This window comes from Lapidilactobacillus bayanensis, from assembly GCF_003946695.1.
GTDB lineage: Bacteria > Bacillota > Bacilli > Lactobacillales > Lactobacillaceae > Lapidilactobacillus > Lapidilactobacillus bayanensis.
Genome location: NZ_RHOX01000008.1, coordinates 1 through 57,671 on the forward strand (window position 1 = coordinate 1; position 57,671 = coordinate 57,671).

The 57,671-nt window shown below is 41.1% G+C and carries 59 protein-coding genes, 1 pseudogene and 1 riboswitch (1 of these 61 running past the window's edge); of the genes and pseudogenes, 51 read left to right on the forward strand and 9 right to left on the reverse strand.

What is annotated here, in order from left to right; translation table 11 throughout:
• The first annotated feature begins 380 nt into the window (after positions 1-380).
• The 9 genes from EKM65_RS04190 to EKM65_RS04230 all read left to right on the forward strand — a co-directional run bounded on the left by EKM65_RS04190 (position 381) and on the right by EKM65_RS04230 (position 7,668).
• Complete coding sequence (locus EKM65_RS04190; protein WP_125605804.1) at positions 381-845, forward strand: DUF441 domain-containing protein; 465 nt, start codon at positions 381-383, stop codon at positions 843-845.
• A 28-nt stretch (positions 846-873) separates the two neighbouring features.
• A complete protein-coding gene (locus EKM65_RS04195) occupies positions 874-1,728 on the forward strand; it encodes a CvfB family protein (protein WP_225420393.1) in 855 nt (284 codons plus the stop codon).
• Complete coding sequence (gene xerD / locus EKM65_RS04200; RefSeq protein WP_125605807.1) at positions 1,721-2,608, forward strand: site-specific tyrosine recombinase XerD; 888 nt, start codon at positions 1,721-1,723, stop codon at positions 2,606-2,608. The genes EKM65_RS04195 and xerD overlap by 8 nt, the downstream gene beginning before the upstream one ends.
• A 27-nt stretch (positions 2,609-2,635) precedes the next feature.
• Positions 2,636-3,022, forward strand: coding sequence for an N-acetyltransferase (locus tag EKM65_RS04205; protein WP_125605809.1), 387 nt, complete (start codon positions 2,636-2,638; stop codon positions 3,020-3,022).
• Positions 3,023-3,025: 3 nt separating this feature from the next.
• Complete coding sequence (locus tag EKM65_RS04210; RefSeq protein WP_125605810.1) at positions 3,026-3,778, forward strand: segregation and condensation protein A; 753 nt, start codon at positions 3,026-3,028, stop codon at positions 3,776-3,778.
• On the forward strand, positions 3,778-4,389 hold the full coding sequence (gene scpB, locus EKM65_RS04215) for an SMC-Scp complex subunit ScpB (protein ID WP_125606011.1): 612 nt from the start codon (positions 3,778-3,780) through the stop codon (positions 4,387-4,389). The genes EKM65_RS04210 and scpB overlap by 1 nt, the downstream gene beginning before the upstream one ends.
• A complete protein-coding gene (locus tag EKM65_RS04220) occupies positions 4,370-5,119 on the forward strand; it encodes a pseudouridine synthase (RefSeq protein ID WP_125605812.1) in 750 nt (249 codons plus the stop codon). The genes scpB and EKM65_RS04220 overlap by 20 nt, the downstream gene beginning before the upstream one ends.
• An 861-nt stretch (positions 5,120-5,980) precedes the next feature.
• A riboswitch (FMN riboswitch) is annotated at positions 5,981-6,100 on the forward strand.
• Positions 6,101-6,256: 156 nt separating this feature from the next.
• A complete protein-coding gene (locus EKM65_RS04225) occupies positions 6,257-6,829 on the forward strand; it encodes an ECF transporter S component (protein ID WP_125605814.1) in 573 nt (190 codons plus the stop codon).
• Between the two features lie 275 nt (positions 6,830-7,104).
• Positions 7,105-7,668: a sugar O-acetyltransferase gene (locus EKM65_RS04230; protein ID WP_125605816.1), complete on the forward strand. Its 564-nt coding sequence runs from the start codon at positions 7,105-7,107 to the stop codon at positions 7,666-7,668.
• A gap of 410 nt (positions 7,669-8,078) precedes the next feature.
• On the opposite strand, the gene EKM65_RS11180 is transcribed toward EKM65_RS04230, so the two are convergent.
• A complete protein-coding gene (locus EKM65_RS11180; RefSeq protein ID WP_164506809.1) occupies positions 8,079-8,216 on the reverse strand; it encodes a hypothetical protein in 138 nt (45 codons plus the stop codon).
• Positions 8,217-8,333: 117 nt separating this feature from the next.
• Positions 8,334-8,570 (reverse strand): ferredoxin, encoded by a 237-nt coding sequence (locus tag EKM65_RS04235; protein ID WP_125605818.1) that lies wholly within the window; start codon positions 8,568-8,570, stop codon positions 8,334-8,336.
• Between the two features lie 26 nt (positions 8,571-8,596).
• Here EKM65_RS04235 and EKM65_RS04240 point away from each other — a divergent pair, with 26 nt between their 5' ends.
• The 8 genes from EKM65_RS04240 to EKM65_RS04275 all read left to right on the forward strand — a co-directional run bounded on the left by EKM65_RS04240 (position 8,597) and on the right by EKM65_RS04275 (position 18,024).
• Positions 8,597-9,571 carry a hypothetical protein gene (locus EKM65_RS04240; RefSeq protein ID WP_125605820.1) on the forward strand — a complete coding sequence of 325 codons (975 nt, stop codon included), beginning with the start codon at positions 8,597-8,599 and terminating at the stop codon, positions 9,569-9,571.
• Complete coding sequence (locus EKM65_RS04245) at positions 9,564-11,057, forward strand: RecQ family ATP-dependent DNA helicase (protein WP_125605822.1); 1,494 nt, start codon at positions 9,564-9,566, stop codon at positions 11,055-11,057. Before EKM65_RS04240 ends, EKM65_RS04245 begins: the two co-directional genes overlap by 8 nt.
• A gap of 120 nt (positions 11,058-11,177) precedes the next feature.
• Complete coding sequence (locus tag EKM65_RS04250; RefSeq protein WP_125605824.1) at positions 11,178-11,858, forward strand: LysM peptidoglycan-binding domain-containing protein; 681 nt, start codon at positions 11,178-11,180, stop codon at positions 11,856-11,858.
• A gap of 25 nt (positions 11,859-11,883) precedes the next feature.
• The gene (gene cmk / locus EKM65_RS04255; RefSeq protein ID WP_125605826.1) at positions 11,884-12,543 is read left to right on the forward strand and encodes a (d)CMP kinase; all 660 of its coding nucleotides are present in this window, start codon (positions 11,884-11,886) and stop codon (positions 12,541-12,543) included.
• Between the two features lie 90 nt (positions 12,544-12,633).
• Positions 12,634-13,863 (forward strand): 30S ribosomal protein S1, encoded by a 1,230-nt coding sequence (gene rpsA, locus EKM65_RS04260; protein ID WP_125605828.1) that lies wholly within the window; start codon positions 12,634-12,636, stop codon positions 13,861-13,863.
• Positions 13,864-14,010: 147 nt separating this feature from the next.
• Positions 14,011-15,321: a ribosome biogenesis GTPase Der gene (gene der / locus EKM65_RS04265; protein ID WP_125605830.1), complete on the forward strand. Its 1,311-nt coding sequence runs from the start codon at positions 14,011-14,013 to the stop codon at positions 15,319-15,321.
• A 321-nt stretch (positions 15,322-15,642) separates the two neighbouring features.
• Positions 15,643-15,918 (forward strand): HU family DNA-binding protein, encoded by a 276-nt coding sequence (locus tag EKM65_RS04270; RefSeq protein WP_057754915.1) that lies wholly within the window; start codon positions 15,643-15,645, stop codon positions 15,916-15,918.
• 849 nt (positions 15,919-16,767) lie between these two features.
• Positions 16,768-18,024 (forward strand): tetratricopeptide repeat protein, encoded by a 1,257-nt coding sequence (locus tag EKM65_RS04275; protein WP_125605832.1) that lies wholly within the window; start codon positions 16,768-16,770, stop codon positions 18,022-18,024.
• A gap of 78 nt (positions 18,025-18,102) precedes the next feature.
• On the opposite strand, the gene EKM65_RS04280 is transcribed toward EKM65_RS04275, so the two are convergent.
• The gene (locus EKM65_RS04280; protein ID WP_225420395.1) at positions 18,103-19,023 is read right to left on the reverse strand and encodes a YitT family protein; all 921 of its coding nucleotides are present in this window, start codon (positions 19,021-19,023) and stop codon (positions 18,103-18,105) included.
• A 180-nt stretch (positions 19,024-19,203) separates the two neighbouring features.
• Between EKM65_RS04280 and EKM65_RS04285 the strand changes: the two genes are divergently transcribed.
• The 12 genes from EKM65_RS04285 (at position 19,204) to EKM65_RS11185 (ending at position 32,634) form a co-directional block, all read left to right on the forward strand.
• Positions 19,204-20,412: a CCA tRNA nucleotidyltransferase gene (locus EKM65_RS04285; protein ID WP_125605835.1), complete on the forward strand. Its 1,209-nt coding sequence runs from the start codon at positions 19,204-19,206 to the stop codon at positions 20,410-20,412.
• A 15-nt stretch (positions 20,413-20,427) separates the two neighbouring features.
• Positions 20,428-21,387 carry a thymidylate synthase gene (locus tag EKM65_RS04290; RefSeq protein WP_125605838.1) on the forward strand — a complete coding sequence of 320 codons (960 nt, stop codon included), beginning with the start codon at positions 20,428-20,430 and terminating at the stop codon, positions 21,385-21,387.
• Between the two features lie 10 nt (positions 21,388-21,397).
• The gene (locus tag EKM65_RS04295; RefSeq protein ID WP_164506810.1) at positions 21,398-21,901 is read left to right on the forward strand and encodes a dihydrofolate reductase; all 504 of its coding nucleotides are present in this window, start codon (positions 21,398-21,400) and stop codon (positions 21,899-21,901) included.
• A 246-nt stretch (positions 21,902-22,147) separates the two neighbouring features.
• A complete protein-coding gene (locus EKM65_RS04300; protein WP_125605844.1) occupies positions 22,148-22,996 on the forward strand; it encodes a DegV family protein in 849 nt (282 codons plus the stop codon).
• Between the two features lie 449 nt (positions 22,997-23,445).
• Positions 23,446-24,300, forward strand: a complete 855-nt coding sequence (locus EKM65_RS04305; protein ID WP_125605847.1) for an SGNH/GDSL hydrolase family protein — start codon at positions 23,446-23,448, stop codon at positions 24,298-24,300.
• A 251-nt stretch (positions 24,301-24,551) separates the two neighbouring features.
• Positions 24,552-25,163, forward strand: coding sequence for a YpmS family protein (locus EKM65_RS04310; RefSeq protein ID WP_125605851.1), 612 nt, complete (start codon positions 24,552-24,554; stop codon positions 25,161-25,163).
• Positions 25,164-25,174: 11 nt separating this feature from the next.
• Complete coding sequence (locus EKM65_RS04315) at positions 25,175-25,402, forward strand: YozE family protein (RefSeq protein WP_125605854.1); 228 nt, start codon at positions 25,175-25,177, stop codon at positions 25,400-25,402.
• Positions 25,403-25,414: 12 nt separating this feature from the next.
• Entirely contained in the window at positions 25,415-27,004 is a 1,590-nt protein-coding gene (locus EKM65_RS04320; RefSeq protein WP_125605857.1) for a S41 family peptidase, read from the forward strand.
• Between the two features lie 22 nt (positions 27,005-27,026).
• On the forward strand, positions 27,027-27,761 hold the full coding sequence (locus EKM65_RS04325) for a hypothetical protein (RefSeq protein WP_125605860.1): 735 nt from the start codon (positions 27,027-27,029) through the stop codon (positions 27,759-27,761).
• Between the two features lie 802 nt (positions 27,762-28,563).
• The gene (locus tag EKM65_RS04330; protein ID WP_125605863.1) at positions 28,564-29,700 is read left to right on the forward strand and encodes a DUF6287 domain-containing protein; all 1,137 of its coding nucleotides are present in this window, start codon (positions 28,564-28,566) and stop codon (positions 29,698-29,700) included.
• A gap of 514 nt (positions 29,701-30,214) precedes the next feature.
• Positions 30,215-32,197, forward strand: coding sequence for a peptide ABC transporter substrate-binding protein (locus tag EKM65_RS04335; RefSeq protein WP_125605866.1), 1,983 nt, complete (start codon positions 30,215-30,217; stop codon positions 32,195-32,197).
• A gap of 284 nt (positions 32,198-32,481) precedes the next feature.
• Entirely contained in the window at positions 32,482-32,634 is a 153-nt protein-coding gene (locus EKM65_RS11185) for a hypothetical protein (RefSeq protein ID WP_164506811.1), read from the forward strand.
• 387 nt (positions 32,635-33,021) lie between these two features.
• Here the strand turns inward: EKM65_RS11185 and EKM65_RS04340 are convergent, their stop codons facing one another.
• A complete protein-coding gene (locus EKM65_RS04340; RefSeq protein WP_125605869.1) occupies positions 33,022-33,612 on the reverse strand; it encodes a hypothetical protein in 591 nt (196 codons plus the stop codon).
• A 321-nt stretch (positions 33,613-33,933) separates the two neighbouring features.
• Here EKM65_RS04340 and EKM65_RS04345 point away from each other — a divergent pair, with 321 nt between their 5' ends.
• Entirely contained in the window at positions 33,934-34,452 is a 519-nt protein-coding gene (locus tag EKM65_RS04345; RefSeq protein ID WP_125605872.1) for a GNAT family N-acetyltransferase, read from the forward strand.
• Positions 34,453-34,789: 337 nt separating this feature from the next.
• Here the strand turns inward: EKM65_RS04345 and EKM65_RS04350 are convergent, their stop codons facing one another.
• On the reverse strand, positions 34,790-35,761 hold the full coding sequence (locus EKM65_RS04350) for a hypothetical protein (RefSeq protein WP_225420396.1): 972 nt from the start codon (positions 35,759-35,761) through the stop codon (positions 34,790-34,792).
• Between the two features lie 209 nt (positions 35,762-35,970).
• Here EKM65_RS04350 and pepI point away from each other — a divergent pair, with 209 nt between their 5' ends.
• Entirely contained in the window at positions 35,971-36,852 is an 882-nt protein-coding gene (gene pepI / locus EKM65_RS04355; RefSeq protein WP_125605875.1) for a proline iminopeptidase, read from the forward strand.
• A gap of 64 nt (positions 36,853-36,916) precedes the next feature.
• Here pepI and EKM65_RS04360 read toward each other — a convergent pair whose 3' ends face one another.
• Positions 36,917-37,390, reverse strand: a complete 474-nt coding sequence (locus EKM65_RS04360; protein ID WP_125605877.1) for a GNAT family N-acetyltransferase — start codon at positions 37,388-37,390, stop codon at positions 36,917-36,919.
• 242 nt (positions 37,391-37,632) lie between these two features.
• Between EKM65_RS04360 and EKM65_RS04365 the strand changes: the two genes are divergently transcribed.
• The 6 genes and pseudogenes from EKM65_RS04365 (at position 37,633) to EKM65_RS04390 (ending at position 43,192) form a co-directional block, all read left to right on the forward strand.
• A complete protein-coding gene (locus EKM65_RS04365) occupies positions 37,633-38,043 on the forward strand; it encodes a cupin domain-containing protein (RefSeq protein WP_125605880.1) in 411 nt (136 codons plus the stop codon).
• Position 38,044: 1 nt separating this feature from the next.
• A pseudogene (locus EKM65_RS04370) lies at positions 38,045-38,788 on the forward strand (SDR family oxidoreductase).
• Between the two features lie 78 nt (positions 38,789-38,866).
• Complete coding sequence (locus EKM65_RS04375) at positions 38,867-39,181, forward strand: carboxymuconolactone decarboxylase family protein (protein ID WP_125605883.1); 315 nt, start codon at positions 38,867-38,869, stop codon at positions 39,179-39,181.
• A gap of 772 nt (positions 39,182-39,953) precedes the next feature.
• The gene (locus EKM65_RS04380; protein WP_125605885.1) at positions 39,954-41,426 is read left to right on the forward strand and encodes an MFS transporter; all 1,473 of its coding nucleotides are present in this window, start codon (positions 39,954-39,956) and stop codon (positions 41,424-41,426) included.
• A 536-nt stretch (positions 41,427-41,962) separates the two neighbouring features.
• Positions 41,963-42,418, forward strand: a complete 456-nt coding sequence (locus tag EKM65_RS04385) for a hypothetical protein (protein ID WP_125605888.1) — start codon at positions 41,963-41,965, stop codon at positions 42,416-42,418.
• Between the two features lie 24 nt (positions 42,419-42,442).
• On the forward strand, positions 42,443-43,192 hold the full coding sequence (locus EKM65_RS04390) for a hypothetical protein (protein ID WP_125605891.1): 750 nt from the start codon (positions 42,443-42,445) through the stop codon (positions 43,190-43,192).
• Positions 43,193-43,341: 149 nt separating this feature from the next.
• Here the strand turns inward: EKM65_RS04390 and EKM65_RS04395 are convergent, their stop codons facing one another.
• On the reverse strand, positions 43,342-43,851 hold the full coding sequence (locus EKM65_RS04395) for a helix-turn-helix domain-containing protein (RefSeq protein ID WP_125605894.1): 510 nt from the start codon (positions 43,849-43,851) through the stop codon (positions 43,342-43,344).
• Positions 43,852-44,053: 202 nt separating this feature from the next.
• Here EKM65_RS04395 and EKM65_RS11190 point away from each other — a divergent pair, with 202 nt between their 5' ends.
• Positions 44,054-44,206 carry a hypothetical protein gene (locus tag EKM65_RS11190; protein ID WP_164506812.1) on the forward strand — a complete coding sequence of 51 codons (153 nt, stop codon included), beginning with the start codon at positions 44,054-44,056 and terminating at the stop codon, positions 44,204-44,206.
• 292 nt (positions 44,207-44,498) lie between these two features.
• Here EKM65_RS11190 and map read toward each other — a convergent pair whose 3' ends face one another.
• A complete protein-coding gene (map, locus tag EKM65_RS04400; RefSeq protein ID WP_125605897.1) occupies positions 44,499-45,296 on the reverse strand; it encodes a type I methionyl aminopeptidase in 798 nt (265 codons plus the stop codon).
• A gap of 177 nt (positions 45,297-45,473) precedes the next feature.
• On the opposite strand from map, the gene EKM65_RS04405 reads away from it, so the two are divergent.
• From EKM65_RS04405 to EKM65_RS04425, 5 genes are all read left to right on the forward strand, one after another.
• Positions 45,474-45,737: a type II toxin-antitoxin system RelB/DinJ family antitoxin gene (locus EKM65_RS04405; protein WP_225420397.1), complete on the forward strand. Its 264-nt coding sequence runs from the start codon at positions 45,474-45,476 to the stop codon at positions 45,735-45,737.
• On the forward strand, positions 45,734-46,003 hold the full coding sequence (locus EKM65_RS04410) for a Txe/YoeB family addiction module toxin (RefSeq protein ID WP_125605900.1): 270 nt from the start codon (positions 45,734-45,736) through the stop codon (positions 46,001-46,003). Before EKM65_RS04405 ends, EKM65_RS04410 begins: the two co-directional genes overlap by 4 nt.
• A 293-nt stretch (positions 46,004-46,296) precedes the next feature.
• The gene (locus EKM65_RS04415; RefSeq protein WP_125605903.1) at positions 46,297-46,851 is read left to right on the forward strand and encodes a TetR/AcrR family transcriptional regulator; all 555 of its coding nucleotides are present in this window, start codon (positions 46,297-46,299) and stop codon (positions 46,849-46,851) included.
• Positions 46,852-46,922: 71 nt separating this feature from the next.
• Positions 46,923-47,747 carry an SDR family NAD(P)-dependent oxidoreductase gene (locus EKM65_RS04420; protein ID WP_125606019.1) on the forward strand — a complete coding sequence of 275 codons (825 nt, stop codon included), beginning with the start codon at positions 46,923-46,925 and terminating at the stop codon, positions 47,745-47,747.
• A 740-nt stretch (positions 47,748-48,487) separates the two neighbouring features.
• Positions 48,488-50,248, forward strand: a complete 1,761-nt coding sequence (locus EKM65_RS04425; protein ID WP_125605906.1) for a DUF262 domain-containing protein — start codon at positions 48,488-48,490, stop codon at positions 50,246-50,248.
• A 189-nt stretch (positions 50,249-50,437) separates the two neighbouring features.
• Here the strand turns inward: EKM65_RS04425 and EKM65_RS04430 are convergent, their stop codons facing one another.
• Positions 50,438-51,487 carry an SDR family oxidoreductase gene (locus tag EKM65_RS04430; protein WP_125605909.1) on the reverse strand — a complete coding sequence of 350 codons (1,050 nt, stop codon included), beginning with the start codon at positions 51,485-51,487 and terminating at the stop codon, positions 50,438-50,440.
• A 112-nt stretch (positions 51,488-51,599) separates the two neighbouring features.
• Between EKM65_RS04430 and EKM65_RS04435 the strand changes: the two genes are divergently transcribed.
• The 8 genes from EKM65_RS04435 to EKM65_RS04470 form a co-directional block, all read left to right on the forward strand.
• Positions 51,600-52,157 (forward strand): TetR/AcrR family transcriptional regulator, encoded by a 558-nt coding sequence (locus EKM65_RS04435; RefSeq protein ID WP_125605912.1) that lies wholly within the window; start codon positions 51,600-51,602, stop codon positions 52,155-52,157.
• Positions 52,158-52,641: 484 nt separating this feature from the next.
• Positions 52,642-54,498 carry a HelD family protein gene (locus EKM65_RS04440; protein ID WP_125605915.1) on the forward strand — a complete coding sequence of 619 codons (1,857 nt, stop codon included), beginning with the start codon at positions 52,642-52,644 and terminating at the stop codon, positions 54,496-54,498.
• Positions 54,499-54,867: 369 nt separating this feature from the next.
• On the forward strand, positions 54,868-55,245 hold the full coding sequence (locus tag EKM65_RS04445) for a GNAT family N-acetyltransferase (RefSeq protein ID WP_404803124.1): 378 nt from the start codon (positions 54,868-54,870) through the stop codon (positions 55,243-55,245).
• Positions 55,246-55,495: 250 nt separating this feature from the next.
• Positions 55,496-55,816: a PadR family transcriptional regulator gene (locus EKM65_RS04450; RefSeq protein ID WP_125605921.1), complete on the forward strand. Its 321-nt coding sequence runs from the start codon at positions 55,496-55,498 to the stop codon at positions 55,814-55,816.
• A gap of 5 nt (positions 55,817-55,821) precedes the next feature.
• On the forward strand, positions 55,822-56,151 hold the full coding sequence (locus EKM65_RS04455; protein WP_125605924.1) for a DUF1048 domain-containing protein: 330 nt from the start codon (positions 55,822-55,824) through the stop codon (positions 56,149-56,151).
• 1 nt (position 56,152) lies between these two features.
• Positions 56,153-56,581 (forward strand): ATP-binding cassette domain-containing protein, encoded by a 429-nt coding sequence (locus tag EKM65_RS11535; RefSeq protein ID WP_125605927.1) that lies wholly within the window; start codon positions 56,153-56,155, stop codon positions 56,579-56,581.
• Positions 56,533-57,084: an ATP-binding cassette domain-containing protein gene (locus tag EKM65_RS11540; RefSeq protein ID WP_164506814.1), complete on the forward strand. Its 552-nt coding sequence runs from the start codon at positions 56,533-56,535 to the stop codon at positions 57,082-57,084. The genes EKM65_RS11535 and EKM65_RS11540 overlap by 49 nt, the downstream gene beginning before the upstream one ends.
• On the forward strand, positions 57,071-57,671 hold the 5' portion of the coding sequence (locus EKM65_RS04470; protein ID WP_125605932.1) for an ABC transporter permease. The gene runs 173 nt beyond the window's last position; the window shows 601 of its 774 coding nt (coding positions 1-601); it begins with the start codon at positions 57,071-57,073; the stop codon falls past the right edge of the window. Before EKM65_RS11540 ends, EKM65_RS04470 begins: the two co-directional genes overlap by 14 nt.

Consider the following 57,671-nt stretch of genomic DNA (forward strand, 5'->3'; position numbering starts at 1 on the left):
ACCGCCGTATACGGAACCGTACGTACGGTGGTGTGAGAGGTCGGTAATTGAATTAATCAATTACCTCCTACTCGATTATTTGAGACAAATCGGTCTTTGATTTGGCTCAAATCAATACTCGCAGCGTTCCACCAGCGTATTTCCCGTAGGCACGAAGAACAGCGACAAAGTAGTTTTAGGATTTAGCACTTCTAAGAAAGCTGGTATTTGGCTTAAAGTCGTTCTCGCAGCGTTCCACCAGCGTATTTTCTGTAGGCACGGAGAATTGTGGCATAACAGTTTTAGGGTTCGCCACTCAGTATATTTTAGCAACATATACAGAAACGTTGATTTTTGGTACAATGAGCGTATAGTTCATTTACTGGAAGCAGGTGAACCATTTGGAAAGTTGGCTGTTCCTCGGCCTGATTCTGGCCGTGGCGTTGGTGAGTCACAATCAGTCATTGATCATTGCGGCAGCAGTAGTGCTGGTAATTAAACTATTACCGCAATCAGAACGTTTATTCAATTTAATTGGTGCACAGGGGATTAACTGGGGTGTCACCATTATTTCGATTGCCATTTTAGTGCCGATTGCAACTGGTAAAATCGGTTTTCAAGATTTGCTCAATGCCTTTAAAACACCAGCTGGTTACATTGCGGTGGCCTGTGGTATTTTAGTGGCTGTTTTGTCAGCACGTGGTGTGGGACTTTTGGCAACAAGTCCGGAAATTACTGTGGCTTTAGTTTTTGGCACGATTGTTGGTGTGGTTGTTTTTCGCGGTGTTGCAGCTGGTCCGGTGATTGCATCGGGCATGACTTATGTTTTCTTAATGTTAGTGAATTCGGTAATAGACCGATTGTGAGGTAGAAATGATAAATTCAGGTTCAATAATGACGGCAACAATTAGTGACAAGAATGACGATGGTGAATTCTTTGCCCAAGTTGATGGGGAAACATTACACGTTCATAGTAAAAAAGAAAATTGGCAATTAAAAGACGAAATCACTGGCTTTGTCTATGAAAATATAAAGCGCCAATGGGTGATTACGACTGAAGTACCCGCGGTCGGATTTGATCGTTACGCTTATGGGACAGTTGTTGACGTGCGTCGTGATTTAGGCGTCTTCATCAACATTGGTTTGCCAGATAAAGATATTGTTTTGTCGTTAGATGATTTACCATTGCAACATGAATTGTGGCCGCAAAAAGATGATCAATTGATGGTGGGGTTGAAAACTGATCACAAGAATCGGTTATGGGCGCAATTGGCCAATGATGATCTCTTTAAGGCAATTGGTCATTTTTCAGCGAGCTTTGAACGTAATGAGTCGGTTAGCGGAACCGTTTATTTAGCAAAACGTGTTGGTTCCTTCTTACTGCTAGATGACGACCGTTTAGGCTTTGTACATGAGAGCGAACGTGAAGATGAGCCACGTTTAGGACAAAAGGTAACGGGTCGCGTGATTGGTAAAATGCAAGATGGCCGTTTATCAGTTAGTCTAAAGCCATTTGCCTTTGTCGAAATCGAAGATGATGCTAAAATGTTACTGGCTGTTTTGCAACAAAATCCGCAACATTCATTTATTTACCAAGACAAGAGTGATCCTGCTGAGATTAAGAATTATTTTGGAATCAGTAAGGGTGCTTTTAAGCGGGCATTGGGTAACTTGTTGAAACATCGCTTAATTACAACCGATTTTAGCGGCACTAAGTTAACTGACAAAGGTCTGGCGTATCGTGAATAACGCACTGAACGATTATTTACGTTCCTTAACGATTGAGCAAGGCTTGGCTGATAACAGTATTGCCAGTTACCGTCGCGATTTGGTGCACTACATCAATTGGTTATCGGCGCAAGAACTTGAGCAATTTAGTGAAGATCCAGATGTGCTTAGTTTATACTTAAATCAATTAGTTGTTGAGAAAAAAGCTGAATCCAGTCGCATGCGGGCTGTTTCCAGCTTGCGTCATTTTTACCGTTGGTTGTTGGCGCATGGTATCATCAAGCATAATCCAATGGAGACCATTCCCTCGCCTAAACGCGGTCGCCATTTACCAGTGGCGTTAACGATGACTGAAGTCGAGCAGTTGTTAGCGGCACCTAATATTGATAAACCATTAGGATTACGTGATCGCGCGATTTTCGAAGTCATGTATGCCACCGGATTGCGTGTTAGCGAGTTAGTTCATTTACAATTGTCAGATTTACATTTAGAAATGAAATTAATTCAAACGGTTGGCAAAGGTAATAAGGAACGATTATTGCCGATTGGGGACGTGGCGATTGATTATTTGCAACGTTATTTAACAGATAGTCGTCCGCGATTAATTCGTACGCAACATTATGAAGGAACACTATTTCTGAATTTTCACGGCCGAGGTTTATCACGGCAAGCGATTTGGAAAATGATCAAGAAATATATTGCGCAGGTTGGAATTGATAAAGATGTGACGCCGCATACACTGCGGCACTCGTTTGCTACCCATTTGTTAGAAAATGGTGCCGACCTGCGAATTGTCCAAGAATTATTGGGTCATAGCGATATTTCTACGACTCAAATTTACACACATATTACGCAACAGCGATTATTAGATGTTTATCAAAAGTCACATCCCCGTGATTAAGCGGGTTAGAAGTAACGGAGGCATAAGATGTTAGTGAAGTATAAGCAGGATTATCAAAAAATTGCACTGGGGTTGTTGTCGTACACACCAGATTTAAAAGATTTTGATCGCCTGTCTGCAGAACTACAATCGTATAATTCGGAAGATAATTTGCAACTCTATCTTTGGAAGAACCACCAGGGTGACTTTGTTGGAATTTGTGGTGTGGAGTTGGATGATAATTTTATTTTGTTGCGCCATTTAGCTTTTACGCCAGACTATCGTCATCAGGACAGTCAGTTCGCTGTTTTAGACGCCTTACACAACGTTTATGCAGATAAACGCATTATGGCGCCAATGAGCATGAGTAATCTACTGACGGCCTGGGAACAGCATCAGAGTCAATCTGTCGATCCAACAGATACTGAGGACTAATTGATGGCAACAGAGGAATTACAACTGCAATTAACCAAGTTTGCCGGACCGCTAGATTTATTATTACATTTGATTAAGACTCAAGAGATCGACATTTATGATATTCCAATTGCCCAAATCACCGATCAGTATTTAATCTACTTGAATGAAATGGAACGGTTGGCATTAGATGTGGCCGGTGAATACTTGGTCATGGCCTCAACTTTGATGGCAATTAAAAGTCGGTTGTTATTACCGCAATCAAAAGTTGAGCAACTTGATCAAGGCGAGATTGAATCAGAAGATCCTCGCCAAGTATTAGTTGATCAATTGTTGGCTTATCAGACTTATCAAGAGGTGAGTCATTATTTAAGCAAGAAAGCTCGCGAACGGTCACGTTATTTTACTAAGGAAGCGAGTGTGCTACCGAAGCAACCGGTTAAGCCGTTGCCCAAGGGACTTGTGACCACCACAGAAATGGCAGCAGCGCTGACCCATTTGTTAACTAAACAGGCTCAAGATCAAGCTTTTGTTAATCAAACGATTGATCGTGATGTTTTTTCAATAGAAGAGGCTCAGGATTGGGTTAAACAGCGGGTTAGTACTGCTGAACAACAGCACTTGAAATTTTCTCAACTCTTACAGACACCTGTTAGTCGCGAACAGGTGATTATTTTGTTTTTAGCGTGCCTGGAGTTAATGAAGAACAAAGTGATTACTTGTTTTCAAGCAATATCTGATGATGAAATTTTTGTGAGTGGGGACGTGGCAGTTTGATTCAGTACCAAGGTGAAATTGAAAGTATTTTATATACACTAGGCGATGATGGCATTGCCTTAAGTAACTTGGCCTCAATTCTCGGCATTCATGTAAGTGCGTTGCGACAATTATTAGCGGAGCTGGCAGCTTTTTACGAAACTCATGATGGTGGGTTAACACTGATCCATCATCATGATATTTATCAACTCGCGACTAAGCCAAAGTTTGCACCGATTTTATATCAATATTTCAGTGAGCATCAACCGACTAGCTTAAGTCAGGCTGCGTTAGAAACGATGGCAATTGTGGCCTATCAACAGCCGGTGACGCGAATTGATATTGATCAAATTCGCGGCGTGCACAGTGCTGGTGCGTTGCAAACCTTAGTTGCACGGCAAATGATTGCAGAAACTGGCCGTAAAGATGTACCCGGCCGCCCCATTTTATATGGGACGACAGATTATTTCTTAGATTATTTTGGTCTTAATTCATTGGACGAATTGCCAGAACTTTCAGAATTTAACACTGGGCAATATGATGCCAGTGGGAATTTAGATTTATTTTTCAAGGATAAGCAACCTGAGCAGGCTGCAGAAGAGAGGCATTTGAATGAAACCGACACAGACTGAAGAACGACTACAAAAAGTCATTGCGAACGCCGGCGTAACATCACGGCGCAAAGCAGAGGAATTAATTAAGACTGGCCGGGTGACCGTTAACGGTGAAATTATCCGTGAGCTAGGTACCAAAGTTGACCCTAAAGTTAAAATTGAAGTGGATGGCGTTCCGATTGACAAACATCAAAAAACAGTCACTTATGCCTTTTATAAACCACGTGGCGTTATTTCGGCTGTTAGTGATGATAAACATCGGAAAGTCGTGACTGATTATTTTGCTGATAAAGACACGCGCTTGTATCCAATTGGTCGTTTAGATTACGATACGTCTGGCTTACTATTGGTGACCAATGATGGCGAGTTAGCTAACTTGTTAATGCATCCGAAGTTTAGAATTGATAAAACTTATTTTGCCAAAGTTGAAGGCATTCCGAATGCGGCTGCTCTGAAGAAATTGCGGGAGGGTGTTTCAATCCACGGCCGTAAAACCGCACCAGCCAAAATTTGGATTGAAAATCGGAATCAAGCTAAAAACACAGCGCTCGTCGGCTTAACTATTCATGAAGGGATGAACCACCAAGTTAAGTTAATGTTACGCGATGTTGATCATTCCGTGATGAAATTGAAACGCGAACAAGTGGCGTTCATTGATTTGACCGGCCTACAACCAGGTGAAGCACGGCGTTTAAGCAACAGTGAAGTTGAACGTCTTTTAGAATTAGCACGAGGGCAAAAGAAATAGCAGTTTTGATAGCTTTCCTCAGTTTTATCTTGTACTTCTTCGCGCCTGCGCAAAGGTTGCCGATAGAATATGGTGGGTGACGTAGCGGCGAAGAAATACTTTGCGCTGGAACGTGGTGGGCGTCGATTTGAGCCGATTGAAGTACAAATCGTCTCAAATGCGAGCCTTATTGTAAACAGCTAAAGCTGCAACAATAACTTCACCACTGAGCGGTATTTCTTCACCGCCACTAATCAAGTAAGCGGGCAACTTTGCACAAGCACTTAGCTGAAGAGTGGTTGAATTACTTCAAACTTTTTTAGAAGTACACAATTGCAGTTAAGCTGCACTAACGCATGTTGGTTAGTGCCGGAAGTGTGTTAGTGCGGCTTGACTGTAAATTTCCACATCTAAAATTGAGCGTGTTTCAACCACTCGCTAATTCAGTGCCGAAGGAAGGCTGCCCTCTCGTTTGTCAAGTGGCGGGGAATAAATACCGCTCAGTAGTGACATTATTGTTGGTGATTTATCACCTACAAATAAGGCTCAGCTTTAAGACAAATTGGGTTTGATTTGGCTTAAAGTGATGCCCACTACGTTCCGGCGTAAGTATTTATTTCCCGCCACGACCTTCACCATGTTTCATGTGCAACCTTCCTGTGGGCACGAAGAAGAACAATCATAGCAGTATTCTGATTTTGAAACGTGCTCAAAGCAACTGATTGCTATGTCTAACTAAAAATCCCATCTGGGTTGTCACCCAGCTGTGCTTTCTAGTTAGAGCTACGCAACCAACCCGTTGCTTTTCGCGCTCTAAATTAAATGGCTTTCATTGCTTCTCTGGGTGAGTTTTGGTATAGTTAACTTGTAATTAAATATTTGGTTTGTCTTCAGGGCAGGGTGTGATTCCCGACCGGCGGTAAAGTCCGCGACCCACAGCGATGTGGCCGAATTGGTGCAATTCCGATACCGATAGTATAGTCTAGATGAAAGAAGACAGTCTTATTTGTGTAGACAATTTGACTGTTAGTCCCTGACTAACAGTTTTTTTGCGCAAAAATTAGTAACTCGCTTAATAAAGTTAACCAGGTTAGTAAGTTAGTTGCTAATGGAGAGTAGGGCTGAAACCGGAGACGACCGTTAAAGGAGACGGTTTTTGTGCGTGATCATAAGTTACGGACGTTGGTTGGTATTAGCATGTTTGGCGTGTTGAGTTATTTGGTAATGTTGTTAGAAATACCGATTTTACCAGGATTTCCATTTTTAAAATTGGATTTCAGTGACTTAATTGTCTTATGTGGACTTTATTTATTTGGTGTCAGTGGTGCAGTTGGTACGGCGTTAATTCGTGCTTTTCTACATTTAGTCATGACCGGTTTTGCGGCGCCATCTTTAATTGGTGAGCTGGGATCAGTTACAGCCAGTTTAACTTTGATTTTCGTGTTAGCTTTCTTTATGAAGCGACAATCAAAATGGTGGCAGCGTTTAGGTATGATCATCTGCAGCACGTTGGCTTTGACTTTCGTGATGGCAGTGATGAACTATTTCATTTTGACACCGTTGTATGTTGAAGTCAGTGGTTTCAAAATCGGGATGGATTATTTGAAGTATGTCTTGATTGCGATTGTTCCTTTCAACTTAATTAAAGGCGCGCTTGTCACAGCGTTATTCACACTGATTTACACTAAGATTGGACCATGGTTACTGCGACAAGGTAATCAACGCCAATAATCTAAAGGATATGAGCCTTGCTAAGAAACTATCAATAGAAGTGAGATAGGGCCATGTTTCAACTAGGCGAATTTCGCCTTAGTTGAATGGACACCGCCACGAACATCAAAGTTTCTTAGTGGGTCTTGCTAAGAAATTATCATTAAAGTGAGATAGGGCCATGTTTCAACTAGGTGAATTTTGCCTTAGTTGAATGGACACCGCCACGAACATCAAAAGTTTCTTAGTGAGCTTTGCTAAGAAACTATCATTAAAGTGAGATAGGAGTCATCACAATGGCTGAATTGACGGAAAAAGAGAAATCATTGGCGGAATTGTTGTATCAACCAGCGGATGCAGCGTTAGTTGCAGAGCGCGAAGTGACGAAGCAAAAATTAACCGCTTATAACCGGTTAAATCCGCTAGATATTACTGCACGAACAATGGCGATTGCAGATTTATTCGGACACGCTGGTCAGAATTGTGTTGTGGAACAACCGTTGTTTTGCACATATGGTTCTAATACCACAGTCGGTGATAATTTCTTTTTAAATGTTGATTGTAAATTGTTGGATTCGGGCAAAATTACCATCGGCAATAATGTCTTCATCGCGCCGAATGTTTGTCTAATTACTGAAGAACATGCTTTGGACGTTAAACAGCGCTTGGCCGGTTTAGAGTATACACATCCAATTACCATTGAAGATAATGTCTGGATCGCTGCTGGTGTTTTAGTTTTACCCGGTGTGACGATTGGTGCCAATAGTGTGATCGGTGCTGGCAGTGTAGTCACCAAAGATATTCCGGCTAATAGTTTAGCCGTCGGCAATCCTTGTCGAGTACTACGGCAATTGAATTAGTAAAAATAAAAAGCAAAATTGAACCAAAACAAAAAATTTAATAATTCTTCTTAAATGAAAGGACCTAAATCTGAAAATAGATTTAGGTCCTTTTTTAGCTGGGCTTGTTGTAAAGTGCTAAAACTGTTGTGTTGTGCTTCTTCGTGCCTACGAAAAATACGCTGGTGGAACGCTGCGAGTTTGATTTGAGCCAAATCAAGGACCAATTTGTCTCAAATACAAACTTTCTTGTAAATGGTAAACCATTAACAAGAATGCCGCGGCTGACCGCGATTTCCCTCCGGCACTGACAAAAGTGCGTTAGTACAACTAAACTTCAAGTTTTTACTTCTCAAAGTTTGTACTTCTCAAAATTGGAAGATAGTTCACCCACTCGTCAATTCAGCGCTTGCGCAAAGGTTGCCATCTTGTCAGATTAGTGGTGGCGAAATAATACCGCTCAGTAGTGACATTATTGTTGGCGATTTATCGACTACAGTAAGGCTCGTATTTGAGACGATTTGTACTTTAATCGGCTCAAATCGACGCCCACTACGTTCCAGCACCAAGTATTATTTCGCCGCCACGACAACGCGCATGTCTTATCAGCAACCTTTGCGCAAGCGCGAAGAACCACAACAAAGCAGTTTTAGTTGCCACATCATCAGATAAAATTGGCTTTCAAATTATTTTTTGTTATCCTTAGGGAAAGGAGTGTCGCGTCGTTGAATGGCACTAGTGGGACAAGCCGTGTAGGCGTCTTTGAACTGGGCTAATAATGGTAGCGGGATTTCTTTCGTGCCTAAATTATTATCCAATTTAACATAAGCAACGCCATCTTCGTCATATTCAAAGATCTCTGGCGCTTTTAATTGGCACAGGCCACAAGCAATGCATTGTTCTGAAAGTACTTTAGTATACATTTTGTTTCCTCTTTGGTGGTGTTATTTTGCAGGCAAATTTACTTTTACCGTTATTTTCTAAGCAAGCGCGGCGTTATCAAGCGATCTATTATCTCTTGACAGGTAAACGCACCGTTTCCAATTTATCTGCTGGTTTAGCTTATCAATTGCTTCCTTATTTTCATTTTTATCCTAAACTATCCCAAGACGATTATCAAGCAGCGTTGCAACAACTAGTTGAACAGCACTATGCTAAAATTCAAGCAACGGATAAAACAATTCAGTTAACTTCACTAGGCCAAGTTGTTCAAGCACGATTATTACAACGGGGATTTTGGCCGACAACTTATAATTATTGGCAGGATGGTGATTGGCAGTTGCAGTGGGAACGGTTGTTGTTAAGCGTTCAAGTCATCAGCAATTACCAACATCACCACGCGCACTATACACCACTGGCAACACAGCCGTTAGTTCAAAATGAAATTCGCCACTGGTTTTATCGTTGCGGTCGGACGCAGCAACAACAATTTGTTGAGGAATTAAGCGCAACGACGGCACAATTAACACCTAATCAGGCTAATTTATTGGTTAATTCATTACGAAGTAGTTCTTATCCTGGGGTGTCGGACTTTCAGCTCAGTCTTAGCTTAAGTTTGACCGCTTCAGAATTAATATTAGCACGGGTGACGGTCCTGAGCGCGTTCTTGCGAAAAGTTCAGCAATTCCCTCAATCAGCACCACTACGCCAGGTTTTTCAATTTCCCACCACGATTTTATCTCTAGGATCGACGCGTACTTACGAGTTGTGGCGGTCAGGACAACCATGGTCAGAAATTGTGCAGCACAGCTATCAAAAAGAAAGCACCTTATTAGAACATTTATTGGAAGCTGCAATTTTGATGCCAGATTTTGATTTTGACCAGCCACGATTACAACAATTGGTAGCTGCAAATCCGGAAAGTTATTTTGGACAACGATTGCTGGAGATTCAAGAATTAAGGCAGGGGGTGCAAGATGACTGATTTAAACAGTACCACAATTAAATTACAAACTGAATTACACGAACGGTTTAACTTTCAGCAATTTCGTCCGGGGCAGCAAGAATTGTTACAGGCGATTCTTGCTGGTCAAAATGCCCTAGGAGTTTTACCAACCGGTAGCGGTAAGTCGCTGATTTATCAATTCCTCGCGCCCCATTTGAACGGTCTCTTCGTTATTGTCAGTCCTTTGATTTCGTTAATGTCTGATCAGTTGGCGCGAATTCAGGCGGCTCATTTAGGTAAAGCGGCGGTTTTAAATAGTCGCTTAAATGTGCAAGATCGCCGCAATATTTTGACTCATTTGGTGGATTATAAATTCTTGTTTATGGCTCCAGAGACGCTCTGCCAACCGCAAGTTTTACGTTATTTGCAAAACATAACGATTGGGTTATTTGTGGTTGACGAGGCGCATTGTATTTCGAGTTGGGGGCCGGATTTTCGTCCGGATTATTTGCGTCTGGGCCAAGTGCAGCAACAATTACAACCGCAAGTGACTTTGGCCTTAACAGCGACGGCAACAGATCAGGTTTGTGCAGATATTGTGCAGCAATTATTTGCCCAGCAGTCCGTTTTTATTTACCGTGCTTCTGTTGATCGTCCCAATTTGTATTTGCGGACGGAATTTGTGAGCAGCGATGAAGAAAAGTGGCAGCGACTGCAATTGTTATTGGAACAGCGCTGGCCAACGTTAATTTACGTTGCCACCCGTAAGACTGCCGAAGAATTAGCTTTAAAAATTGCCGAAACAACTAAGCGGCAGGTTGCTTTTTACCATGCGGGGCTAGATAATTTGGCACGGCAGCAAGTTCAACAGCTGTTCATGACTGATCAATTAGACGTCGTGGTAGCAACGAGTGCGTTTGGCATGGGGATTAACAAGGACAATGTTTGCTTGTTAGTTCATTATGATATGCCGGAAAACTTCGAGAATTATTTACAAGAAATCGGTCGTGCCGGTCGCGATGAGCAGCAAGCCTTAACTTTAATTTTTGTCAGCCAAAATGATTACCAACGGTTACAAACGCGGCGCCAATTAAACCAAATTCGTCCGCAAACAGTGACTCACTTTTATGAGCAGATTTTAGATGAAACCTTGCAAAATTCTAGCGGTCAATTAGCGGTCCTTAAGGCTTATCAACGGGCTAATTTTTCCGAAGCGGATGTCATCGCCACCTTAACTAAGACACAGGAAGTGCGCGAGTTGCAGCTACAGCAGTTTTGGCAGTTCTTAAACTCAACGACGTGTTTACGGCAACAAGTTTGTGATTACTTCGATCATGAGCCCAAGGTGATTCAGCATGATGCGCTTTGTTGCAGCACATCGCAAACACAATCGCTAAGCGTACTTTTGCAACGGCTCAATTTGCCAACATTGGTCGCAGCAACCACACCGACGGTCAATTTATTGACACCGACGCAGGTTTGGACGCAGTTATTCGTTAATTTGCCAGATAAGTCGTCATCTTGATTGCTGTTTGGGGATTCAACTTAGAAAAATGATTAAAAAAGTCCGGATTCTTTAGTAGTTTTTAAATTATTCTGGGCTGGACTATGATAAAATTAAACATAAACAAATGGAGGGTCAGTTATGAGTAAAGATCATGATAATGAGAAAAACGATCAGAACAATCAGAATGAAACTAATCCTGAACGCCCTTGGGAGAATAGCTTTGATAATGACCGTGATGAAGATGGTAAATTATCACGTGTTGCCAGTAAGAAACGTGATCGGAGTAATAAAGTTTTCGTTTCGATCTTAGTTGTTATTTTATTGGCAGTAATTGGGACGACAATTTGGGCATGGGTTTCTGCGCAAGGCAGCAGTAATAACAATGGGACCCAGATCGTGGTCAGTTCCAAGAAGTCATCGAAGCAATCTTCTAGCTCAGAAAAGAAGTCAAGTTCTAAGAAGTCGTCGAAGAGTTCCAGTTCAAAGAAATCTTCCTCTTCTAAAGCTTCTTCAAGTGAAGAGATTACCGAATCATCAAGTTCAAGTAGTAGCTCAGTTGTTTCTAGCAGTTCAAGTAGCTCAAGTAGTAGTTCAGTCAGTGTCGCACCAAGTAGTTCAAGTTCAAGTGAAGCATCATCTTCTTCGAGCTCTTCTGCGTCAACAAGCACCTCAACGGCAGGAACTTATACAATCAAGGCCGGAGACAACTTGTATCGAATCGCGGTTAACCATGGTTTGACCCTTAATGAATTATTAGCATTGAATGGCTTACAAGCCGGATCTGCTATTGCACCTGGTCAAACGATTCGTGTTAAATAATTAACTAGCAGGAGGCTTTTGTTCATTGCAAATTGCAATTGATGGACCATCATCAGCAGGTAAGAGTACTGTCGCTAAAAAAGTTGCCCAATCATTGGGTTTCGTTTATTGTGACACTGGTGCGATGTACCGTGCTGCAACCGTTTTGGCCCGGGAATATGGGATTGATTATGGTGACGAGACACAAATTCTCGCCGAGTTAAGTCAGTCAGAAATTAGTTTTAAACCAGTGGCTAGCGGCCAGCTGGTTTTTCTCAATGGTGAAGATGTTACCTTGGCGATTCGCACCCCAGAGATTACCAATAACGTTTCACAAGTGTCGGCGCTACCAAAGATTCGTGAAGAGTTAGTTCGCCAACAACGTAAGATTGCTGGGGATCATGATATCGTCATGGACGGTCGTGATATTGGTACGACGGTGTTGCCAGATGCCGAAGTTAAAGTTTTTCTGGTTGCTTCAGCCAGTGAACGGGCGCGCCGACGTTACGAAGAAAATATTCAAAAAGGGATTATGACCCCTTTGGCGAAGTTGCAAGAAGAAATCGAAACACGTGACTATAAAGATTCACATCGTCAGATTTCACCATTAACTAAAGCAGTTGATGCCATTGAGATTGATTCAACCAATTTGAGTATTCGAGAAGTGGTTGAACGTATAGTTGAACTGGCAAATATTGCCAAATAATGAATTTTGCAGGTTTTAACACTTTTTACTAGCTTGTTGATGCAATATCAACTAAAATTAATATGATGTTATAGCGTGGGAGGATTAATTATGTCAGAGCAAGATTACAGTCAAAGCGAAATGGAAAAAGCACTCGACAGTGTACATGAAGTCAAAATTGGTGACGTCGTTAAAGGTGAAGTATTAGCCATTGATGATGGTCAATTAGTTGTTGGCATTCAAGGAACAGGTGTCGAAGGCGTTGTTCCATTGAAAGAACTTACAGGCGATCGCAACGCTACTATCGAGGAGCAAGCTAATGTTGGCGACGTTTTAGATCTCGTCGTTATTGCTAGCATTGGTCATGATAAGGAAAATGGTAGCTACTTGTTGTCGAAACGTCGCTTGGAAGCACGTAAAGTATGGAGTGATATCGAAGCTAAATTTAAGGCTGGTGAAGCAGTTCCTGTAACTGTTAAGGAAGTTGTTAAAGGCGGTTTAGTTGTTGATGCTGGCGTTCGTGGTTTTATTCCAGCCTCAATGGTTTCAGATCACTATGTTGATGATTTGAAAGAATATGTTGGTCAAGCATTTGACGTCAAAATTGTCGAAATCGAACCTAGTGAGAACCGTTTGATCTTATCTCGTAAAGAGTTAGTTCAAAAAGAGAAAGAAGCTAAGCGCGAAGAATTATTTGCTAAGATTTTACCAGGAGATGAAATCACTGGTAAAGTTGCCCGCTTAACTAACTTTGGTGCTTTTGTCGATCTTGGTGGTGTTGACGGTTTAGTTCATATTTCTGAGATTTCTCATCAACGTGTCGACAAGCCTAGTGATGTGCTCAAGGTTGGCGATGAAGTTAAGGTTAAGGTTTTGAGTGTTGATGCAGATCGCAACCGGATTTCATTATCAATGAAGGCTTTACAACCAGGACCTTGGGATTCAGTTACTGAGGTTGCTCCGGTTGGTGCAGCTATTGACGGCAAAGTTAAACGTTTGACGACTTTTGGTGCCTTTGTTGAAGTTGCCCCTGGTATTGAGGGCTTGGTTCACATTTCACAGATTTCTCATCAACATATTGCCACACCTAATGACGTTCTTAAAGAAGGCCAAGATGTTAAGGTTAAGGTCTTGAGTGTTGATCCAACAGATCATCGTTTATCATTATCAATCAAGGCTTTGACTGAAAAGCCAGCTGGTGAAAATGATCATGACGATGCTAAGTCTAAATCAGATGATAGCGATGAGAATTATGTTTTGCCAGAAACAGATACAGGCTTTAGCTTCGGTGAATTATTAGGCGATGCTATGAAGAACATCGAAGACGATTCTGATAAATAATTAAACGATCATTGTGATGATAGCTTGATTGTTGACAGAACTTCGGTTAAGTTAATGATATGATAAAAGGAGTTGGGACCTTTATCTGGTCCGACTCCTTTTTTATGAGACTACGAAATTTAAAATTATGTTGTGAGGTGAGTTAATATGGCATTACCAGTCGTCGCCATTGTCGGTCGGCCTAATGTGGGCAAATCGACGGTTTTTAATCGCATTGCTCGCCAGCGTATTTCTATTGTTGAAGATACACCTGGCGTCACTCGTGATCGGATTTACGCCCATGGTTCTTGGTTGAACCACGATTTTAGCATGATTGATACTGGTGGGATTGATTTTACAGATCAACCATTTATCGATCAGATTCGCACGCAAGCCGAAATTGCCATTGAAGAGGCAGATGTGATCGTCTTTATGGTTAGTGCTCGCGAAGGCGTCACCGATATTGACGAACGTGTCGCACAGATCCTTTATCGAGCTAAGAAAGACGTTGTTCTGGCTGTCAACAAAACTGACAATCCCGAACAGCGCCAAGATATTTACGATTTTTATACTTTAGGCTTTGGTGATCCCATTCCTGTTTCTGGCGCTCAAGGGACCGGGTTAGGTGATTTACTGGACGCGATTGTTGCTAAGTTCCCGCTTGAAAAAGATGATGAAGCAGACGACACGATTAAATTTAGTTTAATTGGTCGCCCTAATGTCGGTAAGTCATCATTAGTGAATGCAATTTTGGGTGAACATCGCGTCATCGTTTCTGAGATTGAAGGCACCACTCGTGATGCAATCGATACCCGTTTCACAGATGATGATGGCCAAGAATTCACGATGATTGACACCGCAGGAATTCGTAAACGTGGTAAAGTTTGGGAATCAACGGAGAAATATGCGGTGATGCGGGCGCAAAGTGCCATCGACCGTTCGGATGTGGTACTCTTCGTCATTGATGGTGAAGAAGGTCTACGAGAACAAGATAAAAAAGTTGCCGGTTATGCCCATGAGGCTGGCCGCGCCATCATTATCGTGGTTAACAAGTGGGATTTAGTCAAAAAAGATACTTATTCAATGCAAAAGTTTACGGATAAGTTACGGGCTGAATTACAATACTTGGATTATGCGCCAATTGTGTTTGTATCCGCATTGACGAAACAACGCTTGAATGTCTTGCCTGATATGATCAAGACCGTTTCAGTCAATCAACAACGCCGAATTCAATCCTCAGTTTTGAACGATGTTTTATTGCGGGCCGTGGCCATTACACCAACGCCAACAGTTAAAGGCAAGCGTCTACGCGTTTACTACTTAACACAGGTAGCCATCAAGCCACCAACCTTTGTTGCTTTCGTTAATGATCCGGAACTGTTCCATTTTTCGTATCAACGTTTCTTAATTAATCAATTACGCGCTAGTTTTGATTTCTCAGGAACCCCAATTCATTTAATTCCTCGCCAACGTAAATAAGTTGGCAAAGTCGGGGTTTAATTTGAGTTAACTTTTTGATGGGAATGACGAATCAATGGTGCTCGGCGCTGATTTGCACGAATTACGGCCGTTTTTTCTGTAAATAACGCGTTAATGATTTATTTTTTCTTGAAAAACATTTCAATAATTAATGTGGCAATAAATATCGCTTGTTTTTGCAAAAAAACCTTGTAGAATAGGGGTTTCTATGGTAACTTTAGTTATGGAATAGTGATTGAAAAGCATCATTGTTTCATCATTTTTGATTAATCAAAAGTGAAATGCGCAAGCTCTTGAAGCTTGTCCCAGGAGGTGAAATCCATGGCAAATAAAGCAGAATTGATCGATAACGTAGCATCAAAGACTGGCTTGACTAAAAAAGACGCAACTGCAGCAGTTGACGCCGTATTTAGCTCAATCCAATCAACACTTGCTAAGGGTGAGAAGGTTCAATTGATCGGCTTTGGTAACTTCGAAGTTCGTCAACGTGCAGCTCGCAAAGGCCGCAACCCTCAAACCGGTGCTGAAATCGAAATCCCTGCAAGCACTGTACCTGCATTCAAACCAGGTAAGGCTTTGAAGGATGCTGTTAAATAAGAATTTAACACTTTATTGAAGTACTAAGGCCGACGCTAATGTCGGCTTTTTTTGTCGACTTATTTTTTTGCGGGTCTTCTAATTTAATGCGCTAAAGGCTAGAACTGTTTTGTGGTGGTTCTCCGTGCTTGCACAAAGGTTGCATATGGAACGTGTGGGGTACCGTGGCGGCAAATAAATACTAGTCGCTGGAACGTTACTTTTTAAAAGAGTGGAAACTAAAACTGTTATTTTGCGGTTCTTCGCGCTTGCGCAAAGGTTGCATATAAAACGTGGGGGGTATCGTGAGGGAAAATAAATACTTTCGCTGGAACGTGGTGGACACTGCTTGAAGCCAATTTTTGCAAAATTGTCTTCAAGACAGGTCTTGTTGTAAGTAATAAATTACTAACAACAATTTCACCACTGAGCGGTATTTATTTTTCCTCACTAAACAAGTGAGATGGCAACCTTTGCGCAAGTGCTGAATTGACGAGTGGTTGAATTGCTTCCAATTTTTAGAAGCACAAATTTGCATTCAAGCTGCACTAACACATTTTTGTCAGTGCCGGAGGGAAATCGCGGTCAGCTGTGAAATTGTCGTTTGCGATTTATCGCTTACGACAAGGCCGAGCTTTGAGACAATCGTAGATTGGCTTAAAGTCGAGCCCACAGCGTTCCACCAGCGTATTTCCCGTAGGCACGAAGAACCACCATATCAATTTTTCACTATTCAGCAAGTTAAATTATTACTGAAACTTGACACTAAGAAGGTGCGACAATAGCACCGTTGTTAATTATTCGTTATAATTAATAGGATTAGTTTAATTGCACGTTAATTTAAAACATCTAAAAATAGTGGGGTAGTTTATGACTTATTCTGAAGAAATGTTGCAGGCGCTAGATGATCAAGATTTAGATGAAGCAAAGAAAAAATTTGCCGCGGCATTGCGGCATGATGACGATGAAACTTTATTTAGTTTAGCCGAGGAATTACAAGCGCTGGGTTTCAATAATCAAGCACGGCGAATTGCTGATAAATTGTTGGTGAAATATCCTGATGCGGATGATGTGCGCTTGATTTTAGCGGAGCTTGCGATTAGCGATGACAAAACGGATGATGCCTTATTGCAGTTGGATCAAATTTCTCAGGATTCTGAAGTTTATCCGCAAAGTTTGCTGACTGCGGCTGACCTTTACCAATCGTTAAATTTACCAGAAGTTAGCGAGCAAAAATTGTTAGAAGCAAAGACATTATTGCCCGATGAGCCAGTGGTTGATTTTGCTTTGGGTGAATTGTATTTGAGTCTCGGTCGTTATCAAGAGGCATTACCCTATTTTGAAAGTTTAAGTGAAGCCGGCGTTGATTATTTAGCCCAAGTTTCAATTCAGCAACGTTTAGCTCAATGTCTTTCAGGTTTAGGTCAATATGAAGAGGCAATTGCCATTGATGAGAAGTTGACCGCAACGCTTGCGACTGACGAACAACTTTTTGAATTGGGTGTGTTGTATCAACAAGTTCACAATGATGAAAAGGCAGTTCAAACGTTGACGCGTTTGCAACAACAAAATTCTGATTATAGTGCGCTTTATCGGCCACTAGTGCAAAGTCAATCTGAATTGGGCCGTTACGAACAAGCTTTGCAAACGGCGCAAGTAGGGTTAGGTTATGACGAATTTAATTTGGAATTATATCGTCTGGGCGCGAAAGCAGCTGCCAAGGTTGGTGCCAAGCATCAAGTTGAGCACTTGCTTAAAAATGGCCTGGAAATCGATCCAGAGGCGCAACCGCTGCGTTTAATGTTGGGTGAGTACTATTTACAGGCTGGGCGTGATCAAGAGAGTGTGGCGTTGTTAGCGCCAATTGCTGAACAAGAAGATGAAGCAGATCCGCAAGTGAATTGGGAATTAGCGCAAGCCTATGATCAACTGGATGATGTTGAACAAGCACGAGAGAATTATTTTATCGCATATCCTAATTTAAAAGATAATCCACAGTTCATGAAGCAAATGGTACTTTTCCTACAAGCACAAGGTTTGTCAGATGAATTAAAGTTAGCCTTGCAACAATATTTGAAATTAGTGCCGGAAGATGATGAATTTCAGGATCTCTTATTAAATCTGTGAGGGCGCAACGCTTGATGTAACATCTTTTCGTTTTTCGACAATGAAAAAGGAATCGAGCTTTTCCCGATTCCGTCATAGTTATTTCTTATTGGTGTGTAGGGCTAGCAAATTACGAGTTGGCTTACGTAAATAGGTAAAGCCTTCACCGACAGCTTCATGGACGTCAATGATTGAGACAAAGGCGTGCGGATCAAGATGCATGATGATCTTCTTAGCTTGCACAACTTCATTAGGCGCAACCACACAGTAAACAATCGGCCGACTATCGTGTTGATAGCCACCTTCAGCACTTAAAAACGTTGCGCCGCGTTCCAATTCGTCCATTAACGATTGCGCAATTTCCTCATGTTGCTCGCTAATAATCAGCAAACCTTTGGCAGAGTAACTACCATCTTGAGTGGCATCCACAATCCTGGAGAAGACAAATGAAGAGAGCAACGTGTACATCATGTGTTCAATATCTAAATAGGTGAGTGACGTTAGTAGCACGATCACGTCAATTGCCAGTAAAGTTCGACCCATGGGAATACCGCGCTCCAACTCAAGGATGCGGGCAATTACATCACTACCACCAGTAGTTCCACCGAACCGATAGATTAAACCAGAGCCAAAGCCGCCAAAAATTCCGGCTAACACACCAGCAATAAATAAATCGTGGTGCAAATTGATATTAGGGATAAAACTAACGCGTTGCCAGATCCACAGTGAACCTGATAAGGCTAAAGTCCCATATATGGTGTAGATCATTCCCTTACGGCCCAAAAAATGATAGCCTAGAATAATAAGCGGAATGTTTAAAAAGATTGTTGAGTAGGCCGGATCTAAATGCCACCACGCTCGTAAAATTAAGGTAACACCGGTCATGCCACCTTCTGCTAAGTCATTTTTGATATTAATCGCAACTAAACCGAAACCATAGATTAAGGCACCGAGTGTGATCATGATAAATTCGCGGATCGTCGTTTTCCAATCCACGCTCTTCCAATTAACGTTTGTCATTTGTCATACTCCTTACTTGGATATTTTGCTTGACCAGAAAATCTGGTGACCGTTTTGAAACATTGTCCCATCTGACAAGATATGTATGGATTAAAATTGCATCAGATTAATTACCGTTTTACAATTAAAGAAATGATTGCATCAAAAGATTAACAGAATTAACTGAGGACAGGTGTCAACATGTATTTAACGAATTTTCCTAATGAATTTCAACGGGCACTTCCTATTTTACAACAAATTGAGGCTCACGGATATGAGGCTTATTTCGTTGGTGGTTCTGTTCGTGATACCTTGTTGGGAAAAAGTATTGCAGATGTTGACATTGCCACCAGCGCCTTTCCTGCTGAAATTAAAGAAATCTTTCCCAAGACGATTGATACCGGCATCAAACATGGCACCGTCACTGTGATGGTTCAGGGAATTGGGTATGAAGTGACAACTTTTCGAACCGAATCAGGTTATCAAGATTTTCGCCGCCCGGACCATGTTACGTTTGTCCGTTCACTGCGCCAAGATTTACAACGTCGGGATTTCACCATCAATGCCTTGGCCGTTCGTGCTGATGGTCTCATCATTGATGAATATCAAGGCCTCGCTGATTTAGCAGCGAAAAGAATTCGTGCAGTTGGCAATGCAGACGAACGTTTCCATGAAGATGCTTTACGGATGATGCGCGCTGTCCGTTTTGCAAGTCAATTAGGATTTGAGATTACGACTGACACTTATGTCAGCTTACTACATAATGCTGAGCTTTTGCAAAAGATTGCCGTTGAACGCATTCACACTGAGTTTGAAAAGATGATGGTGGGTGCGAACTGGCTGATTGGCTGGAAATTATTTGTCGCAACGAATCTCATTAAAAACACGCCTTTTTTCCAAGATCATCTACAAGACGATTATCCTAATTTCACAGCGGTCACCCAGCCATTAATGGATGAGGCGGCCGTCTGGACACTTCTAGGTGAGGGCTTTAACTTTACCCTCAATGAGCAGCGGCAGCTCTTACACAGCTGGAAATCAGCCAATAAGGTGATTGCAGATAGTCAGCACACTTTAGCCTTCAGTCGTTTGCTACAGAAACATGCAAGTCCAACTGCTTGGGAAATTTATCAAGTTGACGCGACAATCATCGAACGCTTAGCAACCATTTGGCCGATATTAAAGTTACAGGCTGATTTCACCGGCTTAGCAATTCAATATCAGAATTTACCCATTAAAAATCGGCATGAACTTGCGCTTAATGGTCAAGTCTTAATCGCAGAATTAGGAATCAAACCCGGACCTGCGATTGGTTACTGGTTAGATCGTGTTGAGCAAGCGGTTGTCATGGGTAAAGTTGGCAATGAGACTGGCCAATTGTTAAACTGGATTAAAGCACAAAATCAATAGAAGGTGGGCGCAATCGTGAATCCTAATGAAGAGAAATATTTACAATTTGCTCGAACGGTTCTAACAGAAGGGCATTATAAAGGCGATCGGACGAATACCGGCACTTACAGTATTTTTGGTTACCAAATTCATTTCGATTTACAGGCCGGATTTCCTATTTTGACCACTAAAAAAGTGCCCTTTGGGTTGATTAAAAGCGAATTATTGTGGTTCTTGAAAGGAGACACCAATATTCGTTATTTGTTACAACATAAAAACCATATTTGGGATGAATGGGCTTTTGAGCATTATGTTAAAAGTTCGGCCTACCATGGTCCTGACATGACTGATTTTGCACATCGCGCTTTAAAAGATGCTGAATTTGCTAAGGCTTATCAAGAACAACATCAATTATTCTGTCAGCAGATTTTAACTGATGCGGATTTTGCTGCTCAATATGGCGAACTGGGGCCGATTTATGGTCGGCAATGGCGGGCTTGGCAAACTAGTCGCGGCGATACAATTGATCAGTTAGCGGCTGTCGTGCAACAAATTAAAACCAATCCCGATTCACGGCGGCTGATTGTCAGTGCTTGGAATCCTGAAGATGTGCCGAGTATGGCTTTACCACCATGCCACACGTTGTTTCAATTCTATGTTAATGATGGTAAATTATCCTTGCAGCTGTATCAACGCAGCGCCGATATCTTTTTGGGTGTTCCTTTTAACATCGCCAGCTACGCGTTACTAACGCATTTAGTCGCGCATCAAACTGGTTTAGAAGTCGGCGAGTTCGTGCATACTTTTGGCGATGCCCATATTTACCAAAATCATGTCCAGCAAATTGAAACGCAATTGCAACGGACACCCACGGCAGCACCAACTTTGTGGTTAACCGATGAAATTAAACCAGACTTAGCTGATTACACCATGAAAGACATGAAATTGTTAGATTACAATCCGGCCGCGGCAATTTCTGCACCTGTGGCCGTTTAGGAGTGATACAGTGTTAGCATTTATTTGGGCCGAAGATCAACAACACTTGATTGGTAATCAAGGTCAATTGCCCTGGCATTTACCAGCTGATTTACGGCATTTCCAACAGCTCACAGTTGGTCAAACGATTATTATGGGGCGTAAAACTTATGACTCCTTTCCGAATGGTCCGCTGCCACGGCGTCAGAATTGGGTGTTAACGACGCAATCAGCCGCTAACTTTCCTATGGAGGTACGTATCTTTAATGACGTACAGCAGATTAGGGCGGCGATTGCCACTGCGCCGGAGCAGAATTATTTCATTATTGGTGGGGGTTCCTTATTTGAAGCATTTGCTGCAGAAGTTGACGTGTTATACCAAACGGCCATCAAAGCCACGTATCAAGGCGATGTTTATTTTCCTGAGTTAGCGTGGTCGGCTTTTGAGTTAGTACACCTACAAATTCATCCGGCGACTGCTGAAACACCAAAATTTAGTTTCAATGAGTATCGACGCCGTTCAAATGCCGATTAAGCAAGGAATAATGTTCAACTAGTTTTTGAAACTAGTTGAAATGATAATTAATTATTAGTAGGTTTATCCAATACCATGTTATAATGTTAATGAACCGTTTTGGCTCATTAAGATTCAAGCTGTTAGTGGTTAAATTGTTGCGGTAGCCTTTGTCAATAGACATTTTAGTCGCACTGTATTACCATTATTTGCAATTAGGTTCATCATTTTGAATGATATTTTGATCGAATTTTGGAGGAACTATCCGTGACCAACACAATTAAGATTGTAACCGATTCATCAATTCAATTAACTGATGAAGAAATTAAAAAATATGAAATCCATGTGGTGCCATTGACGATCGTCATTGATAAGATGATCTATACTGATGGCGTTAATCTAACGCGCCCAGAATTTATGAGCAAGATGGCTGTTGCCAAGAATTTGCCGCAAACAAGTCAACCTTCAATCGGTACTTTTCTAGATTTATATGATGAATTATCGGCAGACGGCAGTGAAATCATCTCAGTGCACATGTCTCATAGTTTGAGTGGGACCGTTAATGCCGCGCGTCAAGCAGCACAAATTTCCAAGGCTGCGGTGACGGTTGTTGACAGTGAATATATTGACCGCGCGATGGCTTTCCAAGTTATTGAAGCGGCTAAATTGGCACAGGCTGGTAAGGATCGCGCTACTATTATTGCTGCGATGGAAAAGATCAAGACGCACACCAAGTTGTTCATGTCGGTTTCGAGTTTGAACAACTTAGTTAAGGGTGGCCGTTTAAGCCGTGTTTCTGGTTTGCTGTCTAACTTGTTGAATATCAAAGTTGTTTTGAAATTTGAAAACAATTCTTTGGATCCCATTCATAAGGGACGTGGGGTCAAAACGATTAATAACTTCTATCATGACTTAATTGAACAGATGAAAGAAACGGCGGCGCCAATTGTCGGCATTGGTATTTCCCATGCAGACGATTTAGGTTTAGCGACTAAGATCAAGGAACAATTAAATGCGATTTTTCCAGAGATTTCTATTTTAGTTGCACCAACTAGTCCCGTCGTCGCAACTCATTCTGGTGCTGGTGCATTAGCAGTCATGTTTTACACTGAATAAGTTAAGACTAGTAAATATTGTCGGTTGGGGAACTGGAACAAAGATGCCAGTTCCTTTTCATTTAGGTTGTCGTGGAACTAAAGCTGAATTCGAATGTCGTCATAATTCTGTTGTGCAAGCGCTGAATTGATGAGTGATTGAAGTACTTCTAATTTTTAGAAGCACAAATTTGCTGTTATGTCACATCATATCATCTCTTTTGTCAGTGCCAGAGGAAAATCGCGGTCAGCTGCGGAATTGTTGTTAGTGGTTTACCACTTACAACAAAGCTTGAGGTTGAGACGAATTGGTTTTGATTCGGCTCAAACCAAGCTCGCAGCGTTCCACCAGCGCATTTTCCGTAGGCACGAAGAAATTCAACATAATAGTTTTAGGCCTAGAATTCAGTGCGGTTTTAGTTGTACCATTTCGTAAATTTATATCAGAATTAATAAGAGTTGGGAATAACGTTGAAAAAATTATTGAAATTTATCCAAACATTTTTAATCGTCGCGGTTAGTGCGTTGGCGATTTTTATGATTTTAAATCTTGTCGTCAAAACGCCACGCTTTCAAAGAAGTACAGGTAGTAAGGTTAGTGTTGTCAAAAAAGTAGTCAAAAAACAAGTAACCTTAACGGCGATTGGCGATTCACTGACCTATGGTGTCGGCGATGCTACCAAAAATGGCGGTTACGTCCCCTTGATTAAAAAGGAATTAGAGTTGCAAGATGGTAACCAAGTAACCACTCATAATTTTGGGGTCAGTGGTGATACTTCAACTCAAATTCGCACGCGTATTTTAAAACAAAGAAAAGTTCAAGACGGTTTGGCCAATGCTGATTTGATTACGATGACAGTCGGTGCAAATGACTTGATGCATGAGTTGCGCAATAATATCAATAATGTTAGTGTCGCTAAAATTAAGACTGCCAGTAAAACTTATCAGCAAAATCTTACCAAATTAATCAAGACGATTCGTCAACACAACGCTAAGGCACCGATTGTGATTGCCAGTATTTATGATCCGTTTTATGTGTACTTCCCGCAATTAACTGATTTGCAAACGGGCATGGCATGGTGGAATACGACCACACAAAATACAATCAAGCAATTTACTGATGTTTATTATGTCGACATTGATTCGGTGATGACAAAGCCGAAAGGATCCATTTTGGCCAACAATAAGCAAAAGCAAGCAACGGTGAATCCTTATTTGTATACGAAGGACCATTTTCATCCGAATAATCGCGGCTATCAAGCAATCGCCAATCAACTTGTGACCAAGATCCAAGCCATTAAAACGCAGTGGCTCTACCAAAAATAAGAAATCATTATAAAAAGTGAGATAGGGCCATGTTTCAACTAGGCGAATTTTGCCCAAGTTGAATGGACACCGTCACGAACATCAAAGGTTACTTAGCAAATCTTGCTAAGTAACCATCATTAAAGTGAGATAGGGCCATGTTTCAACTAGGCGAACTTTGCCTAAGTTGAATGGACACCGCCACGAACATCAGGAGTTTCTTAGCGGTTTTGGCTAAGTAACCATCATTAAAGTGAGATAGGAAGTTAATTATGACAGACACACCGAAACGTCCGGTCAAGAAATCTGCAACCGTTAATATTTGGAAATGGTTGTTTTTAATTTTATTGGGTTTAATGTTGGGAACGGGCATTTTTTTAGGCACGAAATTATTTGTTGAGCCAACGCCGACAACCACGGCTAAGACGGTTTCTCGTAGTGATGAACCGGTTTTTAGTGTGGAAATGACCAAAAGTCAAGTTAATCGAATTGTGGCATTTTATTTAAAGAATTATCTTAAGGACAATGATCAGAAGTACCAATTTAAATTGACGGATCAAGCTGTTTTAACCGGTCAATTTAAGTTTTTAGGTGCTAAGATTCCCTTTACCCTAAACTTTGAGCCTTATGTTTTAGAAAACGGCGATGTTCAATTAAAGGCTAAACAGTTGGCTATTGGTGCGTTGCCTGTGCCAGTCAGTACGGTGTTAAGTTTCGTTGGCAATGACTATAATTTACCTAAGTGGGTGACACTGAGCAGTAAGCAAGAAACTGTCACCATTCATCTCAGCCAATATCGAACGGATAACGGGATGAGTTTTAAGGCCGACCATATTGACCTTGATAATGATAAAATTGATTTTAGTGCGTTTATATCAAATTAAGAGGTGACATTATGGAATTACGTCGTTCGTTTTATCAATTTCTAATGACGCTTAGGAATCCTAATAGTCATGATGAAGTTGCTGAATTTGCGAATAATGCCTTTTATGACCATAGTTTTCCTAAGCAAGATAAGAATTATGATCAGCTTTCTCGTTATTTAGAATTAAATGGCGGTTATTTGGCGAGCATGACGATTTTTGATCAAGCGTATCAATTGTATCTTGATAGTGAAGCATAATGGAGGATCAAATTGGCTGATAAACAGAATACATCTCATCAGGACGAAAATGTCCAACCTAGTGAACCATCGGTATCATCTGCAACAACGACACCAACTGAAGATGTTGCTGCAACAATCCTTAATGACACTGAAAATGAAAGTAACAAGACAACGCACAAGAAAAAGCGGCGGCAACCACCAGTTAAACGTTTCAGGCGGTTAACTTATTGGTTCAGTGTGGTCGTGGCTTTAGCCGTCGGAATGATTGCCGGCGTGCTCATTGTCATGCACCAAATGCAACCAACATTACGTATCAATTCCGAGTTAAACGAAGTAATCGGCGTTTATCAGACAGTTAAGAATAACTATTATCAAAAAGTGAGTCAGAAAAAGTTAGTTAACGGCGCTGTCAAAGGCATGTTAGATTCTTTAGGTGATCCCTTTTCCCAGTATTTAGATGTTGATCAAAGTAGTAGTTTAAATGATTCAACGTCCGGTTCGTTTGAAGGTATCGGCGCGGAAGTGCAAAAGGCCGAGCATGCCATCAAAATTATTTCGCCAATTAAAGGATCACCTGCTGCTAAAGCTGGCCTGAAAGCCAACGACTTGATTATGAAGATTAATGGCAAGTCAACCGCTGAATTAAGTGTCGATCAAGCCGTCAGCAAGATCCGTGGTGCTAAAGGGACTCAGGTTACCTTAGAAATTAAACGGGATACTTCCACCTTTACGATTAAAGTTAAGCGGGCGAAAGTTGATCAAGCGACGGTTACCGGTCGTATTTTGCCGAGCGACAAAACAGTCGGTCAAATTCAAATTTCGACCTTTGCCGAAAACACTGCCAGTGGCATGAAGAAGATGATCAAGGAATTACGTCAAAAAGGCGCGACTCGCTTTATTATTGATGTGCGTGGTAATCCTGGTGGCTTAATGAATAGTGCGCTGGCAACTTCAAGTATGTTCTTGAAGAATGGTCAAGTGATTATGCGAGTTAAAGCACGAACTGGTAAAGAAGAAGTTTACAAAGCCGGAAAAACTTATGATGATGGTTTCAAAGTGACGGAACCAGTTGTTGTTTTAGCTGATAGTGGCAGTGCCAGTGCATCAGAAATCTTCAGTGCCGCCTTGCAACAATCCGCCGGTGTGAAACTGGTTGGAACGAAAACTTATGGTAAGGGTACCGTTCAAACTGTGGTGCCTTTAAATAATAGCAGTGAAATGAAATTTACCACGGCTAAATGGCTAACCCCTAATGACACTTGGATTAATAAGAAGGGGATCACGCCAGATGTCAAGGCTGATTATCCAGCACTAGCCAAATTAAGCTTACTCTCAAGTGGTAATACTTTGCAGGCTGGTAATGTTGGTCGGCAAGTTAAATTATTGCAGACTAATCTTAAAGACTTAGGTTATGCCGTTAAAGTGACGAGTATCTATGATGACCAAACAGTTGCTGCCGTTAAACAGTTACAGGCAAAAGCGAAGTTAAGTCAGCAAGATGGTATTTTTGACGATCAAGTGCGGACTGCCTTGTACGCCGAAGTTACCAGTTATTTGCAGGCACATGATAATATCTTGAACGCTGGTTTAAAGGCATTAACACAATCAGTTACTGAATAATAATGTTGGTAGGAGTAAGTTAATGGCAAGTTTTGATAGGAATTTAGCCGCGCTAAGTTTGTTGCCCAAGGATGCACGAAATTTTGCAAGTTTTGCATTATATGCAGTTAGTGCAGCAGACATTAGCAAAGATCAAGTCGACTATCATGAAGTGGGTATTGCGCCGTTTGCCCAAGCGTTAGCCGACCCCAATCAGGCGGCGCAGCTTGTTAATACCGACGTGATGATGTTAGGTTATAATATGTCAACGCGGGGAAATGATACAACGATTCCTTGGTCGAATTATCATGAAACCATTAAGAAATCAAACGATAAATATATTCCGGCCACCTTGAACGGTACTTTTGCCGAGGGTGCGTATATGAGTGACTTGTTTAAGGATTTGCGCCTGACAGATTCTGGTTTAGTTCATCGTCTGTTTCGGAGTACGTTACCGCATTCGCGTTTACGATTGAGAGACGACGAGCTCACCCAAGTAGCCGGCCTGGATTTTGCAGAAATTTTTCAGCGCAGCATTCAACTTTTTATGGCCGAATATCAGGCGTTGCAGCCCAAATATATTTTATTATTTGGAACCAATACACAGACTGATTTTGCCAAGTTGCAGCAATATTATCCAGAATTTGCGATTAAGGTAGACACGCAGATTATTAAGTTGAAGCACTATGCACCGCGCGCAGAAAATCATTATTCAGTCGCCCATCAGAACCGCGCGATTCTAAACAAAATCAGAGCGCAGAGAAGCGCGGGGAGTTAGTGAGGATTAAGTTCAAACCAGTTAAAATCTTGGTTTTAAGATTTAAACTGGTTTAACTTAACCGGAACTAACTGCGCTTCGCAGCACGTTTCAGATCAGAGTGCGAAAAACAACGGGTTGCTGGTCCAAATTTAAATGAAAAGATTGATGCATGCTAATGCAGCAAGATTTTCACTTAAATTTCGTACCAGCAGTTGTTTTGAACACGTTTCAAATCAAAGTGTGAAAGACAACGGGTTGCTGGTCTGAATTTAACTGGAAAGATTGATGCGTGCCAACGCAGCAAGATTTTCACTTAAATTCTGTACCAGCAGTTGACTTGAACACGTTTCAAAATCAGAGTGCGGAGGACAACGAATTGACTGCCTTAATTTAAACGGAAAGATCGCTGCGTGCCAACGCAGAGAGATTCACGCTTAAATTATGCGCGGTCAGTTGTTTGCAGCACATTTCCAAGACAGTAAGATAACAAAAGAGACCATGACGAACACTATTTCGTCATGGTCCTTTTTGTGGTGATGTATAGATAGTTTTTGCTGTTATTTTATGAGCGAGCGTCAAGCTAAACCAATTGAGCGTGTCATTTTCAAACTTAAATTTAGCCGTGATAATCTTGTAAACATGCCGATAAGATGACTTTTAGAATTATAATTGACTTATCGAGAAACGAATTTTAAAATAAGTAATGTATTCACAAATGCTTCAGAGGAAGAACTGTCGGGCAAGGATGGTTGCATTAACTGGAATGCAAAAATTGAACACAATAATCGATCACAACAATAGCGGGGAGCATCTTTAGCAAATGGGTTATCAAAAAATAGTAACAAGCGCAATGACGGTTCTGGCCGTGTTAATGTTGGCTGGCTGTACGAGTCAAAAGAAAGCCAGTTCGCCAACAAAATCTTCGACGGTTTCGACGCGATCACTGAAATCAAGTCGCAAGACTAGTCGATCAGTAAAAGTTGATCAATCAACTTCGAAATCAAAAACTAGTCAGGCGTCAGCAACGTCAAAAGTTAGACAAACGACAACAAAGCCAGCGGTTAGTCGGCCAAGCGTTGCGACGATGAATCTCAATCAGATTCAAAGGGGTGATTACAGTAGCCTACTGGGTAACTGGCAAATTATTGCTACCGCAGCAAATTATCGTGGTTCAAAAGGTTACTTGTGGAATTATGGCGGTAAGACGACGCTAGCGGTTACGAAAGACATGATTAGTCAGGAAGGCCTTTCACTGCAAAGTAATATCTTACAGGATGATAATGGTCAACATGCGATTAATTTTACGCAGCAGGATGGGTGTTTACGGATGGGTATTGATGAATCGCAGGCCATTAATTGGATTGTCACTTTCATTCCTAAGGGCACAACCTTCGATTGGGCTGAGCAATACAGAATTAATAACCATGTGAAGATCGGCAATACCAAAAATCTGATTGTAATTTGGACGAGTAATAATTCGTTTACCCAAGTTTTTGCTGAATCGCCCGCCACACAATCAGCAAAGACGGCTAGTACGGCGAGTTTGAATTTGAATCAAATCGCAACGAATAATTTTTCAAGTTTGGTCGGAATTTGGCGTAATGCGACGAATGGGAAGACGATTGTTGTGACCAACAGAATTATGCATAAACCTGCCAATAGTCGCGTGGATATTGACGAGGGCGTTATTGTCAGCGGTGCAGATAATCATGGTTATCCCGAAGTCATTGCCGGTGATGCAATTCGTGATGGTTATATTCAAGGAAGCATCGGCACGTTTGATCCCAGCATTATTGGTTCTTCATTTGAGCCGTTGCAGATTGTGCCCAAGAATGTTAAGTTACCAGCGGCTCCCGGTTTATATGACACTGATGATTCTGACTGGACGCGCGACCGTTTGATTCGCGGCATTCAAGGTGGCGACGGCGTTCGGCCGTATGCTTATTACAGGCAGTGAGAGAACAACGCAATCAGAGGGCCGGTTGAGTGAGAAATTAGCACGCAAGCAATGAGACTTGTTCAACGACCATCATAATTGTTGCTGCACTAATTTTAAAGCTTAACTTAATTCACGGTGATCTGACTTTCTTGGCAGGTCAGTCTGCTGTTTCAAGCGATAATTTTAAAAATTCTTAAAACATTTTAGGGACTCATTATATTTGGTGTATTGTTAACGCAATACACCAATTTTTTTGTTTATGAGAAATATTATGAGAATAAACCCTAATTATCATCAAAAAGTGTCATTGAGGACGTTGAAATAAAAAAACATTTAAAAAATATTTTGGCCACGAATCGCTGTTATATCAATGAAAAGTCATGAAAACTACAAAATAATTGAAAAAAGTTGAAAATTAATTTGATTTTAACGTTGACATTAAACTCTAATAATTGTATTATTTTCCCAACTTCTAAATCGAACACAGGTTATTTGACTTTAGAATATCTTTTAATTTTTTGGGGGAAATAGTATGAAATTGAAAACTAAAAGCCTATTGACGGCGATGTTAGTCGGAGTTACGTTATTAACCGCTGCGTGTGGTAATAGCAAGTCTAGCAGCAAGAGCAGTCAAAGCTCAGCAGATAGTAAGTATAGTTATGTGTATGCAACAGATCCAGATAACTTCGACTATACGGTCACTTCTCGACAAACAAATAGTGGTCATTTGATTAACTTTGTTAATGGTTTATTAGAGAATGATAAGTATGGTCGTTTAGTTGGCGCCCTGGCAAAATCATGGACGGTCAGCAAGGATGGTAAGACTTATACTTATCATTTACGTAAAGGGATTAATTGGGTTGACAGTGAAGGTAATGTTTATGCCAAGGTTAAGGCTCAAGATTTCGTTACTGGTTTGAAACATGCCGTTGCTGCTAAGTCAGAAACCTTGTATGTCGTTCAAGATAGTATTGTTGGCTTGAGTGACTATGTTAATGGTAAGACGAAAGACTTCTCAACTGTTGGTGTTAAGGCATTAAACGATACCACCGTACAATATAAGTTGAATAAACCTGAAACATTCTGGAATTCTAAGTTGACTTATGGGGTAATGTTCCCAGTCAATGCGAAATTCTTGAAGTCACAAGGTAAAGACTTTGGTAAAGCAGCTGCCAATGGTATCCTGTACAATGGACCTTATCTACTTGCTAACTTCACTTCTAAATCAGTCATTGAATATAAGAAGAATGATAATTATTGGGATAAGAAAGATGTTCATATCAAAGATGTTAAGTTAACTTATAATGATGGTAGTAATCCTGATGGGTTGTACAAGTCATTTGTCACCGGTGATTACACGAGTGCAACGGTCTATCCAACCTCTGCAGATTATAAGAATGTTGTGAAGAACAGTAAGAACAACATCATTTGGTCCGATCAAGATTCATCTGTTTATAACTTTACCTTTAACTTGAATCGTCAAAGTTACAATAACACGTCTAAGAAGACCGACAAAGCTAAACAAGATACGCACAAGGCAATTATGAATCGTGACTTCCGTTTAGCTATTCAATTCGGCTTTAACAAGACAAGTTATAATGCCCAATCAACTGGTCAGGCCGGTGCCATGAAGTCAATTCGTAACATGATGACACCACCAAACTTTGTTCAAGTTAAGGGACAACCTTATGGGGACACTGTTGAAAAAGACTTACAAGCGCTCGACAGCAAAGCATTTGGCAACGTTAATCTAGCAGATGCCCAAGATGGTACTTTTGATGCAACTAAAGCTAAGGAATACATCGCTAAAGCTAAGAAAGCATTACAAGCAGAAGGCGTATCATTCCCAATTCACTTGGACTTACCAGCTGATCAAAAAGCCGTTACAACTTTGAATAAAGCAAAGTCATTCAAGAGCACTGTTGAGAAGAACTTAGGTAAAGATAATGTTGTAATTGACATTCAATTATTACCAGAAGATAAATATTTAGCTGCTACTTACCAAGCAACAACTGCCGCAGCCAGTGACTATGATATTAGTAATGCTTCTGGTTGGAGTCCTGATTATGATGATCCATCATCATACCTTGAGATTTACAATCCTGATTCTGGTGCTATGTTAACAACACTTGGCTTAACTGCAGGCAAGAGTACTGCCAGCGATACAGCTGCTAAGAAAGAACTTAACATGAGCGAATATGCTGACTTATTAGCTAAGGCTGAAGCAATTACTGATGATACCGATGCTCGTTACACAGCATTTGCTAAAGCAGAAGCATGGTTATTGAACAGTGGTATTCAAATTCCTGTTAACTCACTTGGCGGAACACCATCAGTTACGAAGAAAGTTCCATATACACAACCATATGCTCAATCTGGTATGTATTCTTCACTCGGCTGGATCTTCAAGGGTGTTAAGGTTCAAACTAAACCTGTTACAATTGCTCAATATAACAAGGCTCACAAAGCTTGGGTAGCTAAGCGTGCAGAGATTGCTAAAGCAGACGATAAATAATTGAAGATTATTTATTAAGCAATATTGAGAGAGGTTTCATGAAGCAATTCTCCTTTTGGAGAATTGCTTTTTTGTTGCATTAAAAAAGCCGCGTGCAGTATTCTGCAACGGCAGCTAATGAAAAGTGTGCGACGAAAATTGTTTGTTGCAAGTCTTCGCGCTTACACAAAGATTGCACATGGAACATGATGGATACGCCGATTAAGACAGTGGAAACCAAAACTGTTTTGTAGTGATTCTCCGCGCTTACGCAAAGGTTGGATACGAAACGTGCGGGTACCGTGGTGGGAAATAAATACTTGTCGCTGGAACGTAGTGGGCGTCGATTTAAGCCGATTAAAATACAAATCGTCTTAAATGCGAGCCTTAATGTAAGCAATAAATTGCTAACATTAATGTCACTACTGAGCGGTATTTATTTCCCACCACTTAACTAATAAGATGGCAACCTTTGCGCAAGCGCTGAATTGACGAGTGGTTGAATCGATTCTAATTTTTAGAAGTACAAATTCGAGGTTAAATCACACCATATCATCTCTTTGGTCAGTGCCGGAGGGAAATCGCGGTCAGCCGCGGAATTCTTGTTAGTGGTTTACCACTTACAAGAAAGCCTGTATTTGAGACAAATTTATTTGGCTCAAATCAGACTCGCAGCGTTCCACCAGCGCATTTCCCGCAGGCACGAAGAATCGCAAGATAACAGTTTTAGGTTTTGCTATTTTGATAATGACTGCAGCGTTCCACCAGCGTATTTCCCGTAGGCACGAAGAACCGCAACAAGACAGTTTTAGGTCTGTTTGTTATTTCAAGTTTTGGCATATTTTTTAGCCAAAGATTGGTCGATTATATTCTTTCGCGACGATCTTTAAACCAAAGACATGCACGAACAGCCATGAAAGTGCCATGTTAGTGACCGTCATCGCCAGCGCAAGTCCGATCGCAAAAAAGAACTGCCAAGTTGTCCGGAAGCTAAAAAGATTGTAACCGGTAAAATAGGCAAGTACGAGTAAACAAACGAACTTTGTTAAATTAAAAGCTAATTGACTAACTTTCGCAGAACGGCTACGATCATTCAGCAGCTGCTTAAATGGCGCATCTATGATGGTAAAGACTGGCACAGAAATACGTTTACCGCCGCCACCTAGCTCGATCGATTCAGGTTTAGGATGATAGCCTAGCCCTCTAAAAGCACTGAGTAGCACTAAATAACCTGGATAGAAGCAAGCAAAGAGTGCGCAACAGAATACTGCCATGGTCGCATCATTCAGATTTAACCACGTCCCACAAATATGTGTGGACAAATAGAACCAGCCGCTACTGAGTAACCAAAATAAAAATGTCACGCCACCACTGGTCGGTAGCTTATCATTGCTCAAGAAGTGATGATGTTCCTGAGATGTCTCTGCTTTTTTCATCTTAATTTATCCTCGTTAAATTGTTGACTTAGTTGAAACCAAGCTGTATTGTTTGCTGAATTTGATTCGTCGTTTTTCATCATCAGCTCTTTCACGACTTGATCTTGTGTCGCGCCGATGCATTTAGTTGGTATGACCAAATTTTACGCGAAATTTTTCTAATTTACCACAGAATATAAGCTTATCTGACGCTTTTGCTATTTTTCTAAAGTATTGACTTATTTTTTGTTCGAGCACGGCGAAACCGGTAGAAAAAGTGCACCGGGTAAGTTGATTTGTGTTAATATCAGAGTAACTATTTTTCAAGCGGGGGTGTTATTCATGACAATAGAATTACGAAAGATGAATCAAAAAGATGCTCGAGCAGAATTTGATTTCTTCCAAACAATGCCTGTCGAAAATGGTTTTGAAGTTCCGTATAAGACGCTGACATATCAAGAATTTGTGACGACGGCAATTCCGGAGCGGCTACTTAGTTCTCGTGGGTTAGGGCCGGCGGTTGGGCGCGTTCCGGACACGTACTTTTTCCTGTGGGATGATAGTCAGCTAATCGGCCTGTTTAAAATTCGCCATTATTTAAACGAGCAACTGCGTCACGGTGCGGGGCATATTGGCTATGGTATTTTACCGCAGTTTCGCGGGCGCGGCTATGGAACGCGCGGATTATCGTTGGCTCTTGAGGCATGTGATCATATAATGCCAGCTGATGAGCCTGAAATTTATCTTTCCTGTGCTAGGACGAATACTGCTTCGTTACAGGTGATGTTAAATAATGGCGGTCGCATTGTCGCACAAGATGAAAAAGAGAATTACGTTCACATTCTGCGAGAGCGGCATTAGGATCAACGATTACTAGAAGATCAACAGTTACTAATTTGTTTAGTTGGTTAAGTTTGCGCGGGTACTTTCACGCTGGTAAAAAATCTTAGCTCGTTTTAACAACCAATAGCTTTCAAGTCGCCATTTCAATTCGGCAAGCATTTGGTTATTTTAATCAAGCAAGTATTTAATCAACAATTGCGTTAAAAAAACTAGGTATTGTCGCTGACTTACAATTTCAGCGGCGATACCTAGTTTTGGTTAAATTTCAATTCGCGAACAAAAGTTAATTTCTTATAGTAGTCTAACTCGATTAAATCAGTCGGCTTGACTTCGCCTTTAGGTTTATCGAAGTAGTTCAGATTAGCCGTCGCCAACATTGAGTAGACGAATTGCGAACAGAACATGATGTTAGGGCGCAGTGAGTGTTTGGCGACGAGACCGAATATGTTATAGGCGCTGCCGTCATGATTAATTTTTTTAATTTGGCGAGAATTTCTTGTTTCTGTGCTTTGGTCGCGGGCAACGCATAGATTAGAACCGAGGCATCGCTTTTTTGGTGTAAGTCTTGCACCATCTCGGGATTTAGTCCAGGTGGATAAACATTAGCGCCGCCGTTATAGCTGAGAATTGTATCTAGTTCGGGATCAAAGGACAGCGACGCGTGATTATATTGCTTGCGCGTGAAGAGACTGATAATTTCGCTGGCAGGACTCCCCGTGTTCGAAATCGCCAAGTAAATATGGGGGTCAGCCAAGGTAGCCGTTGCGGCTTGGAAGTAGGCGTCTGTCAGTGAACCATGATTAATATAGCGCGTTGAACTTTGCTTCTTAATGCCTTGAAATAGTTCTGTCATCACCGCCAGAGAGGCCTTCTGGTGCAGCCGCGAAATACCATTTAAGGCGTGATCAATCATAGCACCGTTAGCTGCGAAAGCGCCAAAACTAATTGTGGCGATATTACTCAACGATGGTAAATAAAAGTCCTGTGTTTCGCGGTCAATCAGAATTTTTTCCAAAAGAAGTGGCAAGGGCATTAAGACGACACCAATTAATCGTAAGATGAAATGTAAGAAACTGCCATTAGTTGAACTGAAAATAGTGACTGCTGCAAAAATAATCTCGGCAGTGAGTAACGCCAAATAACCTAGACCAAGAATAAACTTGTACTTCTGCTGCATCGTCCCTAGTGATGTTTTGAAAATGAGCAGAATTGCAATAAAAATGTAGAGGACAATAAATAGTGGAAAATTACCGAACAAGGCTAAAAAGAATAAAACCACGACCTCGACGCGGCTTAATAAACGGTCATTAGCGACAATGTCATTCATAGTGAAGCTCCCTTTATTAACACCACCGCTTTAAACTGACGGTTAGTTCTCACTATACTTTAAACTGATGCGGTAAACAATCACAAATCGCATAGCTAAAGAAAATATTAGGCTTTCTTGCAGCTTAAGTTGGCTAATTACTTAAACTGGTTCATTGTCTGGCATAAGCGTATTATAATAGACAAAGAATTAGGTGCATGGAGGATAAAATGACAAAAATTGTTGAAGGCTATATGCCATTTCGTGAGTATCAAACTTATTATCGAATCGTTGGTGAGGATCAGGGCAAAACGCCACTCTTGTTATTGCACGGTGGTCCCGGTTCTTCGCACAACTATTATGAATTGCTTGACGATTACGCTGAAACGAGTGGTCGGCAGTTGATTATGTACGATCAAGTTGGCTGTGGTAAATCGTCATTGCCAGAAGATGAGTCGGTTTATGTTAAAGAAACCTGGGCCGAAGAATTAATTGCCTTGCGCGACTATTTACAGCTTGAGCAAATTCATTTGTCGGGTCAATCATGGGGTGGCATGCTGGCCATATTTTATTTGACCAGCTATCATCCTCAAGGCGTCAAAAGTGTGCTAATCAATAGTTCACCGGCTTCGATTAAATTGTGGACCGCAGAACAACACCGCTTGATTAAATATTTGAGTTCTGAGGATCAAGTGGCAATTGCGGCTGCCGAAGCGACACAAGATTTTACCGGGGCTAAATATTTAGCCGCTAATGAGCGTTACATGGACGCTTACGCTTGGGATACCAATAAGAAGAACTTGCCCGAACCGATGCAGCGACCAACGAATGGTCAACGAGCAAGTTTCATCGCTGAAGGGCCCAACGAATTTACCGAAAACGGAACGATTAGCGACTTTGAAGTGACCGATCAACTTGATAAGATCAAGATTCCCGCCATGGTAACCAGCGGAACCGATGATTTATGCACGCCGCTAATTGCCAAGTCAGTCGCCGATCATATTCCAGGTGCTCGCTGGCATTTATTTGCCAATAGCCGCCACTTAGCATTACTTGATCAACATGACGAATTTATTTCGTTGTTAGATCAGTGGTTGAACGAAAATGATTAAGCTATTTTAAAAGCCTCCCGATATTTTATCGGGAGGCTTTTATGGTGTTGCGTACAAAGAAACATCAATAAGATTTGCTCATGGTCACGAATGGATAAATATCATGATTTGTCGCTTGCTGGTGCTTGGCTTCGATTGTGAAGCCGTTATTAGCATATAACTTTTGCGCACGAGTGTTGAATTCAGCAACATCAAGAATTAATTTTTGCGGCTTCTTAGTGCGCAGAACAAATTGTAGAATTGCTGTCAAGAATTCTTGCCCGTTTCCTTGCCCAGTTAAATCAGGCCGCAGACCAAGGCCAATTTCGTAAGTATCAATTGACGTTTCAATGTCCATCAGACAAAAGAAACCAATTAACTTTTGTTGAGAGTTCAATACTTGGAAATACTGATCTTGTCTCAGCTCGGGCGTCGTAAGTTCGTCGTAGTCTTCTGGATCTTCGCTCATATTGTAGAAGGCATACTGACCTTGATAGTGCCAATCATCAGCGATTTCGAGCGCATTAGCTTGGGTTAGTTGTGAGATTGTGAGTTGCATTTGGTCCTCCTCATAGATATTGGTTGATGATAATTAAAGCTGATTGTAGCTTAGAATTTTCTAATTGGCAACTGCAAGGCGCTCATTTATGTATCAGATTACAATTTATTCGGCTGATTAATTGCGTCGCGCTGGAGCGGGCGCGTGCCAAATTCTGATTGTTTCGCCTTGACTTAAAGTGCACCCTAAGTATTATAGTGAATTTTGTTAAACTGATTGACAGTTGAAAGGAAGTTTTAAAGATGAAGAATGAAGAAGTCAAGAATGGCGTTATTTTCCCAATCGGTGCTAAGAATGATGCTTATGCTCAATATTTTGTCGGTCAAAGTTATCTGCAAGGTTTGGTGAATGATCCGAGCGTGAATGTTAGTGTGGGCAATGTCACTTTTGAGCCAGGGTGTCGGAATAACTGGCATATTCATCATGACGGTTATCAAATTCTGCTCGTCACTGGCGGTGAGGGTTGGTACCAAGAAGAAGGTCAACCTGCCCAACATTTAGTTCCGGGCGATGTTGTGGTGACGCATGATGGTGTCAAGCATTGGCACGGGGCAACGAAAGACAGTTGGTTTACTCACATTGCAATTACCGCAGGAACACCCGAATGGTTAGAGCCCGTTAGTGATCAAGAATATGCTAAGTTAGGAGAATAAAATGACAGTTAAAGATAAAGTTGTGATAATTACTGGTGCTTCTTCAGGAATTGGCGCGGCGACCGCAAAATTATTGGCCCAAAATGGCGCTAAGGTAATACTGGCTGCTCGTCGTGAATCTCGGCTGCAAGAACTTAAGAAGGAAATTAACGCGACTGGTGGTGCAGCTGATTATCAAATTGTCGATGTCACTAAACCACATGATTTGGAGAAGTTAGTGAAGTTCACTTAAAATAAATATGGCAAGATCGACGTTATTTTCAATAACGCTGGCGTCATGCTCACTTCACCCCTTAGTGAATTAAAGGTTGATGAATGGAATCAGATGATTGATGTTAATCTTAAAGGTGTGACCAATAGTCTCGCCGCAATATTACCAACCTTTATTAGTCAAAAGTATGGCCACGTCATTACCACCTCATCAGTTGCTGGACTAAATGCTTATCCTGGCGCTGGTATTTACGGTGCGACGAAATTTGCCGTTCGTGATTTAATGGAAGTTCTACGGATGGAAAGTGCAGCAGAGGGGAGCAATATTCGTACGACGACACTTTACCCAGGCGCGATTAATACCGAATTAGTTAGCCACATCTCTGGTGCAAAAACCAAGTCGGACATGGCAGGTCTTTATGCACAGGTTGGCATTAGTCCTGCAGCCGTTGCCAGTGCCGTTAATTTTGCAATTGATCAACCAGAAGATGTTGAGATGCACGAACTTACCATTTATCCAACAAAACAAGGATGAAAGCAACCAATTTTGCCACGATTTATGAGGAACATGGCAATAGTAGCAATCAAGAATATAGTCAGTTAGGAGAATAAGATGAAAAAACAAACAGCCGGCCGCGATAATTTAGGTGAATTTGCACCACAATTTGCGGCCATCAATGATGACGTATTATTTGGTGAAGTTTGGGCAAAAGAAGCTGAGTTATCGGCGCACGATCGTAGTATGATTACAATTTCAGCATTAATTTCAGGTGGAAATTTTGAACAATTACCTGCTCATTTAAAGATTGGTCAACAAAACGGCATCACCAAGACTGAAATAAGCGCCATGATTACGCACTTGGCATTTTATGTCGGTTGGCCAAAAGCATGGTCAGCTTTTAATTTAGCTAAAGAAATTTGGCAATGATTGAGTTTAAATAGTTAAATCTGAAGATTGATTTGTGATGCGTTATTGCAAATGCTAAGACCTAGAACTGTTATGTCGTGCTTCTCCGTGCCTGCGGGAAATACGCTGGTGGAACGCTGTGGGCTCGACTTTGAGTCGAATAAAAAACAAACATAGTTATAGAATGATAGTCCCTAGAACTGTTATGGTTGTGCTTCTTCGTGCCTACGAAAAATACGCTGGTGGAACGCTGCGAGTTTGATTTGAGCCAAATCAAAGACCAATTTGTCTCAAATACAAACTTTCTTGTAAATGGTAAACCATTAACAAGAATAACGCGGCTGACCGCGATTTTCCTCCGGCACTGACAAAAGTGATGATATGGTGTTATGTAACAGCAAATTTGTGCTCCTGAAAATTAGAGGTGATTAAACCACATGTTAATTCAGCGCTTGCGCAAAGGTTGCCATCTTGTTAGTTTAGTGAGGGAAAATAAATACCGCTCAGTGGTGAAATTGTTGTTAGTAATTTATTACTTACAAACAAGACCTGTCTTGGAGACAATTTTGTAAAAATTGGCTTCAAGCAGTGCCCACCACGTTCCAGCGACAAGTATTTATTTTCCCTCACGGCACTTGCTACATTCTAAATGCAACCTTTGCGCAAGCGCGAAGAGACACTGCATTACTTCCCATATGCACCACTGATGAAAACGTGGCGGAATAACTATTTTGTTTTTTCTGAAAAGGAGTAACATAAAAGTTAGATTTTTATCAGGGAGGAAGGCAGTAGCGTGTCAAAAAGAAGTGTGTTAATCGTGACTTGCGCATTATTGTTGTCTAATGCCATGGGCGGCTTGGACAGTACGATCATCAATACTGCGTTACCGGCGATTATTAGTGATCTCCACGGCATTCAGTTGATGGGCTGGATCGTGGCCGTCTTTCTATTAGGAACGGCTGTGACGACGCCATTATGGAGTAAACTGGGCGAGCACATTGGTAATAAAAGTGCTTATCAAATTGCCACGACCTTATTTGTAATTGGTGCTTTTCTGGAAGGGATGTCACCTAATATTTATTTCTTAATCGTGGCGCGCACCATCATGGGGATTGGAAATGGCGGTATGACGTCAATTCCCTATATTATTTATGCCACAATGTACAAAAATCCTCATAAACGAACGCAGGTTTTGGGATTTGTCACGGCTAGTTACAGCACCGCGACAATCATTGGGCCGTTAGTCGGCGGCTGGATTGTCGATACATTTAGTTGGCACTGGGTCTTTTATCTGAACGTGCCATTAGGATTGTTATCAATCATTGTTGTGCAACTGTTTTTCAAAGTGTCCAAATCAACCAAGAAGGAACAGTCGGTTGATTATTTAGGCGCAACTTTGATGGCATCAGGATTAATCAGTTTATTGTTAGCGATTGAAATGATTGGGACGATTCCAACAGTCTTGGTTATTTTATTATCAGTCATTGCACTAGGACTACTGGCAGCTATGCTCATGGTTGAAGGACGAGTCGTCGATCCGATTATTCCCAGCCGTTTATTCAAAAATCATGCGTTGGTTGTTGATTTCATTTTATTCGCGTTAATCTGGGGTGCTTTTGTCGGCTTCAATATTTATATTCCCATGTGGGCTCAAGGTTTGTTGGGCACCACCGCGATTATTGGTGGCGCGACACAAGTTCCAGGTTCACTCACTAATTTTGCCGGTTCCGAATCAGTTGCCTCATTGCGTTTACACCTTAAAGCGCAAACCGTAGTGGCGATCGGAATTGTCACGTTGATCATCTCGTTTATTTTGATGACAATTGCCGGTGTCAAGGCACCTTATTGGTTATTATTAGTTGCTGGTGCATTTGAGGGCTTTGGCACGGGGCTGTGTTTCAATGTTTTGCAGATTAAAGTTCAACAAGATGCCGAACTTCAAGATGTACCAATTGCGACATCATTTAGTTTCCTAATTCGAATGTTAAGTCAGACCTTCATGGCATCAATTCTAGGAATTATTCTAAATCAAGCGTTGTTCAAAGGCGTTCGCGATTCACGGGGCAAGATTACTTTGAAGATGATGAATAAGTTAAGTGACGCTGCTAGTGTTCATCTTCTGCCAGAACGCTGGATTCCGCAAATGCGGGCGATTCTCCATCATGGCCTACACAACATTATGTTGATTTCGTTATTGATTCTGTTGGTGGCTGGTTTGGTTAATATTTGGGAACAACGACAATTACGTACAGCGAAGCTTCACTAGACAGCGATGCTAAATAACCAGCGCCTCGCTGCGGCTCAGGTAAGATTTTGCTTGTTAGGCGTTTTTTCAATTTTTTAAAAGCAGGACAAAAGCTGAGTTGAGCTCGTTGGTTCACTTCAAACTTAGCCACTCTGTTTTTCCGACTTTTCAGTCGAACAACGACGACAAATCAGAACCCATCATTGATATTCCTTTGTTTTTCACCATTGTTGAACAATCGAATCGGTGCTGGGTTCTTTTAATTACTGCAGTATCGTGTTAAATGTGGCCGTTTGTTTCAATAAATTGAATAGCAAGTCACTTAAATGATGGTTGCTGAGCCGAGTTGCCTACCGAAAAATGTGACGCTTGAAAAAAGTGAAATTTATGTTGAATTGTCCCGTGAAATAGCTGATAATAAACGCGTTAGGTAAGCTGATCGACCGCAATGTCATAGCGGTATCAATCACAATCAGATACTCGAATTTTAGAACCAGTTCATTGGTCGTCACCAGCTTAAATTGTTAATAACGGAACAACCCAGTGTTATTCAAGAGGTGAGAAAAGTAAAAAGTCGTTATAACTTAATTAATACCAAGAGTAAGATTTTAGCTATAATTTTAGCCCTAGTGATCAATGCTGTACTGTTGCTTTTTGTTTTTAATGATTATTTACAGGCCAATATGTTGGGTGATTGGACAGTCACAAATACCGAAATTAACTATTCGCTTGCTAAAGTTCCCAAGGATGTCACGATTTTCTGGAATAAAATTAAGATAGACGGCGCAGAGGATGTGCCAATCAAGTATCCTGGTCGGCATACCTCGGGTAACTTTAGCCGCAAAAAGGTAAAAACTGATCTCATTTATTATTTCGAGGGGCCATCTGCGAAAAAAGATCACCCCGATCATGTCATCATTTATAATAAAGCGCAACCTAAGAAAATGTTGTTGGTTATTTTTTCTGATGATGATCACGATGTGTTTAATCTCTTTCAACTCAGCAAAAAGTAATGATTGAATTAACAGGAGAATTGTATGAATAACCAACAAAGATTAATCATCAGATATCGGTTTCGTCCCTTGATGACGATTTCTATTTTACTGACAACAATCTTTTGGGGAGTTGCTGGTTTATATTTGTATACTGACCACGAATACATGCTGTCATTGATATTTCTGTTACTTTTTCCCGTGTTGGTTTTGGGAAGTTGGACACAACTGATTTTAATTAAGCGACCAACGCATCTCATTGTTGATCCTCAACAGAATAGTCTGGAAGTTTATTCGGGAATAATGAATAAGCGGGTTAATCGCCTTAACTTATCTGCGATTGCTGGTGTTGCCTTTGAAGAACAAAACGTTAAGTCAAATACGGTCTATCTTTTGCAATTATTGACCGATCCAGAAACCTGGGGCAAGTTTCGGCATAAAAGTGACAAACAAATTCAAAAGTATCTGCGGGATTATCAAAGTATGTATCTTGTTTTGAATCTCAATAATCAAAAGGATGAAGACATTCAGCAATTAATGAAGTTCTTGGTTGAACAATGTCAGCTTAAGCAGCTGTCCTTTTCACCATCAGTTTTAGGAAGCTATCAAGGCATTCCCAGAAGTGCGGAGACTTCGGCTGATTATTCACCAACAGCCAGGCAAAAAATGACGATCAATCAAAAGCTGGCGCTTAAGCAGTGGTTGAGCTACTTTTTTGGGGCAGTGGTCATTGCTTTCGTTGTTTTAAACGCACTTTTGATGATTTTTGGCAGAGTTTATGGCATCTTTTGGTGAAGTAGCCACAAATAGTTGCAGTTAAAATTGAGATTCTTGTAGCTTGCGCTCAATTGTGGTTTAACCAAGCAAGAATTTTTCGAGCTGGTTGGGTATTTATTGACTTAATTCTGATAGTTGTTTCAATCAATTAATTCGGCAGCTCAGCGTTATCCTCTCTTTCGGGTTAAAAAGATGCCGATAATTGCGCCTAAGACGGCAAATGGCATCAATCTGACAAACAACCATTCAAATGCATGAAAGGCCACGCCAATAACGCTGGTTTCAGGGTCACGATAATTCCAATTTAAGTAAGGACTATTTAAGAGGATTAGGATCACAAAAATTGCGACGGTTACCAGCAATAATAAGATAAACAGCCCGTGAAATATTTTCCGTCTTGTGGCTTTCTTTTGCGCAAGCTGTAAGTTGATAATTTCTAGTTTTTCCGAAAGCACTTTTAAATCCGCAGTCTTCGGCTCAGTGACAGTTTCTCCCAGCAGGGTGCTTACTGGTGTTTCTAATATTTCTGATAGGGTGATTAACATATCGGCATCAGGAACCGATAATCCTTGTTCCCATTTGGATATTGTTTGGCGCACCACATTCAATTTGCTTGCCAATTCTGCCTGCGAAAGTCCTTTTGCTTTTCTGATTGCTTTAATGTTTTCATTTAACAATTGTACTGACTACCTTTCTTTTAACCATTATCACTATGATCATTGTATGAAAATTGACCCGTTGCTACAAGCAACGCAGATTAACATCGGGTTTGGTGTGGTTATTGATTATTTCTTTCGGAGTCAAAATAAGGAGCCGGGGTAAAAATCCCGACTCCTTATATTTTGTCATAGCTTGTCGTTGGAACGTAGAGGACGCTGCTTGAAGCCAATTTTTCAAATTGTCTTTAAGACAGGTCTTACTGTAAGTGGTAAACCACTAACAGTAATATCACCACTGAGCGGTATTTATTTTCCCTCACTAAACAAACAAGATGGCAACCTTTGCGCAAGCGCTGAATTAATGAGTGGTTGAATCACTATCCAACTTTTAGAAGTATAAACTTGAAGTCTGGTTGCACTAACGCACTTTTGTCAGTGCCGGAGGAAAATCGCGGTCAGCCGCGGTATTCTTGTTAATGGTTTACCATTTACAAGAAAGATTGTATTTGAGACAAATTTATTTGGCTCAAATCAAGCTCGCAGCGTTCCACCAGCGTATTTTCCGCAGGCACGAAGAACCACAGGGTAACAGTTCTAGGATTCACAATGTTAAGGTTAATTTGATATTCATTCGGCTCAAACATTTAAATAAGTCTTATGTTCAATCATAAATATTTAGCGTCACCAATAGGATCCTGTGAGGTTAAAATCTTAGGACCATTTTTGGTAATGGCTAAAGTGTGCTCATATTGACAAGACCAGCCGCCGTCAGCGGTGACGTAATATTCCCACGAGTCGTTAGGATCAGCAACTTCTTTAGCAACAATTTGCCAAGTACCTTCGTTGATCATTGGCTCGATGGTAATCGTCATACCTTCTTTTAAACGCAGGCCTTTATGCGGTTCGCCATATGGCAGCACGTCGGGATCTTCATGCATAGTTGGTTGAATACCGTGACCAACTAACTCGCGCACGTCGCCATAACCATTTTCATCTTCGGTGTAATGTTGAATTGCATAGCCAATATCACCTAAGCGATTGCCGATGACGGCTTGGTCGATGCCAAGGTACAGCGCTTTTTTAGTGACGTCCATTAATTTCTGAATTTTGGGGCTGACTTCGCCCACAGCGTAACTCCAGCAAGAGTCGCTTTGATAACCGTTTAGGCTGATCGTCATATCAACTTTAACCAGATCACCGTTTTTTAAGATTACACTTTGACGTGGTGTGGCGTGAGCAACTTCATCGTTAACGGCGACACAAGTTGCGTATTTGTAGCCTTCGAACCCTTTTTCGCTGGGAATACCGCCGTGACTAATAATGTAATCGTTAGTGAAATTTTCAATAGCCATTGCCGAAATGCCAGGTTTGATTAAGTCACGTAGTCCAATGTGGACCGCCGCCAAAAGTGCACCGGATTTGCGCATGCCTTCAATTTCACGTGGTGATTTTAATGTAATCAATTGTTTGCCTCCATTTGTTGATAGACTGATTATACACCAGTTAGCAATTAGGGTTCCGTGCTTACAAAAGAACGTGTTTACTTTGCTTAGTGAATTGTGGTGCGTACGCGAGATATAATCCTATTGTGTTGCTGACGTATAAATAATGTATTACAATATTGATGTAAAGAAGCTGATATGATGACAACAACGAAAAAGGATTCTATTTCAATTCGGGTTGATTCAAATCTGAAGGATGAAGCAGAAGAAGTTCTTGACAGTATGGGACTAAACTACACAACCGCAATTACGTTATTTCTAAAGGCAGTGACCAATGAAGGTAAGATTCCATTTGAAATTAAAAGTGATTCGTTTTATTCGCGCGCTAATCAAAAGCAACTTAAGCATTCAATTAACCAGTTAGAAACTGGTCATGTTGAAAAAAAGAGTTTAATTGAATGAAGTCAATCCTTTGGTCGGCAGACGCGTGGGAAGAATATCTTACTTGGCAAAACGAAGATAGAAAAACATTGAAAAGAATTAATGCCATTATTAAAGATATTCAACGTAATGGGGCGCAAGGAATCGGGAAGTCGGAAAAACTGCGTGGTGGTTTGACCGGTTGGTACAGCCGCAGAATTGATAAGGTCAACCGTATTGTCTTTCGAATTAATCATGATCAACTAGAAATTGTCCAAGTTAAAACCCAGTATCAGTTAAAACACTAGCCTAGGTAGACTGGTGTTTTTTTAATGATCGATAATGAAATTAAAATGGCGTGAGTTACCAGAACTGAAATTTTTTTGGTATAGTGAGATTTAATAAGTTTGATTTGAAAATCAATCTCGGCGAATTAAAACCAACTGAATTAACAATCGACGAGTTGGTTAAATTGGTCGATAGCTTTGTGTTGCTGTAAGAGATGTTGGGTTAGGTTACTCATTGTTCATCAATTGATGTTCAGTTTAAGATGATCAATAAAATCGTTGACAATAAATGAACGTTCGTTTACTATTAACTCATGAGAAAAATTGATGAAAACAAACGCAAACAAATTCAAGAGGCCGTTTATGATTTGACACAATCTGATGGCTTAGTTGGTTTGTCGATGGGTAAGGTTGCCAAGCTGGCGGGAGTTAGCCCGGCAACGATTTATATTTACTACAACGATAAAGAAGACATGTTGAGTCGGATGTATGAACAAGTCAAGGACTTATTTGACGCTGGTATCACCGCTGAAATTGATGCGGCGCCAACGCTAGTTGATAAAATCCGTGCTGCAGAATGGCATTTTATCAAAAAGTTCCGTCAATTTCCTAAACAGGCCGTTTTCATGAATGCCATTTTGAATAATGAAAGTTTAGTCGATCAGAAAGCGAAACATTACGCTGATGAGATGGCCGAGCCGGTTTCGCAACTTTTTAGCCAAACGCAAAAAGATCCGGAATTCATGAAGATGGATGCCGTTGTTGCCACCGGATTTTTCTCATTACCATTACAATTAGCGCAAGACGGTGCCACTGACGCACAGTTAGAACAGACAATTGAAATGATGATTAAAGTTTTTAAAAAGTGAGTCCAAGCGATTGGACTTTTAAATTAGCTATCAAAGAATGAACATTCATTTATAAAAAGGAGAATGAAATGATGGATTCGAAAAAGGTTGTTGCAATTACAGGTGCTTCAAATGGTATGGGCAAGGAGGCCGCCAAATTATTTGCTAGACGGGGCTGGTTTGTTTACGGTGGGGCGCGGCGAGTTGCAAAAATTCCGACAACAGATGGTATTCGCGCACTCAAACTCGATGTCACTGATTCGGCATCACGACAACAATTTATTGACACAATTATTTCAGAGCAAGGTCGACTTGATGTTTTGATCAATTGTGCGGGTTATGGTGAATACGGACCGCTGGAAGAAATTTCGATGGCCAATTTTGAAAAGCAATTCGCGACTAATTTATTTGGTGCCGCTGCTTTGGCACAACTGGTACTCCCACAAATGCGCCAACAACATAGTGGGCGGATCATCAATATTTCTTCGATCGGCGAAGATGTTTACATGCAGCTGGGCGGTGTTTACCACGCCACTAAAGCGGCGCTGAGAAAATGGAGTAACGTTTTGGATTTAGAGGTTAAACCATTCGGCATCCGCTCAATCATCGTTCAACCCGGCGGTACCCAATCAGCTTTGGGCGAAATTGCGATGAGCAATGCTAAAAAGAATCTCCAGCCGAATTCGCCGTATCAAGACTTGGTCACAAAAATTGATTCGATGTTGTCCGGTAGTGCAGCCAGTAGCGCAACGTCGGAAGATCTGGCTCAAGTTTTCTATCGTGCAGCGACAGATCAGAAGCCTAAATATGCATACTTTAACAGCTGGACGGATCGTTTAGCGACCCACATTGCGAGAGTTCATCCAGTTCTTTGGGCGAAAGGACTAACGTTGTTTTTGAATCGGCAGAAGAAATAGTGGCAGGCATTTTTTACAACGAATGTTGAGATAGAAAAAGTTTATTCAGAGAAAATTAATAATCGTATTTTAAATATTATCGAATATTCAAAAATACGAAAATTCATAAGGCGAGGAATTTACGATACGAACAATATTTAAATAGACGCAATCGAACAAATTAAATAATTATGATTGTTCAAGGTCACTGAACCTTACGCCTATTTTAAGATAGGTCGTATCAAGTTTTCCCCGAATTGATGACGTCAGGAATTTAAAATAGGTTAGCTTTTACAATGTCTTAAATCGTCAATTGAGTGCAACTCTTGATCTTGATAGATTTCATATGGTGTTTTCCAGTTCAAACATTTTTGTGGCTTTTCATTCTGGCGGTCAACGAATTATAAAATAGCAGTATCTGAAGCTGGGTCCATATCTTAATTATGGGGAATCATTGCACATTGCAGAAAATGTGTTCCGTTTATCATCACAATGACAGTATTTTAATAAGATGTTAGAGCGGTGGCATATTCGGACTATGAATGAGTACAAGTTTTGAGGAATCCTGATGATCGTATTTTGTCTGGAAGTTATTAAAACAATCGAAATCTTGTGGTATTTAATTGAATTAATTTGTCTTGGTTATTAATGTAAGCATACTTAATCAATTATGAACATCGTAAATGATTGATTAAGTAACTGCTAAACTAACTAAATAATTATGCTAAAATAAGGCTATCATAAGATAGCGGGGTAAAGAGATGGATAAGAAATATGAGGTGCAGAATAATTCAATCGGGACGCTGTTAAGTTGGATTGATTCAGATGAAATAGAGCTACCTGAGTTACAGCGTCCGTTTGTTTGGCCCTCAGTTAAAGTGCGTGACTTGATTGATTCACTATACAATGGTTTTCCGGTGGGGTACATCATTATTTGGAATAATCCGCAGGTGCAGCTTAAAAGCGGCAATAATGCTAGCGGTAAAAAAATCATTATCGATGGTCAGCAGCGAATGACTGCACTAAAAGCTGCAATTTCAGGCCAAGAAGTGATGGATCAGCATTTTCGCCAGCGCCGGATAAAAATTGCCTTTAATCCTTTTACGGAAGCCTTTGCGACAACAACGGCAGCCATTGTACGTGACAAACAATGGATACCTGATATTGCGCTGTTATTTCGTGATGACTATTCAGATTTTGAATTCATTCCTAAATTTGCTGAACAAAACGAAGTTGAACCGCGTGAAATTGCACCGCAAATTCAAAAGGTTAGTCAATTAGTGACCAATGATATTGGTAATATCATTTTGTCATCGCAGTTAAATATTCAAGAGGTTACCGAAATTTTCAACCGAATTAATTCAAAAGGAACGGTCTTATCATCAGCTGATTTCATCATGTCCAAATTATCTGCTGATTATGATCATGAGGGGAATGTAATGCGTAAAATTGTCGAATACTTTACGCAATTATTAGTTGATCCCCAATTATTAAACAGCATTAAGCAAAATGATCCTGAATTTGCAAGGAGTAATTATTTTCAACATATTAATTGGGCGGCACGTGAACATTCTGATCTCTATATTCCTAATTTTGGCGATATTTTTCATGTGGTTTTAGGAACTGAATTCGGTCGTGGCAAGCATGCGGACTTAATTGCGTTGGTGTCGGGCCGAGATTTTAAGACTAAAACTTATACCGAAGATGCGCGTGAAGCTACCTATACTAAATTGCGAACTGGTATTTTGGCATTTACGAATCAATCTAATTTTCAGCGCTATATGATGATCTTATATAGCCTAGGGATGTTGGATGCAAATACATTAGCGTTGAATGGGACTGGCGTACTGAACTTTGGTTATATGCTATATTTGGTACTTGGACGGCAGAAGATGACTGAATCACAGCTAGAATCAATCGTCAAAAAGTGGATTGTAATGGCTGCAATTACAGGGCGTTATAGTGGTTCGTCGGAAACTCAGAGTGAAATCGATATTAAATTATTTCTTAATTCAGATGATCCCCAAAGCGTGGCTAATCGGATATTCGCACAAGAAATGGTGTCATCGTTTTGGCAGGTAACATTACCAGAACGATTAGTAACGTCAGCGACATCAAGCAATGTCTGGCGCATTTTTCAAATGGCGCAAGTTCACGCAGATGCACCAATCTGGCTAGAAAAAGATCACAAGATTAGTTCAGTAATCACAGAGCAAGGCAATGTTCACCATATTTTTCCCAAAGCATACCTTAAGAAACATCATTTTAAGCAGTCCGAGTTTAATCAGGTCGCTAACCTAACTTGGTTGACACAGCCGCGCAATCTACAAATTAGTGAGCAGGCTCCTAAAGTTTACTTAGCTGATCCTAAGATTACAGAGTTTATGAGTGCCGCCAACTTTAAGGCAAATGTCTTGCCAGAGGAGTTGTGTACGTTTGATGCAACCAATTATCAACAATTTCTAGATCTGCGGCGACACCTAATCGCCGAACGAATTAAAGCATACTTTGAAGGTTTATAATAACTGAGCTAAGATGCTAGTACATGTTCAGAAATTATACCCCAAGTTTGTGGCCCAATCTTGACTTTATTAAAAATCCGCGAAAGCTAGAATGATAATCTAGCCTTTGCGGATTTTTATTCTGAATAAGATCAGAAAGAAATTCTTAAAATGTGAACTCTTCAAGTTAATAACAAATTCGCAGTAACTTCAGTCCATCTTTACAATCCCTAGATCAATCATTGATTGGGCGGTAGCGCTGATTGCTTTTTCGGCAGAACGTGGCTGCCAATCTAATAATTCTTTGGCTTTGGCATTACTAGTGTCTGCAAAGTTGCCTGTCAGACTGGCTACCATTTTTAGCAATGGATTAACTCTTGCTGCTAGTTTCAAGACTGCATTTGGAATAACTCGCTTAGGTATTTTGTTTGCAAAGTTTGGAAATGCACGGCGTAAGACGTTAGCAACCTCTAACATTGAAAGTGTTTCACCAGTCGTAGCTAAGAAACGCTGACCAGCCGCTTTTGGGGAAGTCATCGCTAATAAATGCAAGCTAGCAACATCGCGAACATCAACGTAACCAGATTTAACATTGGGTACTGCTGGGACTTTTCCCTCCAGCATGTCTTGAATTTGACGATTGGAATGCGAGTAATCGCTGGATAGGACTGGGCCCATTACCGCAACAGGATTAATTACGGCCATTTCCAGGCCATTACTTGCAGTTTTTATAAAATCCCAGGCAGCGTGTTCGGCCATCGTTTTTGAGCGTTGATAGGGATCTAAAGCTGGCGCATTTAAGTTCGTCCAATCTTTTTCGGTGAAAGGTTCAGTTCGTTTGTTCGAATGTCCCATACCAATTGCACCATAGGCCGATGTCAAAACAACCCGCTTTACTTGAGCGTCACGCGCGAATTTAAGCACGCGCAAAACACCATTGACGGCAGTGGTGGTCATCTTGTCAGCGTCGGCAAATTCGCCAGTGGGTGTCGACGAGGCCACGCTCATAACATAGGTTGCACCATTCATGACAGCTGACCAATTATGATCAGCGTTTAAGTCGGCCTCTGCAAATTCTAACCCGCTAAAATCTGAGATGCCGCCAGTAGCTAACATCGTTTTAACTAAGGCTTCCTTTTTGGCGATCGAACGAACTGTTGTCCGCACGCGATAATTTTGCTTTAAAAGTTGAATGATAATATGACTGGCGATGAATCCAGTGCCACCAGTGACGACGACTAATTCTTTTTGAGTGCTCATTTGTTTTCCTCCACATAAGTTATACTTGTAACGTAAGTGGGGATATCGTACAATGTTTTGGCATAGAAGACAATGGCTGAGCACGCATCTGTGACAGAACGGAGGAATTGTAATGGCAGCAACTAAATACGCACAATCGATTAAGAATGATTCCAGAGAATATCTGACGACCGCTTTATTACAGTTACTACAAACAAATGATTTGAATGACATCAAAATTTCACAACTAGTTAAAAGAGCTGGTGTTAGTCGCATGGCTTTTTATCGTAACTTTGATACGTTAGACGATGTTTTACGGGACTATTTCGAATCAAAAATTGGTCATTTATTTGACGATGTGATTAAACACGTTTCTGCAGCTGATAAATTATCGCGTTTGGATCATTTCTTAAGCGCGTTTGAGGACACGATTTTATTATCGATTCAACGTCATTATGAATATATTATTCAACAAATTTTCTTCGATAATATGAATCGACTTTATCAAACAAATTCGCGTGTGCAAGATGTGCCTGCAGCTAAACGTCGTTATTGGATTGGCTTCATGAGTGCCGGCGTCTATAACATTTGGCGCGAGTGGCTACTGGGTGGTAAGCAGGATTCAGTCGATGATTTGCATCAATTGCTGGGAGATTTGCAAGAGGCGACATTTCAGGCGTTGGGATCGTGATAGTGACAAGATCCGACAAGATGTCCGGCCATCCAAATGATCAAGCATCGTTGGTGATCACTTTTGAGGAGGAACCAACAGGCTTTTTAGAAGTTATTGCCGTGGAGGCCTTTAATTGTGCGCCGTTAATTTCTTATTGTTCTTACGCGTTGGTTGCGTGTTTAGAAATGTTATCTCGGTATTTCTAGGTATGGCGGTACTTAAGACTGACTATCTTTAATCAAAAATAAACTAGCCCACAAATGTTTGTCCTTAAGTTCAACATTTGCGGGCTAGTGTTTTCTTTTAAATTAAGTCGGGTTGTGTTCGGCTAGTCATTGATTAGGTAAGTGAAAGATCGGGTGAGTAAAATAACCGAATGTTAGTGATCATTCGATTAACGTTGACACTTATCCTTAAGTTAATTATAGCATATCAAGTCAGTGATTATCAGACTATTATTTGCTAAACGGCCTGTTATAATAAGCCTTTGGAGGTGGTTGCAATGAATGAGTTTGAACGGCAGCACTTAAGCACGATTCACGCATTTCTAACAACTGAACTGGACCGACTGGCGAAACTTATTGACAAGATTCAAGCCGATGCCAAGGAAACAAAAATTAATTTGGCACAAGAGACGCGACTTAATTTTGATACGTTGGCCGACAATGTTGACACTTTTGCAAATATCGAAAGTGGCAACCGGCAAATTGACACCTTAAATTCCAAAATTGATGATGCTCGCACTCAACAAAAACGCGCCACATTGTTATTACCGCAACCATATTTTGCAAGAATTGATCTTGATTTCGGCGATGCTGAGAGCGAACCTTTTTATATCGGAAAAGTTAGCTATACGAATTCTGACCATGAGAATTTGATTTACGATTGGCGTGCGCCGGTGGCGGATGTTTACTATTCCGGCCAGCTGGGGGCGACTTCATATCAAGCCAATGGCCGGAAAATCGCTGTCAAGTTAACTTTGCGGCGTCAATTTCAAATTCAGAATGGCAAGTTGTTAAATGTCTTCGATACAACCACCGCAATTTCTGATCCAGTTTTGCTCGAAATTTTAGCCGCGCCGCATCATGGATCACTTCAAGACATTACCACGACAATTCAAGCCGAACAAAATGCGGTTATTCGCGATGTCAGCAGTGATATTTTACTAGTTGATGGCGTTGCGGGGAGTGGCAAAACATCGGTATTGTTACAGCGGATTGCCTATTTGAATTATTATTATCGTGACAAGTGGCGGACCGAAGATCTTTTATTATTGACGCCTAGTTCGCTATTTGCTGAATATATTCAAGATGTGCTACCAACGCTAGGTGAGCAGAATCCTAGTGCCATGACCTTCAATGCTTACTTGTTGCAACTGGGTCACCATCTCAAGTTACCACTAGTCAATGCCGACCTTGACCGCCATCATGATCTGGGTACAATCGAGCATAAATTAAATCAGGTCGCGCCGACAGCCTTAGTTAAATTGATTCCTGGATTAGCACAAACCGATTCTGAGGATATTTTAATTAAGCGGCTGCAACTTCTTTGGCGCCGAATGGCTGCGACTGATCAACTACCGAAGGATCTTTCGACTTGGGTTGCTTGGTCGGATATTTTTACTTGTTTAGGCATAGACACGCCGACCACACTTCAGACGCTTTACTTAATTATTCGCGTCTCGCAATATCATCAAGATAGTATTCGCGCGCTTTTTGTCGATGAGGCGCAAGATTATACAGAAGATCAAATGCTACTGCTGCTCAATATTTTCAAAACGAGTCAGTTAACTTTAGTCGGTGATCACAATCAGACGTTGACTGAGTCTGGCTTTGATCAGCAGAAATTATTGCAATATTTACAACAAGGCCGCAACACAAATAGCGTTCAAATGTTGACCAGTTATCGCTCGACTGGTAATATCACGCGCTTTTTCGGAAAATTTAATGAGATGCAAGCAGGTTCTTTCATCAAACCAGTTCAAGCAGCTGGTGAAAAGCCTGTTATCATTGATGAAATTTCAAAAAATGATTTGGTTGAATTAATCAGGGTGCAAAGGCGTGAAACGATTGGGACGTTCGCCGTTATTACCGGCGATGAAGATAGTGCCAAGCAACTCTCTGACCTGTTAAAACCCACACTAGAGGTAGCCGTTGTTAGTGATCACCATCATCTCTCAGAATCAGATGTGCCAATCTTTCCGTTGAAAATTGCCAAGGGTTTAGAATTTGATCGCGTGTTAGTGGTCGGTTTTGTTGACGCGTATTTTTCTAATTCTGAATTTGCCAATCAACGCAAATATGTGGCCGCATCACGAGCAACCAAGCGGCTAACGATCATTAATCAAGTTGGCGACTAAATGCTGCAAAAATTGTCAGGATGGTTGCATCTGGGTGAGGAACAAGTCTACAAGAATCGCGCGTAAATCGTGTTAGAATTTTCGTTTGACTTCTATTAGCCCAGTTTGAACTTGATTAAGGCAAAGTTTTTGTTAAAAAAGCCCATCTTGACAACTTATATTCTGGTTATTTATAATGGGTTGAATTTTAGGAACGGGTTTTTCGGTTCGTAAATTTGGATTATTGGCAGTATCAAACAGTTTCTGCAACGATTCGTCAAGTTTGCCGTGCAGAGGTTAGTTGCTATTTTGGTCGTTTAGGAGGTCGTTGACACGAAAGTCGAAGTAAAACAGCTTAGTGAATTAACAGCTCAGGAATTTTGTACCATTGTGGCAGAGCGCATTAGAGTTTTTGTTGTTGAACAGAATTGTCCTTATCAAGAAGTCGATGAACACGACCGCGAAGCCTATCATTTGTTGTTAAAAGACGACCAGAACAAGCTAGTCGGTTATACAAGAATTTTCAGCAAGAATTCTGAGCAAACAACATTTGGCCGCGTGTTAGTTCCCAAGCAATATCGCAACAAACAATACGGTCGTCGATTAGTCAAGGCCACAATTGAACAAGCGCAAAAACTTTTTCCAAATAAAAGGATTCAAATTCAAGCTCAGGCCTATCTTAAAGATTTTTATCGCGCCTTTGGTTTTCAACCGATTTCCGAAGTTTATCTAGAAGATGGCATTCCGCATTTGGATATGCTCCTTTAATCATTTTATTGAGATTGTTTTTTGAATGAGTTTGGTAGGAACCGGGATAAAAATCTCGGTCCTTTTTTTGTGTAGCCGAAAAACGCAACCCAAATTTTGTTGCTCATCTTTTTGCCAGCAATAGATTGCTTCTCATGATCTGAAACGAAGATCAAAAAAATAAAGCAACATTGTTTGACAAAATAGCTACTACGTAATACTATGTACTAGTACTAAGTATTACAAAGTATGTAGAGAAAGGATGACTTTTTTGGCGGGTATGACTGAAATGCTGAAAGGTTTACTTGAAGGAATAATACTGCAGATTATTTCTAAAGGCGAAACTTATGGCTATGAAATTACAAATCATCTAAAAGAAGCTGGCTTCAACGATATCTCAGAGGGGACTGTCTACACGGTATTGTTGCGTCTTGAGAAACAAAAGAGTGTCTCGGTTGAAAAGCGCAAGTCCGATAAAGGGCCGATGCGCAAATTCTATCGACTAACCAACAGTGGTGAACAAGCAAGACAGGATTTCTGGACTCGGTGGCAATTTATTATGACCCAGATTCAGCAGATTAAAGGAGAGTAGTTCAAATGGAATTTTGGAAAAAGTTAGTTGGCGACAAAAAATGGTATCGGGATTATAAAAAGCAAGAACAAGCCTTGCCTGAACCTTACCGCACAGCGATTCAGACGCTCGATAACTATTTAATGCAGTATTGGGGAACTGATGAGTTTGTCGATTTATTTGATAATCTGCTGACCTTATTTCAAGAGGGTAGTGCAGAAGGCGTGTCGATTGAGGGCATCGTCGGTACTGATCCTGTCGTTTTTGCGGACGAGCTGTTGGCTCAATATCAACAAGCAACTTGGATGCATAAACAACAAGAGAAGCTTAGAAAAGCATTTAAGGAGTTGAATTGAGATGAAGACACCGGCAATTGAAATTCAACATGTCACGCGCAGTTTCGGCGAAACAGCCGTGCTTAAAGATATTAATCTGTCAATTAAGCAAGGTGAAATCTTTACGTTACTTGGTAAAAATGGCGCCGGTAAAACAACTTTAATCCGGATTTTAACGACGTTATTAGCCGCGGATTCTGGTACGGTTAACGTCATGGGAATCCCGCTGGCCGGTAATGAAAGCCGAATTCGGCAACAAATTAGTCTTAATTTCCAAGCGACCACAGTTGATGATCACTTGAGTGGGCGTGCAAATCTGCAATTCATCGCGGATTTACGCCGTGTTCATGCCGTGTTCATAATGGGGCAACGCAAATTCAAATGTTGGTTGAACAGTTTGAAATGGCCACTTTTATTGATCGTAAAGTGGGGACCTATTCAGGTGGGATGAAGCGCAGACTAGATATTGCCATGTCCTTAGTCGGCGATGCGTCGATCATCTTTTTAGACGAGCCGACAACAGGTGTCGATCCGAAAGCACGGCAAAATATTTGGCAATTGATTCGCCAAATTCGCGATCAAGGTAAAACCGTCTTCTTAACGACGCAGTATTTAGACGAAGCCGACCAGTTATCAGATCATATCGCGTTTTTGAATGACGGTCGCATCGCCTTAGTTACGACACCAAGTGCAATTAAAGCAAACACCAAATCTGAATCTGTTTTAACCGTTGCACCAGCCGATCAAGTCAAGGCAACAGCGCTACTTGATCAGGCTGAGATTGCTTTTACTACGAATGAGAATGAGATTACGCTTGCCGACGCGGCAGTGAATTCAGCGCTTAAACTTCTGGTTATGCATCATATTCATGTTGAGGCGTTAAACGCGCTAGCTAACGACTTACAAACAGTATTCTTTACGATTACGGAGGACCAATCAGATGGCATCATTTAATCAGCTCTGGGTTTTAACGAAACGTATTTTACGGCAAAACTTTACCGATGCCGATACATTAACCACGGTTATTGCGATGCCAGTGTTTCTATTACTTTTCTTTGTTTACGTTCTTGGCGGCAACGTCGCAATCGGCGCTCACGGCAGTACGCTTGCTTATTTAAATTATGCGTTGCCCGGATTTCTTTTACTCACCATGACCATGGGAGCTGCTTATACTTCATTGCGAATTAACAATGATAAGTTGACAGGTATGCTTGACCGACTTCATTCTCTACCAATTAAACGCTGGGTGATTCTTGGTGCACACACCGTTGCGTCCGTTATTTTTATGTTAATCACTGAGTTAGTTGTTTTGCTGGTCGGCCTAATCATGGGTTATCGGCCCGATTTGACCATTGGCTCAGCCTTATTAGTTTTGTTGTTGTCTGTGCTCTTTGCGTTGGGGATTACGTTGATGGCAATTCCGTTTTCACTGAAGGCTAACGGCTTTGCTGGTGCGGGAGCATTCTCATATGTTTTGATGATGTTACTGATGGTCAGTTCAGCGCTAATGCCGGTTAAAGGCATGGCTACACCAGTGCGAC

Coding starts and splice junctions, on each gene's coding strand:
- EKM65_RS04195 (WP_225420393.1), top strand. CDS start 874: ATGACGGCAACAATTAGTGACAAGAATGACGATGGTGAATTCTTTGCC.
- EKM65_RS04205 (WP_125605809.1), top strand. CDS start 2,636: ATGTTAGTGAAGTATAAGCAGGATTATCAAAAAATTGCACTGGGGTTG.
- EKM65_RS04210 (WP_125605810.1), top strand. CDS start 3,026: ATGGCAACAGAGGAATTACAACTGCAATTAACCAAGTTTGCCGGACCG.
- EKM65_RS04220 (WP_125605812.1), top strand. CDS start 4,370: ATGAAACCGACACAGACTGAAGAACGACTACAAAAAGTCATTGCGAAC.
- EKM65_RS04230 (WP_125605816.1), top strand. CDS start 7,105: ATGGCTGAATTGACGGAAAAAGAGAAATCATTGGCGGAATTGTTGTAT.
- EKM65_RS04235 (WP_125605818.1), bottom strand. CDS start 8,570: ATGTATACTAAAGTACTTTCAGAACAATGCATTGCTTGTGGCCTGTGC.
- EKM65_RS04245 (WP_125605822.1), top strand. CDS start 9,564: ATGACTGATTTAAACAGTACCACAATTAAATTACAAACTGAATTACAC.
- EKM65_RS04250 (WP_125605824.1), top strand. CDS start 11,178: ATGAGTAAAGATCATGATAATGAGAAAAACGATCAGAACAATCAGAAT.
- rpsA (WP_125605828.1), top strand. CDS start 12,634: ATGTCAGAGCAAGATTACAGTCAAAGCGAAATGGAAAAAGCACTCGAC.
- der (WP_125605830.1), top strand. CDS start 14,011: ATGGCATTACCAGTCGTCGCCATTGTCGGTCGGCCTAATGTGGGCAAA.
- EKM65_RS04270 (WP_057754915.1), top strand. CDS start 15,643: ATGGCAAATAAAGCAGAATTGATCGATAACGTAGCATCAAAGACTGGC.
- EKM65_RS04275 (WP_125605832.1), top strand. CDS start 16,768: ATGACTTATTCTGAAGAAATGTTGCAGGCGCTAGATGATCAAGATTTA.
- EKM65_RS04280 (WP_225420395.1), bottom strand. CDS start 19,023: ATGACAAACGTTAATTGGAAGAGCGTGGATTGGAAAACGACGATCCGC.
- EKM65_RS04285 (WP_125605835.1), top strand. CDS start 19,204: ATGTATTTAACGAATTTTCCTAATGAATTTCAACGGGCACTTCCTATT.
- EKM65_RS04310 (WP_125605851.1), top strand. CDS start 24,552: ATGACAGACACACCGAAACGTCCGGTCAAGAAATCTGCAACCGTTAAT.
- EKM65_RS04315 (WP_125605854.1), top strand. CDS start 25,175: ATGGAATTACGTCGTTCGTTTTATCAATTTCTAATGACGCTTAGGAAT.
- EKM65_RS04325 (WP_125605860.1), top strand. CDS start 27,027: ATGGCAAGTTTTGATAGGAATTTAGCCGCGCTAAGTTTGTTGCCCAAG.
- EKM65_RS04330 (WP_125605863.1), top strand. CDS start 28,564: ATGGGTTATCAAAAAATAGTAACAAGCGCAATGACGGTTCTGGCCGTG.
- EKM65_RS04335 (WP_125605866.1), top strand. CDS start 30,215: ATGAAATTGAAAACTAAAAGCCTATTGACGGCGATGTTAGTCGGAGTT.
- EKM65_RS04340 (WP_125605869.1), bottom strand. CDS start 33,612: ATGAAAAAAGCAGAGACATCTCAGGAACATCATCACTTCTTGAGCAAT.
- EKM65_RS04345 (WP_125605872.1), top strand. CDS start 33,934: ATGACAATAGAATTACGAAAGATGAATCAAAAAGATGCTCGAGCAGAA.
- EKM65_RS04350 (WP_225420396.1), bottom strand. CDS start 35,761: ATGAATGACATTGTCGCTAATGACCGTTTATTAAGCCGCGTCGAGGTC.
- pepI (WP_125605875.1), top strand. CDS start 35,971: ATGACAAAAATTGTTGAAGGCTATATGCCATTTCGTGAGTATCAAACT.
- EKM65_RS04360 (WP_125605877.1), bottom strand. CDS start 37,390: ATGCAACTCACAATCTCACAACTAACCCAAGCTAATGCGCTCGAAATC.
- EKM65_RS04365 (WP_125605880.1), top strand. CDS start 37,633: ATGAAGAATGAAGAAGTCAAGAATGGCGTTATTTTCCCAATCGGTGCT.
- EKM65_RS04375 (WP_125605883.1), top strand. CDS start 38,867: ATGAAAAAACAAACAGCCGGCCGCGATAATTTAGGTGAATTTGCACCA.
- EKM65_RS04390 (WP_125605891.1), top strand. CDS start 42,443: ATGAATAACCAACAAAGATTAATCATCAGATATCGGTTTCGTCCCTTG.
- EKM65_RS04405 (WP_225420397.1), top strand. CDS start 45,474: ATGATGACAACAACGAAAAAGGATTCTATTTCAATTCGGGTTGATTCA.
- EKM65_RS04410 (WP_125605900.1), top strand. CDS start 45,734: ATGAAGTCAATCCTTTGGTCGGCAGACGCGTGGGAAGAATATCTTACT.
- EKM65_RS04415 (WP_125605903.1), top strand. CDS start 46,297: ATGAGAAAAATTGATGAAAACAAACGCAAACAAATTCAAGAGGCCGTT.
- EKM65_RS04420 (WP_125606019.1), top strand. CDS start 46,923: ATGGATTCGAAAAAGGTTGTTGCAATTACAGGTGCTTCAAATGGTATG.
- EKM65_RS04425 (WP_125605906.1), top strand. CDS start 48,488: ATGGATAAGAAATATGAGGTGCAGAATAATTCAATCGGGACGCTGTTA.
- EKM65_RS04430 (WP_125605909.1), bottom strand. CDS start 51,487: ATGAGCACTCAAAAAGAATTAGTCGTCGTCACTGGTGGCACTGGATTC.
- EKM65_RS04435 (WP_125605912.1), top strand. CDS start 51,600: ATGGCAGCAACTAAATACGCACAATCGATTAAGAATGATTCCAGAGAA.
- EKM65_RS04440 (WP_125605915.1), top strand. CDS start 52,642: ATGAATGAGTTTGAACGGCAGCACTTAAGCACGATTCACGCATTTCTA.
- EKM65_RS04455 (WP_125605924.1), top strand. CDS start 55,822: ATGGAATTTTGGAAAAAGTTAGTTGGCGACAAAAAATGGTATCGGGAT.
- EKM65_RS11535 (WP_125605927.1), top strand. CDS start 56,153: ATGAAGACACCGGCAATTGAAATTCAACATGTCACGCGCAGTTTCGGC.
- EKM65_RS11540 (WP_164506814.1), top strand. CDS start 56,533: ATGGCCACTTTTATTGATCGTAAAGTGGGGACCTATTCAGGTGGGATG.